Genomic DNA, 40,570 nt, shown 5'->3' with positions numbered 1-40,570 from the left:
ACGTGAAGGCCGCGATCCAGGCGCAAAATGCGCAGGTGTCGGCAGGCCAGATCGGCGGCACGCCATCGCCCAAGGGCCAGGCGCTCAACGCCACCGTCACCGCCCAGTCGCGCTTGCGCACGCCGGAGGAATTCCGCGCCATTCGCCTGCGCAGCAACAGCGACGGGTCGGTCGTCCTGCTGTCTGACGTCGCGCGGGTCGAACTGGGATCGGAAAATTACAGTTTTGGCGCGAAGTTCAACGGCCATCCGGCCGCCGGGTTCGGCATCAAGCTGGCGCCGGGCGCCAACGCGCTGGACACGGTTACGGACGTCAAGGCGCAGATCAAGACGCTGTCGAGGAATTTCCCGTCCTGGGTCAAATATGACTTCCCGGTCGACAACTCGACCTTTGTGAAACTGTCGGTCGAACAGGTCATCCACACGCTGATCGAGGCAGTGTTGCTGGTGTTCGTCGTCATGTTCCTGTTCCTTCAGAACTGGCGCGCGACGTTGATCCCCACCATTGCCGTGCCGGTCGTGCTGCTGGGATCGCTCGCGATCCTGCATGCAGCGGGCTTTACCATCAACACGCTGACCCTGTTCGGCATGGTGCTGGCGATCGGCCTGCTGGTCGACGACGCCATCGTCGTCGTCGAAAATGTCGAGCGGCTGATTCAGGATGAAGGCCTCAGTCCCAAGGAAGCGGCGAAAAAGTCGATGGACGAGATTAGCGGCGCGCTGATCGGCATCGGCCTCGTCCTGTCTGCGGTGTTCCTGCCCATGGCATTCTTTGGCGGGTCCACCGGCGTCATCTTCCGCCAGTTTTCGATCACCATCGTTTCGTCCATGATCCTGTCGGTGCTGGTCGCGCTGATCCTGACGCCCGCGCTGTGCGCCACGATCCTGAAACCGGCCCGGCATGACCATGCGACGCAGAAGGGCTTTTTCGGCTGGTTCAACCGCACGTTCGACAAGGGCGTTGTCCGCTATGGGCAGGGCGTCGAGAAGGTCGAGCGGCGCTGGGGCCGGACCATGCTGGTCTTTGGCCTGGTGACGGTGGGCATGGCGGTCATCTTCCTGCGCCTGCCGACCGGCTTCCTGCCCGAAGAGGATCAGGGCCGCATCATCAACCAGATTTCGCTGCCCACCGGCGCGACGATCGAGGAGACGGAGCGGACGCTGGACCGGGTGCGCGACTATTATCTGACGCAGGAAAAGGACAATGTCGCGGCGGTCTTTACCATTTCCGGCTTTGGCTTTGTCGGTCAGGGCCAGAATGTCGGCATCGCCTTCGTGCCGATGAAGGACTGGAAGCTGCGCAAGGGGCAGGACAATAGCGTCATGGCGATCGCCGAGCGCGCCAATGCCGCCCTGCACAAGATTTCCGCAGGCATGGTCATCGCGTTCGTGCCGCCAGCGGTGCAGGAACTGGGCAATGCGTCGGGTTTCGACTTCCAGTTGCTGGACCTTGGCAGTGTGGGCCATGAAAAGTTGCTGGAGGCGCGCAACCAGTTGCTGGGCATGGCGATGCAAGACAAGCGATTGGCGCAGGTGCGGCCCAATGGCCTGGAGGACAGCGCGCAGTTGAAGCTGACCGTCGATCAGGCGGCGGCGGGTGCGCTGGGCATCGCGCAGGCGGACGTCAACGACACGATCAGCACCAATCTGGGCAGCGCCTATGTCAATGACTTCATTGATCGCGATCGGGTGAAGCGCGTGTTCGTGCAGGCCGACGCGCCGTTCCGCACCACCCCCGATTCGATCGGGGCGCTGCATGTCCGGGGCAGCAGCGGCGTCATGGCGCCCCTGTCGGCCTTCTCCACGACGGAATGGGTCACGGGTCCGGCGCGGCTGGAGCGGTTCAACGGCGTGCCGTCGATGAACATACAGGGCGCGCCCGCGCCCGGCGTGTCGAGCGGCGAGGCGATGAAGGCGATGGAGGAATATGCCGCCAAATTGCCCGCCGGCATCGGCTATAGCTGGAACGGCATTTCCTATGAGGAACGCACGTCCGGCGGGCAGGCACCCTATGTCTATGCCCTGTCGATGCTGATCGTGTTCCTGTGCCTGGCTGCGCTGTATGAAAGCTGGTCGGTGCCGATCGCGGTGATGCTGGTGGTGCCGCTGGGCGTTTTGGGCGCGGTGATCGCGGCCACGCTGGCAGGGCTGAACAACGACATCTACCTTCAGGTCGGCCTGATCACGACGATCGGCGTGTCGGCGAAGAATGCGATCCTGATCGTGGAATTCGCCGAAGAGAAGATGCGCGAGGGCATGTCGCCGGGCGCGGCCGCGCTGGAGGCAGGCAAGCTGCGTCTGCGGCCGATCCTGATGACCAGCTTTGCCTTCATCTTCGGCGTGCTGCCGCTGGCGCTGTCGACCGGGGCAGGGGCCGGTGGCCAGAATGCGATCGGCTGGGCCGTGGTCGGGGGCATGTTGTCCGCAACAGTGCTGGCGATCTTCTTCGTGCCGGTATTCTTCACCGTGGTGAAGCGGCTGTTCCGTGAACATAAGACCCATGATGCGGCGCAAGAGCAGGCAACGCCCGCCACGCCGCAGGAGGCATAAGAGATGCGTAACATCAAGGCGCTGGGCGCCATCACCCTGTCGCTGGCGCTGGCCGCCTGCGACATGGCGCCTAAATATGTGCGGCCCGCGCTGCCGGTTCCGGCGAGCAGCCCGCAGGGGCCGGCCTATGGCGCGGCGGACGGGGCGGCGATCGTTCCGGCCGATACGGCATGGCGCGATTTCTTCACCGACGCGCGGCTGGCGCGGGTCATTGACACAGCGCTCGCCAATAATCGCGATCTGCGTGTTGCGCTGGCCAATGTGGAGCAGGCGCGGGCGCAATATCGGGTGCAGCGCGCCGACCTGTTGCCCGGTGTGACGGCAGGCGGCAATGCGACCTATCAGGATTCGCCCTTTTCGCTCGCCGGGTCGGGTCGGACGGATATTTATCAGGCGCAGGTCGGCATATCGGCATGGGAAATCGACCTGTTCGGGCGGGTCCGCAATCTGAGCAAGGCCGCGCAGGAGCAATATTTCGCCAGCGTCGAAACCCGTAATGCAGCGCAGACCGCGCTGATTGCGGAGGTGGCCAATGCGTGGCTGACGATGGCGGCGGACCAGGAACGGCTGCGCATCGCGCGCGATCTGGAAAGCGCATTCGGCAAGACGCTGGAACTAAACCGCGCGCGCTTTGCCAAGGGGATCGCGTCCGAACTGGAGGTGCGGCAGGCGCAGACCAGCTATGATTCGGCGCGATCGACGATCGCCGAGACGCTGACGCTGGTGGCGCAGGATCAGAATGCGCTCAATCTGCTGGCGGGTACGACGGTCCCGGCCAGCGATCTGCCCGATGCGCTGCCAGCGGCAGGCGCGACGATCGACAATCTGCCCGCCGACATATCGTCCGACGTCCTGTTGCGGCGACCGGACATTGCGGCGGCCGAACATCAGTTGCGCAGCGCCAACGCCAATATCGGCGCGGCGCGGGCGGCGTTCTTCCCCAATATCTCGCTGACGGCGGCGTTCGGTTCGCTGAGCCTGGGCCTGTCCAATCTGTTCGGGTCGGGCAGCCAGTTCTGGTCGGTCGCGCCGTCAGCTTCGCTGCCGATCTTCGACTTCGGCAAGAATAAGGGCAATCTGGCCTATGCCAGGGCGACCTATGACGCGATGCTGGCGACCTATGAAAAGAGCGTCCAGACGGGCTTTCGCGAAGTTGCGGACGCGCTGGCAAGGCGGGGGACGATGACCCAGCAGATGGAAGCCCAGACGTCGCAACGGGATTCGGCGCGGGCCGCCTATACGCTGTCGGACGCGCGTTTCCGGGCCGGGGTCGATCCCTTCCTGACGACGCTGGATTCGCAGCGTGCGCTGTTCACGGCGGAGCAAAGCCTGCTGGCGACGCGGCTGACCCGCGCGACCAATATGGTCGAACTCTATCGTGCCATGGGCGGCGGCCTGAAATAAGGCGGCTTTGATCGCAAGGGGCGGAACCGATAGGGAGACTGTTCCATGACGCTAGCCACGACCCTGTTTCCTTCGCCCGTCGGCACATTGACGCTGGTGGCCAGTGACGCCGGACTGGTGGCGGTGTTGTGGGAGGATGACGATCCCGCACGGGTACGCCTGCCGGTGACGGCGGCACGGCCCGACCATCCGGTCCTGCGGCAGGCCGCGACGCAACTGGCGGATTATTTCGCCGGGGCGCGGCAGCATTTCGACGTGCCGCTGGATATGCGCGGCACGGCCTTTCAGCAACGGGTGTGGGCGGCCTTGCTGGCGATCCCGTTCGGGGAGACGCGCAGCTATGGCGCGATCGCCAGCGCCATCGGCCAGCCGACCGCATCGCGCGCCGTGGGGGCGGCCAATGGCCGCAATCCGCTGTCGATCCTTGCGCCATGCCACAGGGTGGTGGGCAGTAACGGGGCGCTGACGGGTTTTGCCGGCGGGCTGGCGGCCAAGACATGGCTGCTGGACCATGAGCGGCAGGTTTTGGGAACATAAGGCCATAGCCTGTTGCGCCAGGGCGGCGATCCGCCTAATCTGAGGGGCAACAGGAGTTATCGAAATGAACCAGCGTAACCGCTGAAGCGGCACGACCTATAGCAGCGGAGCAATCCGCCCATCTGGCTCTGTTTCGAGAATATCATGCATAAATTGACCAACAAGATTTGCGTCGTCACTGGCGCTGCGCGCGGCATTGGCCGGGCGATCGCGGCGCGTTTTCATGCCGAAGGCGCGCGCGTCATCCTGACCGATATTGATGAGGAGGGCGGGGCTGCGGCGGCGGCTGAAATCGGCTGCCGCTTCATCGCGCTGGATGTGCGGGAGGAGGCGGACTGGGCGCGGCTGGCCGAGGCAGTTCCTGTGATCGACGTGATGGTGAACAATGCCGGGGTAACCGGGTTCGAACAGGGCATGGTCGCCCATGATCCTGAACATGCGACGCTGGCCGACTGGCGGGCGGTCCACCACGTCAACCTGGACGGCACCTTTCTGGGGTGTCGCTATGCGATCGGCGCGATGAAGGCGCAGGGCAGCGGATCGATCATCAACATTTCGTCGCGGTCGGGGCTGGTCGGCATTCCGCTGGCGGCGGCCTATGCCTCGTCCAAGGCGGCGATCCGCAACCATAGCAAGTCGGTGGCGCTCTATTGCGCGCAGCAGGGCTGGGCCATACGCTGCAATTCGATCCACCCCGCCGCGATCCTGACGCCGATGTGGGAAAGCATGATCGGCGATGGCCCGGATCGGGAGGCGCGGATGGCGGCGCTGGTCGCCGATACGCCGCTCAAGCGGTTCGGCACGAGCGATGAAGTCGCGACGGTCGCGGTCATGCTGGCGTCCGACGAGGCGACCTATATCACCGGGACGGAGGTGAATATCGATGGCGGGCTGCTGGCGGGATCGGCCGCTGCGCCCGGCTGAGCGGGGGTTCATGCCGACGTCGCGATGGATCGCCGGGCGCCATCGCTGCGCGCTTGCATCGGCTGAGCGGATCGGGGCACAAGGGCGGCAATGTCCGTTCCCCGCCCCGCTGTGACAGCCCGTCCCGATCCATCGCCGCCTGCGACCGCGTCGACTTTCCGCATCGACGTCTGGCGCGACCTGGGTGATCGGCGGATCGCGTGCAGGATCGATGCCGGGCAGGGCGTGACGGCGTTGCTCGGCCCGTCGGGGGTGGGCAAGACGACCATACTCAACATGGTCGCCGGGCTGTTGCGGCCCGATGGCGGCCATATCCATGTGGGCGACGTGCCGCTGTTCGACGCCGCGCGGGGCATCAATGTCGCGCCGGAACATCGGCGTCTGGGCTATATCTTTCAGGACGCCCGGCTGTTCCCGCACCTGCGGGTGCGCGGCAATCTTCTCTACGGTGTGCGTCGTTCGCCCGATGCTGCCGAGGCGCTGGAGGAGATGGCCCGCTTCCTTGGCATAGCGGGGTTGCTCGATCGCTGGCCATCGACCCTGTCGATGGGGGAGGCGCAGCGCGTGGCGATTGGCCGCGCTCTGCTGACGCACCCGTCCTGCCTGTTGATGGACGAACCGCTGGCGTCGATCGACCGCGCGCGGCGCACCGACATATTGCAGCTTGTCGAACGGTTGCGGGACGAGGTGGGCGTGCCGATCCTGTATGTCACCCACGACCTGGCGGAGGCGGAGCGCCTGTCCGCGCATATCGTCCAGATGGATTTCGAATGATGCCCGCCCGCCGGACCCAGCGCAGGAGCATGACGTGATGCTGGACCTGCCGCCCGATTACTGGCCGATCATCGCCCTGTCGATTAAGGTCAGCGCGGTTGCGGTCGGCGCGATGCTGCCGATTGCGTTCGCGCTGGCCTGGATATTGGCGCGGTGGCGCTTCCCCGGCCGGATGCTGCTGGACGCGCTGGTCTATCTGCCGCTGGTGGTGCCGCCGGTAGTTACCGGGTGGCTATTGCTGCTGCTGTTCGGCGCGAACGGTCCGATCGGGCGCTGGCTGGCGGACTGGTTCGGCATCACCCTGCTGTTCCGCTGGACCGGCGCGGCACTGGCTGCCGGGATCATGGCCATGCCGCTGATGGTGCGGGCGATCCGCCTTTCGATCGAGGCGGTGGATCGACGGCTGGAAGGCGCGGCCCGGACGCTGGGGGCCGGACCGTTGCGGGTGTTCCTGACCATTTCCCTGCCGCTATCGCTGCCTGGCGTGCTGGCGGGGGTGATACTGGGCTTTGCCCGCTCGATCGGCGAATTCGGCGCGACCATCACCTTCGTATCCGATATTCCCGGCGAAACCCGCACGCTGCCCATCGCCATCTACGCGGCGTTGCAAGCGCCCGGCGCGGAGGCCGTGGTCACGCGGTTGGCGATCGCGTCGATCCTGCTGTCGCTGACCGCCCTGCTATTGTCCGAAGTGCTGGCCCGGCGCATGGCGGCGGGAGTTCGAAGCTATCGGGCCTAGGCCGCCGGGATATAGGAAATTGCGTGCCCCCTGATGGGGTGGTGCACCCAAGTGGATTCGAACCACTGGCCTTTGCCTTCGGAGGGCAACGCTCTATCCAGCTGAGCTATGGGTGCATGACGCTGGCCGGTGAGCCGTGTCAGACAGGCCGCTTAGCAAAGGCCGTTCGTCCGCGCCAGCGGCAAAATCGCCGCCGGGCCATCTTATTTCGATGCTTTTTTCATCGGCTGGAATTTGCCCAGGCCACAGCTGGCTCCCGGTTGCAGGCCGGGACCATTGTTCCACAGCACGGTGATGATATCGACCGAACAGAGTTGCGACAGGCTGGTGCGGTAGGAAAAGCGCTTTTCAAAGCCCAGGCTGGGGCAGCTGTTGGGCAGGGTGTTGCGGTAGATTTTATTGCCGTTCATGATGAAATCGATGGTGCGGTCATCGCGAACATTGGTCGAGCGGATCGAGGTTAGCGGGATGCAATCCATGGCCTTCGCGCCGGTCGGGACATAGGGGTCGGGCGTGGTCTTGGCGATGGCGGGGGCGGCGGCCAGGGCCAGCGCGAAACCCAAAGCGAAACGGACGGACATATATTCTCTCCTTAGAGACGTCTTTGAACGAATCGACGTCGCAGGACTGTGAAAACCGTCCTAGCCGACCGGTTCTGAACGCAGGAAGAACAAGCAGGCGTCAGGCAGGCGGCGGGGTCTTGGGCTTGAACCGGCACAGGTCGGCGACGGGGCAGCGCCAGCATTCGGGTTTGCGCGCCTTGCAGATATAGCGGCCGTGCAGGATCAGCCAGTGATGGGCGTCGCGGCGGAAGGGCTGGGGGACGCGCTTTTCCAGTTTCGCCTCGACCGCCAGCACCGTCTTGCCCGGCGCCAGCCCGGTGCGGTTGCCGACGCGGAAGATGTGGGTGTCGACCGCGAAGGTTTCCTGCCCGAAGGCGGTGTTGACGACGACATTGGCGGTCTTGCGCCCGACGCCGGGCAGGGTGGTCAGCGTGTCGCGATCCTGCGGCACTTCCCCGCCAAAGTCGCGGACCAATATGTCCGACAGGGCGATGACATTCTTCGCCTTGGTATTGAACAGGCCGATCGTGCGGATATGGGTTTTGAGGCCATCCTCGCCCAGATCGACCATCTGCTGCGGCGTCGTGACGTCTGCGAAGAGGGCGCGGGTCGCCTTGTTGACGCCGACGTCGGTGGCCTGCGCCGAGAGCGTCACCGCGACCAGCAGCTGATAGGGGTTGCCATATTCCAGCTCCGTCACGGGCGCGGGATTGGCTTCGGCCAGGCGGCTGAAAAAGTCGAAGATCTGGGCCTTGTTCATGACGATGCTCAGGGGCGTCAGAGGCCCAATACGCCCTTCATGTCGTACCGACCGACGCTCTGGCCGATCAGCCATTGCGCGCCCTTGACCGCGCCGCGGGCGAAGATGGTGCGGTTTTCGGCGCGATGGCCGATTTCGATCCGTTCGCCTTCGGTCGCGAAGATGACCTGATGGTCGCCCGCGACCGATCCGCCGCGCAGGGCCGCAAAGCCGATCGCGCCCTGCGCCCGTGCGCCGGTGATGCCGTCCCGACCGCGTTCGCTATGGTCGGCGAGCGTGATGCCGCGTCCGCGTGCAGCGGCCTGGCCCAGCAGCAGGGCGGTGCCGGACGGGGCATCGACCTTGTGCCGGTGGTGCATCTCGACGATTTCGATATCCCAGTCATCGCCAAGGCCCGCTGCGGCCTGTTCCACCAGCGCGGCGAGCAGGTTGACGCCAAGCGACGTGTTGCCGGTCTGGAGGACGGGGATCATCGCGGCGGCTTCGTCGATCAGGGCGTGATGGACGGCTTCAAGGCCAGTGGTGCCGATCAGGATCGGCTTGTTGGCGGCAATGCAGACATCGAGATGAACAGAGAGGGCGCTCGGCACGGAAAAGTCGATCAGCACGTCGCTGCGCTCGGCGAGCGCGAGCGGATCGGTGGTGATGGCGATGCCCGGCGCGATCTCGCCAGTGCCGTCGCGGTCGGTGCCGCCCGCTATGCCAAGGCCGGCGTCCGCCGCGACCTGCGCAATGGCGCGGCCCATGCGGCCTGCTGCCCCGAAAATCCCGATAGTCGTCATGTTCGCCCCGTTCGCATCCAGTCGTAGCGGCCGATGCCAGAGCGACGGCGCTTTGTCATTATCGTTCAATAGGAGTCGCCGCCGCAGGCAATGCGCCCGGTGCCGCGATTGTCGACCGAGCAGGCGGCCTTGCCAGCGACGGTGACGTCGCCGGAGCCAGTGGCGGTGATTTTGGCGGTGACGTCTGCGCTGAGGGCGATGCTGCCCGGCCCGTCATTGGCAAGGGTCGCCTGCCGCGCGCGCAGACCTTCGCCCGCGACCGCGCCGGGGCCGGAGACGCGGATATTAGCGACGCCGGTGCGCCCGGTCAGTGTCGCGCGGCCACCGCCCGCCAGCGACAGGTCGATCCGGTCGAGATCGACCGCCGCCACGCTCACGTCGCCATTGCCGCCCAGCACAATGTCCCCGCGCAGCCCCTTCATCCGGCTGACCGCGACCGATCCGCCGCCGGTCAGGACGATGCGGGACAGGTCGCCGGTGGAGACGCGCAGGGTCGCCGCGCCGCCGCCTTTTTCACCGGGCCGCGCGCGGGTGATGCCGACGATGAGCAGGCGGCCCGACACGGCGACGTTCAGCCGGTCGAGCAGCGCCTGATCCCCCTCCGCGCGGGCCGATGCGCCCGCGCCGGTGGTGACGATGACGGTGATCGGCGCATCGACCCGGATCGCGTCGAAGCTGGTGATGGTATAGCCGCGGGTCGCCGCCGGTGCGGGCGTCGCGATCAGGATGGTCGCCCCGATCAGGGCGCGCAGCGCGCCTCGCCCGGTCCTGTGCCACTGGTCGTACATTGCGCCTTGCCCTTCACCGTCACGTCGCCCGGCCCCATGATCCTGATAGCGACCGCGCCGTCCGACGCAAAGGCGATGTTGCCCGCGCCCAGGATCGACACTTTGGCCGTGCCCAGTTTGAGGTCGTCGGCGTCGATGTCCCCCGCGCCGGTGATGGCGAGTTCGCCTGAGTCGGCGGTGCCCGCGATCTTGACCGATCCGGCACCTGTAATGTCGGTCTTGAGGCTGCGCAGTTTGACGGCGCCAATGGCGAAATCGCCAGCGCCGGTCAGCGACAGGTCCAGCATGTCGCCCTCCGCCCGGTCGAGGGTGAAGTCGCCTGCGCCGGTCAGCGCAGCGGCGCGGATGGCGGGCATGGTGACATGGACGGTGACGTCGCCATCGTCATTCTTGCGACCAAAGGCCCAGTTGCCGTCCGATTTGCGGCCGATCACCAGCCGGTCGCCCTTGACCGCGATGGTGAGCCTTTCGATCGCCTTGGGATCGCCCTCCGCGCGGACCGAATAGGCATCGCCGATCGTCACGGCGACATCGTCCGGGCCGGTTGCTTCGATGGCGTTGAAATCCTTGAGCGTCGACCAGTCCTGCGTCGCGCCGCCCTTCGCGGCGGGCGCGGCATCATCGGCAGGGCGCGAGCAGGCGGCGGTCGACAGGGCGAGCCCGGCAAGCAGCAGAGCCGACAGGGAAGGGGAACGGGTCATCGTCATCTCCATACTGTATTGCCATTGTAATACACGTTCATGGTAGCGGTTCCAAGCCCCCTTGTTCGTCAGGCAGGATAAGGCAAGATAGAGACGAGATTAGAACGGAGTAGCACGACCATGCGCGGCCTTTCCTTCGGCATATCCCTGATCGCGTTGATGGCGGGCAGCGCCGCGCCGGCCGCGGGCGAGGGGGACAAGGGCGCGCGCTGGTGGGCGCATGTCGAGGCGCTGGCCAATGATGCGATGGAGGGGCGCGGGACCGGGACGCCGGGCTATGACCGGGCGGCGGACTATGTGATCGGGCAGTTCAAGGCGATGGGGCTGAAACCCGCTGGCACCCAGGGTTATCGCCAGCCGGTGGCGTTTGTGGAGCAGCGCATCCTGTCCGACAAGTCCAGCGCGGCGCTGGTGGGACCGCAGGGGGAGGTGCCGCTGGCGATGCCGGGCGACCTGATCTTTGGCGGCGGGGGCGGGCCGGTGCCCGAAAGCGTCGACGCGCCAATGGTGTTTGCGGGCTATGGCCTGCATCTGCCCGAAGCAGGGCATGACGATTTTGCCGGGCTGGACCTGAAGGGCAAGATCGTCGTCGTGCTGTCGGGTGGTCCGGCGACCCTTTCGGGCGCGCTCAAATCCCATGCGCGTTCGGAGCGGTCGCAATGGCTGGCGGAGCAGGGCGCGCTGGGGCTGATCACGCTGGTCACGCCCAGGCAGGTGGAGATCCCGTGGGTACGGCGGATCGCCCTGTCGGGCGCGCCCGCGCTTTATTATAGCGATGTCAGCATGCGCGAAACGCAGACGCCTTTCCTGAGCGCGCAGCTCGATCCGGCCAAGTCCGACATGCTGTTTGCCGGGTCGGGACAGGATTTTGCCGCGATCGTGGCGGCGGCGGATGCGTCCGCGCCGGTGGCGTCCTTTCCGCTGGCGCTGCGGCTGAAGGCGCAGGTGAGCGCGACGCGGGCCGACCTGTCATCGCCCAATCTGATCGCGGTGCTGCCCGGTAGCGACCCGAAGCTGCGGCAGGACTATGTCGTGCTGTCGGCGCATCTGGACGGCTATGGCGTGGGTACGCCGATCAAGGGCGATGCGATCTATAATGGCGCGCTGGACAATGCGTCCGGAGTGGCCAGCCTGCTGGAGATCGGGCGCGCGCTCAAAGCCGGCAAGGTGAAGCCCAAACGGTCGATCCTGTTCGCCATCGTCACGGCGGAGGAGAAGGGGTTGCTGGGCTCCCGCTATTTCGCTCGCCGCCCGACCGTGCCGCAGAAGAGCATCATTGCGGACCTGAATTTCGACATGGCGCTGCCGATCTTCCCGCTGACCAGCGTGACGCCGATCGGCTATGACCAAAGTTCGCTGGGCAAGGATGCGGAAGCCGTGAGCGCGGCGATGAACCTGCCGATCACGCCCGACCCCTTTCCCGACCGCAACGTGTTCATCCGGTCGGACCAATATGCCTTCATCCGCGAGGGCATACCGGCGCTGTTCTTCAAATATGGGTTCAAGGCGGGGACGCCCGAAGCGACGGTAGAAAAGGCGTGGCGGGCGAATATCTACCATTCGCCGTTCGACGATCTGAACCAGCCGGTAATGCCCGCCGAAAGCGCGAAGCTGAACGACTATGTGACGGCGGTGACGCTGCGCGTGGCCAATGGCGCGGCGCGGCCGACCTGGAACGCGGACAGTTTCTTCCGGCGCTTTGCCAGGTAGCGGCGGTCAGGGCGCTGGTTGCTCATACAGTTCGAGCGGCAGTCCGTCAGGGTCGGTGAAGAAGGTGAAGCGCTGGCCGGTATATTCGTCGATCCGGATCGGTTCGCACGCGACCCCGGCGGCGTCGAGCCGCGCCACTTCCGCATCGATATTGGCGACGGTGAAGGCAAGGTGCCGCAGGCCGCAGGCTTCGGGGCGGCTGGTGCGGGCAGGCGGATTGGGGAAGGAAAACAGCTCGATCTGGGCATTGCCTGCGTCAAGATCGCACTTCCAAGACTGGCGCTCGGCGCGCCACACTTCGCGGATCACCGGCAACTGCAATATGTCGCGGTAAAAGGCGCGCGAGCGGGCATAGTCGGAACAGATGACGGCGATATGGTGGATGGCGTGCATGATGGCCTTCTATCGCAGGGGCAGGCGCGGGGGAATGGGGGATGGGGGATGGAGCGGTCTTCCTGTCGAGGGGAGCGGGGCGCTGGCTTGTGTTCGATCACTCTGGCTTGATCCCCCGGCTTCGCGCGCCTAGACCCGCGCCATGACCCAATCTTCCTATCCGGCGCTGCGGATGCGGCGCGCGCGGGCTTCGGCGTGGAGCCGGGCGATGTTTGCGGAAAATCGCCTGTCGCCCAGCGATTTCATCTGGCCCCTGTTCGTGACTGAGGGCGACGGGGTGGAGGAGCCGATCGGGGCGCTGCCGGGCGTGTCGCGATGGTCGGTGGATGGCATCGTCACGCGGGCGCGGGAAGCGCGGGATGCGGGCATTCCTTGCCTGGCGCTGTTCCCCAATACGCAGGCCGAGCGGCGCAGCGACGATGGCGCAGAGGCGCTGAACCCCGACAATCTGATGTGCCGGGCGATCCGGGCGATCAAGGATGCGGTGCCGGACATTGGCGTGCTGACCGACGTGGCGCTGGACCCCTATACCGCGCATGGACAGGACGGGCTGCTGGACGATGGGGGCTATGTCCTCAACGATGCGACCGTCGATGTGCTGATTGGCCAGTCGCTCAATCAGGCGGCCGCGGGGGCGGACATCATTGCGCCCAGCGACATGATGGACGGGCGGGTCGGCGCGATCCGCGCGGCGCTGGAGGGCGAGGGCCATGTCAATGTCCAGATCATGTCCTATGCGGCCAAATATGCGAGCGCATTCTACGGGCCGTTCCGCGATGCGGTGGGATCGCGCGGGTTGCTGAAGGGCGACAAGAAAAATTACCAGATGGACCCGGCCAATGGGCAAGAGGCATTGCGCGAGGTGGCGCTGGACCTGGCCGAGGGAGCGGACAGCGTGATGGTGAAGCCGGGGCTGCCCTATCTGGACATCATCGCCCGTGTGAAGGACCAGTTCGCGGTGCCGGTGTTCGCCTATCAGGTGTCGGGCGAATATGCGATGATCGAACATGCCGCTGCCGCTGGCGCGGGGGACCGCGACGCGCTGGTGCTCGAAACGCTGATGGCGTTCAAGCGGGCGGGCTGTTCGGGCGTCCTGACCTATCATGCGCTGCATGCGGCGCGGCTGCTGGGAGCTTGAGATGAGCGATTATCCGGGCGTCAGCATCGTCCCGTTCAAGGGCAAGGCGCCGGTCATCCACCCCAGCGCCTTCATCGCGCCGGGATGCCGGATCATCGGCGATGTCGAGATCGGCGAGGATGCGAGCATCTGGTATAATTGCGTCATCCGCGCCGATGTGAACCGGATACGGATCGGCGCGCGCAGCAATGTGCAGGACGGCACGGTGATCCATTGCGACAGCCCCGGCGACGGGATCGACCGGCCGCTGGAAGGATGGCCGACCATCATCGGGGATGATGTGCTGATCGGCCATATGGCGATGGTGCATGGTTGCACGCTGGAGGACCGGGCGTTTGTCGGGCTGGGCGCGATCGTCATGGACGGCTGCGTGATCGAGAGTGACGGGATGCTGGCGGCGGGTGCCTTGCTGTCGCCGGGCAAGCGCCTTCCGGGGCGGCAATTATGGGCGGGGCGACCGGCCAAATATATGCGCGACCTGTCCGACGAGATGGTGAAGAAGCTGAGCGGCGGCGCGGCGCGCTATGTCGACTATGCGCGGGCGCATAAGGCAGCGGTGGACGCGGTTTAGGGCGCGATGACTCTATCCTAACCCGTTCGTTTCGAGCGAAGTCGAGAAACGTCGCGCACAGGTTTCTCGACTTCGCTCGAAACGAACGGAGTGGGGTTTATTCCGCCCTAAGGCTGGGCCAGTTGTCCCTTGAGCGCGTCGATGCGGTCATTCTGGCTGTCGACGATGGCGAGGGCCGTGGTGCGGGCGGAGTCGAGGGCGTCGAGGCCGCCGCTTTCCTTGCCATCGGCAATGGCGCTGGTGCGATTGACATAGAGGGTGTCGAGGCTGGCGAGGGCGGAAACGCTGTCGTTACGGGCGGTTTCCAGCGCGCTGATGGCGACCTGCGCGGCGACCCAGGCGTCGCTGGAGACGGACGATCCAGATGCGGCGCGGGCGGCTTTTTCCGCTTTGGCATAGGCGGCGTCGAAGCCGGTCCGGCCGGTTTCCGCCTGCGCTGTGAAGCGGGCGATCTGCTCGGTCAGCTGGGCGTCGGCGGCGACCGGGGCGGGGGGCGGCGCGGCCTGCGCTACCGGGGCGCTCTCGATCGGCCGCTTGGCGAGCGAGGGATAGGTCAGCTGTCCGCCGGTGCAGCCGGACAGGAGCAGGGCGAGATAGGGCAGCAGCCGACGGGTCATCATGAACCTGCATCTAGGGTGGCGGGTGACGGCGCGCAATGGCCCCGTCACCCGCGCACGATCATCCGCGCGGGAGGGCGGCGGCGGCGCGCGCCAGTTGCTCGATCTTCGCGCCGTCGACCGGCCCCTTGGGCACGACCCAGCTGCCGCCGACGCATTTGATGAAGGGCTGGGCCAGCCATGTCGGCGCGCTTTCCAGCGTGATGCCGCCGGTCGGGCAGAAACGGGCGGTGTGCAGCGGCGCGGCAAGCGCCTTGAGCGCGGGCAGGCCGCCCGATGTTTCGGCGGGGAAGAATTTGAAATGGGTAAGGCCCATGTCCATGCCGCGCATGATGTCGCCCGCCGTGGCGGTGCCGGGCAGGAAGGGGATGTTCGCGGCGATCGCGGCCTTGCCCAGCGGTTCGGTCAGGCCGGGGCTGACGACGAAGCGCGCGCCTGCCGCCATCGCGGCGTCGAGCTGATCGGGATTGAGGACGGTGCCGGCGCCGACGACAGCGCCCTCCACCTGGCTCATTTCGCGGATCACGTCGAGCGCGGCGGGGGTGCGCAGCGTGACTTCGAGCGCGGGCAGGCCACCGGCGACGAGCGCGCGGGCGATGGTGAGGGCGTCCTCCACCCGATCGACCACCAGCACCGGGATCACCGGGGCCAGCTCCATCACCTGTTCGACGGTCAATTCGCTCATAATCATTGCTCCCTGAAGGCGGCGGCGGCCCCGAAAAGGCCGATTTCATCATGGACGGCCATGCGGATCGGAACGGATGCCATCAGGCTTTCGAACCGGCCCTTGGCCTTGAAACGGGTGTGGAAGCCGCTGTGCGGCAGGAAATCGCGCATCCGTTGGGTCAGGCCACCGGCCAGCACGACGGCATGGGGACCATGGGCCAGCGCAAGATCACCCGCGACCGAGCCGTAGCAGAGGCAGAAGCGTTCGAGCGCATTGCGGGCGAAGGCATCGCTGTCATCCAGTGCCGCCTGCCACAATTCGGGGTCTTCCATCAACATCACGCGATGATGGCCGATCGTCGCCATCGCCTTGTAGATATTGTTGAGGCCGGGGCCGGACACGATCCGCTCGGTCGAAACACGCAGGAACTTGTCGCGCAGATAGGCGAGGATTTTTTCTTCCAGACTGTCGAGCGGGGCGAAATCGAGATGGCCGCCTTCGGTCGCGATGACGTGGGGGTGGCCATTGTCATAGGCGATCATCGCAACGCCAAGGCCGGTGCCGGGGCCAAGGATGGTGACGCCGCCATCGCGGGGGAAGGGGCGATCCTCGCCGAACAGCAAGGGCAGATTGTCTTGCGGAAGGCGAGAGACGGCATGGGCGACCGCTTCGAAATCATTGACCAGCTTGACCGTGCGAACGCCCAGATCCTCGGCCAGCGTATCGGCGCGGATCACCCAGCTGGAGTTGGTCAGCTTGATGACGTCGCGGCCAATGGCGGTGGCAAAGGCGATGGAGACGGCGTCGGGCAGGTCGCCCGCGCCGCTATCCGCCTCATCCTGCGTGAAGGCGGCCCAGCAGGATTGCAGGCTGGAATAGTCGGCGACCTTATATTTGCGCACCGTGCCGAGCGTCGGCACGCCGCTTTCATCGAGCGAGGCGCGCGCGAAGCGGGCGTTGGTGCCGCCAATGTCGGCAGCGATGATGTTGGTCATCAGGACATCCTATCATTATGTCCGTCATGCCAGCGCAGGCTGGCATCCCTCTTCCTTTGCGTGGCGCAAGCAGAAGAGAGATCCCGGCGTTGGCCGGGATGACGGTGGAGATTATAGTTCGGCTTCCATGGCGGCGAGAATGGGGGACGCCCCCTGTTCGGCCAGGTCGCTATGATGGCGGAACAGGGCGAACAGTTCGCGGCCCGTATCATAGGGCGGGGGCGGCGCGGCGGGGATGTCGCGCGCGTCCCAGGTCGCGGCGTCGACCAGCGCGTCGATGGTGCCGCTCTGCGCGCAGACCCGGACAAGATCGCCATCGCGCAGCTTGCCGATGGCACCGCCGCCCAAGGCTTCGGGCGAAAGATGGATGGCGGCGGGGACTTTGCCGGATGCGCCGGACATGCGCCCGTCGGTCACCAGCGCGACCTTGAACCCGCGATCCTGCAGCACGCCAAGCGCAGGCGTCAGCTTGTGCAGTTCGGGCATGCCGTTGGCCTTTGGCCCCTGGAAGCGGACGACGACCACGACGTCGCGTTCCAGTTCGCCCGCCTTGAAGGCGCGCAGGACGTCGTCCTGATCGTGGAATATCGCGGCTGGCGCCTCAATGGTCCAGAGCGCGGGATCGACGGCGCTGACCTTCATGACGCAGCGGCCCAGATTGCCCGCCAGCAGCTTCATCCCGCCATCGGCGCTGAACGGATTGGCAACGGGGCGGAGCATGTTTTCATCGCGCGAGGCGGGGACGTCGCGCCACTGGAGCGCTTCATTTTCCAGCACGGGTTCCTTGCCATAATCGGTGAGGTCGCCGCGTGCGACGGTCATGATGTCGCGATGGAGCAGGCCATTGTCGAGCAGTTCGCGGATGATATAGCTCATGCCGCCAGCGGCGTGGAAATGGTTCACGTCGCCCGAGCCATTGGGATAGACGCGGGCGAGCAGCGGGACGGCATCGGAGAGTTCGGCGAAATCGGTCCAGTCGATGCTGATCCCGGCGGCGCGGGCGATGGCGGGCAGGTGGATGGCATGGTTGGTCGATCCGCCGGTCGCCATCAGGCCGATGATGGCGTTGACGATCGCCTTTTCGTCGACGCAGTGACCCAGGGGACGATAATCGTCATTTGGTTGCCCGTCTTTGGCCCAGCCAATCGACGCCAGCCGGTGAGTCGCGGCGCGGGTAAGTTCCTGGCGCAGCTTCGTGCCGGGATTGACGAAGGCGGCGGCGGGCATGTGAAGGCCCATCACTTCCATCATCATCTGGTTGCTGTTCGCCGTGCCGTAGAAGGTGCAGGTGCCAGCGCCGTGATAGCTGGCGCTTTCGGATTCGAGCAGTTCGTCCTTGCCCACTTTCCCTTCGGCATAAAGCTGGCGGATGCGGACCTTTTCCTTGTTGGCAAGGCCGGAGGGCATCGGCCCGGCGGGGATCAGGATGGTGGGCAGATGGCCAAAGCGCAGCGCGCCGATCAGCAGGCCGGGCACGATCTTGTCGCAGATGCCGAGCAGGGCGACGCCTTCGAACATGGCGTGGGACAGGGAGATGGCGGTCGACAGCGCGATCGTGTCGCGGCTGAAGAGCGAAAGGTCCATGCCCGCCTGCCCCTGGGTCACGCCGTCGCACATGGCGGGGACGCCGCCCGCCACCTGGGCCGTGGCGCCGACTTCGCGGGCGGCCAGCTTGATCGCTTCGGGATAGCGGCCATAGGGCTGATGCGCCGAGAGCATGTCGTTATAGGCCGTGACGATGCCGATATTCATCGCCGCGCCGGTGCGAATGACCGGCTTGTCCTCGCCACTGGCGGCAAAGGCATGGGCGAGGTTGCCGCAGCTTAGCTGATCGCGGTTGGTGCCAGCGTCGCGGCCACGCTCGATCAGGTCGAGATAATGGCGGCGGCTCCTGGCGCTGCGCTTTGCGATGCGTTCCGTCACCTTGGCGATGATGGGGTTCAGTTCAGTCATGCCAGCTGGCTCCGTCACGTTCGATAAGGGCAATGGCCGAGGATGGACCCCAGTTCCCGGAAGAATAGGGGGCGGGTTTCATATTGGCTTCCTTCCACCCGTCGATGATCGAATCGATCCAGGTCCATTGCGCCTCCACCTCGTCACGGCGGACGAACAGGGTGGGATCGCCGGCCAGAAGATCGAGGATCAGCCGTTCATAGGCGATGCGGCGGCGCTGCCCGGCAAAGGCGGCGGTCAGCGAGACGTCGAGCGTCACTTCGTCGAGATGCACCTGCCGTTCGAGGCCGGGCCGTTTCGACATGATGGTCAGGCGGATATATTCTTCGGGTTGAAGGCGGATGACCATCGTGTTGGATTCAAGCCCCGATCCATGGCCGTCCCGCCCGAAGATGGAGTGCCGGACCGGCTTGAACTGGATCATGATTTCGGACTGGCGTTCCGGCATCCGCTTGCCGGTGCGCAGGTAGAAGGGGACGCCCTGCCAGCGCCAATTGTCGATATAGGCCTTTACCGCGACGAAGGTTTCCGTGGTCGATGGCTTGCCCAGTTCGTCGGCATAGCCGGTGACGATCTGGCCGCCCACGGCGCCCGGCGTATATTGGCCGCGCACGCTATGCGTCTTGACGGTTTCGGCGGTCATCGGGCGCAGCGAGCGCAGCGCCTTCACCTTTTCATCGCGCACCGCGGTCGGGTCCATGCGGGCGGGCGGCTCCATGGCGATGATCGACAGAATCTGGAGCATATGGTTCTGCACCATGTCGCGCAGCGCGCCGACGCCGTCATAATAAGAGACGCGGCCTTCCAGACCCACGGTTTCGCCGACAGTGATCTGGACATGGTCGATGCCGGTCGCGTTCCACAAGGGTTCGAACATCAGATTGCCAAAGCGCAGCGCCAGCAGGTTCTGGACGGTTTCCTTGCCCAGATAATGGTCGACGCGGAAAATCTGATCCTCTTCGAACAGTGCGCCGATGCCGTCATTGACCTGTTTGGAGGAGGCCAGATCCTTGCCGATCGGCTTTTCCATCGCGATCCGGGTCAGCGGGGTGATGAGGCCGGCGTCCGCCAGACCCTGCGCCGTGGGGGCGAACAGCGATGGCGGGGTAGAAAGATAGACCGACAGGCCGCGTTCCAGCCGCCCGTCGATCCGATCGGCAAGGGCGGCGAACTGGGTCGCATTGCCTGCCTCCACCGGCTGATAGCAGATCATCGCGCGGAAGGTGGCGGCGACTTGGCTGTCATAGCGGTCGGCCGCCAGAAACTGGCGCAGCGCCGCGTCGACATCGTCGCGAAAGGCGTCGTCGTCCAGTTCCGACCTGCCGGAGGCGACGATCAGGAAATCGTCAGGCAGCAGCCCGTCGGACAGGAGATTATAGAGCGAAGGGAAGATCATCCGTCGCGCGAGATCCCCCGTAGCGCCGAATAATAGGAACGTAGCAGATGATTCGGCCAAAGGATGGTCCTTTTCCGTTGAACATATCTATATCTGCACGATGACGCCCTTATAGCGCGCGCGGATGATAGCGCAAGGAGGCTATCGTCCCGGCGGCGATGCTGCAACGGCTTGCTATCGCATGGTGAAAGTCTGGCTGGCGTGGCGCTTTGGGCGATGATTATGGCCCGGACTGATTTTCGGCTGGACGAGGGAGCCGGATTTTGTCATTTGGCGGCTCCCAGGCCGTGCGGGCGTGGTGAAACTGGTAGACGCGCCGGACTCAAAATCCGGTTCCGCAAGGAGTGTCGGTTCGATTCCGACCGCCCGCACCATTTTTTGGCCGGACTTTGTTTCCGACATTGCAATTCAGATCGAAGTGCATCCTTCCATGGAAGGGCAGGGCGGTTGCATATGACTTTCCGCTATCCATCCAACGTCATGCTGAATTTATTTCAGCATCCATCGTGCCCCACAGGCCGCCGCTCGTAAGGAGAAATGGATCCTGAAACGAGTTCAGGATGACGATGAAGGAGGAGGCAGTTCATATGCGAAAAGCCTGCCCTTGCAGAGGAGGATTTCCAGCGTTCAACGCCTGCCTTGCGCCTGAAACCATGGCACCATCCGGGCGATGGCGTCCTCTACCCGGTCGGTGGAGACGGCGAAGCTGAAGCGGATGAAGTGGCGCCCTTCGACCGGATCGAAATCTATGCCGGGCGCGGTGGCGACGCCGGTGTCCTGTAGCAGGCGGTGGCAGAAGGCCAGGCTGTCGTCGGTCAGATGGCTGATGTCGGCATAGAGATAGAATGCGCCATCGGGCGGGGCGATGCTGGCGAGGCCGAGCGCCGGCAGGGCGTCGAGCAGCAACTGGCGGTTGCGGCGGTAGGTGGCGACATGGCCGTCCAGTTCGGCGCTTTCCTCAAACGCCTGTAGCCCGGCCTGCTGAGCCAGGACCGGGGGCGTGAGGAACAGGTTGCCCATGCGCGCGCGGGCGGCGTCGATCAACGATGGCGGCACGACGATCCAGCCCAGACGCCAGCCGGCCATGCTGAAATATTTGGAGAAACTATTGACGATGATCGCGTCGGGCGCGAATTCCAGCATCGAGCGGGCCGGGTCGCCAAAGGACAGGCCGTGATAGATTTCATCCGAGACGATGGCGATGCCGCGCGCGGCGCAGGTCGCGGCGATGCGGGCCAGTTCGTCGGCGGGGATGATGGTGCCGGTGGGGTTGGCCGGGCTGGCCACGATGAGGCCGTCGGGCGCTGGATCAAGCGCGGCGAGCGCGTCGGCGCTGATCTGATAGCGTTCCGCCGGACCGCAGGCGACCTCCACGGGGGAGAGGTAGAGCGCCTTGAGCGTGTTGCGATAGGCGACATAGCCGGGGCGGGCGGTGGCGACGCGCGCGCCGGGTGCGAACAGGCTGGTCAGCGCAAGGACCAGGCCGGGGGACGCGCCGCAGGTGAGCAGGATGCGTTCGGCATCGATGGCGAGACCATAGCTGTCGCGATAATGGCGGGCGATCCGGTCCTTGAGCGGCTGGCTTTCCCAATAGCCCATCGGGTCGGTATCCAGCACATGATGGGCCATGGCGATGGATGCGGCCGGCGCGCCGGTGGAGGGCTGGCCAAATTCCATGTGAAGGATGGAGCGGCCCGCCGCTTCGAGCCTGTGGGCTTCGCGGCTGATGGCGATGGCGTGGAACGGGTCAATGCTGGCGATCATGCCGCCTGCCTAGAGGGGGCGGAGCCTGGCTGCAACCTTGGCGGGCGGCAGCGCGTTAGGGCGGGATGGATGAGGCTGTGCTGACGGGGCTGCAATATTATGGCGCGGCGGCGGCGACGCTGGCGGCGTTGCTGGTGTCGCTCAACATCGGGCGGCGGGTGACGGGATGGGCGTTCGTACTATTCGTCACCAGTTCGATCGCGCTGATCCTGTGGGGGTTTCTGGCGCAGGACAGCGAGGGGATAGGCTGGCAGAATGTCGCCATGCTGGGCATCAATATGGTCGGCGTCTGGCGCTACCTACTGTCGTCGCACAAGCCGCGGGATTAGCGGGCAGGTTGCGGGAGGCGGGGAGGGTGGGTCGCCTAAGGGGGGGATTGGCGACGTTCTGTTGTCGAGGGGCTAAGGCTCGTAAGCGGACGTTGCCTTCTCAACGAAACGGCTCCAGAACGAACGCATGGCGCAGACCCAACATACGTTCAGCAATAAGAAGGACGGCCCAATCTACATATCGGTCGAACCTTGGCCTCAATGCTTCGAACTAGAACCGGGCGATAAGCTCACGTTGAAATGGGATGCTGATGATAGCGGCGATGCGATGCAGATCGATTTCATAAACGAGCGCGAGCTTGTCGTGTGGCCCAACGGCAAAATCGATGATATAGAGTATCTTTTCAACGGCGATCCGGGCGAAGATCGAAGCTGGACCTTCAAGCACAGATAAGCAAGGACGCTTCGCCTAATGACTGCTTGTTGGACGCGCGCGATCTGCCGCTGTTGTCGCCAAACGGTCGTTCCCGATCATCCTCCCCTGTAAGGGGAGGTGGATGGCCGTAGGCCAGACGGAGGGGTATCAGCCTCTCGATAGGGCGACACCCCTCCACCACTTCGTGGTCCCCCTCCCCTTGCAGGGGAGGAATGTGCGGGCGCTGCTGGTCGCTTGCAGACTGGCGCTCTTTTTCGGGCGTCTTTCGTCGTGGGCCTTGATCCAGCCTTTTGCGGCGGGCTTACGGGCGCGTGAAAATTGACTGTAACATATGTTTGGTGTAATGTTCGTGCGATAGAAGAGGAACCGCCATGCAAAGCTATACCCCGCCGATCGACGATTATCGATTTCTGCTGAACGACGTACTGGGTTTCGACCAGGCGATGGCGGAACTGGGGAAAGAGGTGGACGCCGATCTGGCGGTGGCGGTGCTGGAGGAGGCGGGGAAGGTCTGTGCCGAGCGCTTGCAGCCGCTGAACCGCGAAGGGGACGAGCAGGGGAGCCGTCTGGTCGATGGCGCGGTGCAGACGCCCGATGGCTTTGCGCAGGCCTATCGTGACTTTGCCGAGGGTGGCTGGACGTCGCTGTCGGCGGACCCGGCGCATGGCGGGCAGGGGCTGCCCTTTGTCCTGCAACTCTGGTTCGACGAGATGATGTCGGCGACCAACCTGTCTTTCGGCCTGTTCCCCGGCCTGTCGCGCGGGGCGTGCGAGGCGATTGCGGCCCATGCCAGCGACGAACTGAAGGCCACCTATCTGGAGCCGCTGGTGAGCGGCGAATGGACGGGCGCGATGGCGCTGACCGAGAGCGGGGCGGGGACCGATCTGGCGCTGCTCAAGACGCGGGCGACGCCAAAGGGGGACGGCAGCTATGCGGTGGCCGGGACCAAGATTTTCATTTCGTCGGGCGACCATGATTTTGGTGGCAATATCGTCCATCTGGTGCTGGCGCGGCTGCCCGATGCGCCGCCTGGCGTGAAGGGGATCAGCCTGTTTCTGGTGCCCAAGTTCCTGCCGGACGCCGATGGCGGTTTTACCGTGCGCAACGCCATGTCGGTGGGGTCGCTGGAAAAGAAGATGGGCATCCACGCCCAGCCGACCTGCGTAATGCATTATGACGATGCGACCGGCTGGCTGGTGGGAGAGGCGCATCGCGGGCTGGCGGCGATGTTCACGATGATGAATGCCGAGCGGTTGATGGTGGGCATTCAGGGACTGGGGATTGCAGGCGGCGCCTATCAGCAGGCGGTTGCCTATGCGCGGGACCGGTTGCAGGGGCGCAGCGCGGACGGGGCGCGCGGCCCGGTGGCGATCATCGAGCATGCCGATGTGCGGCGGATGCTGCTGAATGTCCGCGCATTCGTGGAGGCGGGCCGGGCGCTGGCGGGATGGACCGCGCTGCAACTCGACCGGGCGAAGGCGCATGAGGATGCGGGCGAGCGGGGACAGGCGGACGCGCTGGTGGCGTTGCTGACGCCGGTGATCAAGGCGGCCTTTACCGACTATGGCTTTGAATGCGCGGTGCAGGCGCAGCAGGTGTTCGGTGGCCATGGCTACATCCGCGAATGGGGGATGGAGCAATTTGTCCGCGACGCCCGGATCGCGCAGATTTACGAAGGCACTAACGGGGTGCAGGCGATGGACCTGGTCGGGCGCAAGCTGCCCATGGCAGGCGGCGCTGTGGTCGAGGGCTTTTTCGACGGGATCGCGGCCGATGTGGCGGCGGCGGGCGACCGGGTGATCGCGGTGCGGACGGGCGAGGCGCTGGCCTTGCTGCGCGAGGCGACGGCATCGCTGCGCGGGGCGGGCGTGGACGCGACCGGGGCCGCGGCGGTCGATTATCTGCGGCTGTTCGCGCTGGTCGCGATGGGATGGATGTGGACGCGGATGGCGGTCGCCGCCGGGTCTGGCGAGACGGCGTTGCATCAAGGCAAGCTGGCGGTAGCGGACTATTATGCCCGACGGGTGTTGCCGCAGGCGAGCGGGCTGGCGGCGAGCATCGCGGCTGGCGAAGGGGCGATCATGGCGCTGGCGGCGGAGGCGTTTTAGGGGGGGAGCACCAACCTGTGCGCAACGTTTCTCGACTTCGCTCGAAACGAACGGAGCAGGGTAAAGTCATCGGGTTGGCTGTTGCCCCATCGAAAAGCTGACACCCCTCCGTCAGGGCTGCGCCCTGCCATCTCCCCTTGCAGGGGAGGATTTCATTTGCGCCGGTAGCGGAAGTACCAGACTTCGTGGCCCTTTTTCCGCGCCTTGGCTTCGTAGCGGGTCTGGGGCCAGCCGCCGGGGCGGGTGAGGAAGTCGGCGGGGTCGTTGGCCAGCCAGTCGAAATCGGGATGGCCGTTCATCACCATCAGCGCCCAGCGCAGATAGATGGGATGATCGGTGCCAAAGCGGAATTCGCCGCCCGGCTTGAGCTTGCGGGCGATCATCGCGACCGGGCCGGGGTTCATCATCCGGCGCTTGGCATGGCGCGCCTTGGGCCAGGGGTCGGGGTGGAGCAGATAGACGAAGCTCAAGGCGCCGTCTGGAATGCGGCTGAGCACTTCAAGCGCATCGCCCATGTGCAGGCGGACATTGCCGAGCGCACCGTCGCGGACATGGCCAAGCGCGGTGACGACGCCGTTCAGGAAAGGCTCGCAGCCGATAAAGCCATGGTCGGGCAGCATGTCGGCGCGATAGGCAAGATGTTCGCCCCCGCCAAAGCCGATCTCGAAATGGAGCGGGCGATCGTAACCGAAGAGGGAGGCGGCGGTGATGTCGCCTTCTTCGGGCACGGAGATGGCGGGGAGGAGGGTGTCGACCAGTTCCTGCTGCCCCTGCCGCAGCTTGTGGCCCGATTGGCGGCCATAGAGGCGGTTGAGGGTCGTGGGATCGCCGGATTTATGCGCTGTCATGGGGCGGCTGACTAGCGGGTAGGAGGGGTGGGGGCAAGGCTGCCTATTTGTCCCTGATCGCATCAGGGGAGAAGGTGATGCTATTGTCCTGTCCATAGACGGTCGTAACCGAAACGGGATGTTCCGACTGGACAGCCAGTATCGCCTGAGCGGGCGGGGGCATTGCATCATAGCTGGCATATTGCAGCCATTTGTCATGCTTCTTGACCGTGAGCGACCAGGGGGCAGGGCCATTGCTGCCTAGCAGCAGGCCAGAGAGTGTGTCGCGCTCTACGACAAGCAATTCACCGGAATCTCCGAGCGGAATGAGATAGCCGTCTTCGCGCTTTTCACCCTGATAAATGGGTAGGCGTCCGGATATGCGATCGCTATGGATGCATAGCGCCAGCGGAGCGGGCGCTTCACCTTTGTCCCGCGCCTTGCTGCGATCGTCGGTATCGACCTTACCGGCCATGGCACCGAGCAGCACGGCCGCGCCGTCCAGTTTGCGCTTTTTGGCGTCCGGGCCGAAGGGGCGGGCCTTTTCGCAGGCGTGGAAAGGTGTCGCGGCGGCCAGCGGCGGGAGCGTTTTGGGCCAGCCGATCTGCCGGATCATCCCGTCCATCGCAGCGTCGAGTTGAGCGGCGTCGTGGACTGGTAAGGTCATGCGCAATTTGACGATCCATTCGCCGAGAGCGATCAGGGCGACGCCGCTACTGTGGCCCAGTTGGGTAACTGAAAAGCTCTGACGTAGCCCCGATGCAAGGGTGGCACCGGGAATGGCGAAGGCAACTGGGTCGGCCTGCGGCGTTACGGTGCCGAACTTGCTGTTGGTAGCGATCATGGTCGCTGCGACATCGAACCAGAGTGCGGTCGAGGGTTCAGCGGCATGGTAGACATAGAAATTGGCATGGGTTTTGGCGACGGGGTCGTCATAGGCGATCGAGACGTCGAGCAGCCGGCCGTTGCTGAGGTCTTTTACTTCGGTACGGGCGAAACGGTCGATCGCGGCGGGGAATAGGATATTGCTGGGTTCGTGGAGCCACGGCTGGTCGGTAGGAGCCGTGATCTCTGTAGGCGCGGCAGGCTGGGCTGATAGCGGCGCAGCAAGCGACGACGCCGCCAGCGCGATGGTCAGAGCAAAAAATCTAATCATCAGTTGCCCCTTCCCGAACCCATATGGAGCAGCAAGGTAACGGAAAGGATTAGAATAACAAGCGTTTGACCGGCGGGACGGGGTGCCAGGGACAAGTGGGACGACGGCTCTGTAAAAGGAGGGGGGCGCAGAAGGGTATGGTGGATTGTGGCAAGGCGACGGGAGGCAATCGGGGCTAGCGACAGGGCTTGCCTTCATATTCGCGCCGGTTGGGGACATAGGCCTTGCCGTTCCAGCGAACGACCGGAAAGCAGAAGCCCGGTCCGCCGATCGCAATGTCCGGCCAGCCGCCGACGCCTTTGCTTTTCAGGAATTCCGGAATGCCCGTGCTGTTGACCACCAGTTTCCAGCTGCCGTCAGCCTGCTGGCTGACGAGCCAGAAGGCCATGCCGGTATTGCCATAGCAATAGCTGCCGCCTTCGGTGACGACCGCTTCGGGGCGGCCATCGCCGTTGAGGTCAGTGCGTTTTTCGATCGTGCCGGGGGAATAGCTGATCGTGCCCGGATCATCGCAACCGCTGCGCCATTGATTGCCGCGCCGGGTGAAGCCGGCGGCGCGGAATATGGCGGCATCGCCCGATGGCGCGGCAGTCGCAGCGGTGGTGGGGGCAGGGGCAGGGGCGGGCTTCGGGGCTGTCGACGGCGCGATGGCGGTGGCTCTGTCCTTCCCGCCCGTTACGACATAGAGGCTGCCATTATAGCGCAGCGGATCGGTACGCCCGCCATGGATCCATTCCAGATCCAGCCAACCGCCGGTGCGTGTGGGGAGTGCGCGGACGGTGCCATTGCCCGCCACCAGCTTGCGCCAGCGGCCATCGGCGCCCTTGGCCGCGATGCCGAAGGTGGCCTTTTCGGGCGCGGCGCATGCCGAGTGATGGAGGAAGAGGGCTTCGGCCTTCCTGTCGCCATTCATGTCGATGAAGCGGATGCTGGGCCGGGCCGGTGCGCCGCAGGCGTCGGTCGGCTGGTCATTGACGATCGGAAAGCCGCCCGCTGCATAAAGCTGTGCGGCTTCGGCCTTGCTGATGGCGGGGGCAGGCTTTGTCTGGGCCGTGGCCGATGTCGCGAGCGTCAGTGCCAGCAAGGCACCGGATCGACGATAAGCCATATGCGCACCCCCATGGTCAGCCTGTCCGAGTCGTTTCGGTACAGGCTTATACCATGAAGGGCGCGCGAGGCGGTGTCAGTATATGGGCGTCAGGCCAGAGCGGCCTTGAGCGCGTCCACCAGATCGGTCTTTTCCCAAGGGAAATAGTCGCCTTCGGGCGTGCGGCCGAAATGGCCGTAGGCGGCGGTTTTCTGGTAGATGGGCTTGTTGAGGCCGAGATGGGTGCGGATGCCCTTGGGCGTCAGGCGCACCAGCGTTGGCAGGACCGCTTCGATCGCCGAGGCTTCGACGGTGCCGGTGCCGTGCAGGTCGACGTAGAGCGAAAGCGGTTCGGCGACGCCGATGGCGTAGGAAAGCTGGATCGTGCAGCGGCGGGCGAGCCCGGCGGCGACGATATTCTTGGCGAGGTAGCGGGTGATATAGGCGGCCGAGCGGTCGACCTTGGTCGGGTCTTTGCCGCTGAACGCACCGCCGCCATGGGGCGACGCGCCGCCATAGGTGTCGACGATGATCTTGCGGCCAGTCAGGCCAGCGTCGCCGTCCGGCCCGCCGATTTCAAACAGGCCGGTCGGGTTGACGTAAATCGCTTCTTCGCCGGGCATCCAGCCTTCGGGCAGGATGTCGGCCATGACGCCCTTCACATAGTCGCGCAGCCTGGCGCGGCTTTCGTCATTGTCCATGCCCGCCGCGTGCTGGGTCGATACGACCAGAGCGGTCGCGCGGACCGGCTTTTCATTGATATATTCGAGCGTGACCTGGCTCTTGGCGTCGGGTTCGAGAAAGTCGACGACCTGCGCGTGGCGGTCGGCGGCCATGCGTTCCAAGATCTTGTGGCTGTAATAGAGGGTGGCGGGCATGAGGTCGGGGGTTTCGTCCGACGCATAGCCGAACATGATGCCCTGATCGCCAGCGCCTTCATCCTTGTTGCCGCTTTCATCGACGCCCTGCGCGATGTGGGCGGACTGGCCGTGGAGATTATTTTCGAAGCGGAAGGTCTGCCAGTGGAAGCCGTCCTGCTCATAGCCGATGCGCTTTACCGTGGCGCGGACGGTGGCTTCGATCTCTTCCTGCGCGCCCGGTGCCCATGCGCCATTTTCATAGACGCCCTTGCAGCGGATTTCACCGGCCAGGACGACGAGCTGGGTCGTGGTAAGGGTTTCGCAGGCGATGCGGGCTTCGGGGTCTTTCGACAGGAAGAGGTCGACGATGGCGTCGGAAATCTGGTCTGCAACCTTGTCGGGATGGCCTTCGGACACGGATTCCGAGGTGAAGAGGAATTGGTTACGCATGGGACTCCCGTAAACGGCTGAACCGGAAAACGATATAAAGAATAGTTTATGTGGCTATTAGCTTTTGCTGCGCCGCATGGCAATGGCCAGTCCGGCAAGCAGCAGCATGAGGGCGAAGGGCGCCCAGTTGCCGACCCGTGCGAAGAGGGTGGGGGCAAGCGGCGGGGGCAGGCCGGAATCGAGGAAACCGGCGCGGTTGAGGCCCAGCGCATGGACGACATGGCCGCGCGCGTCGATGATCGCGGAGACGCCGGTGGGGGTGGAGCGGATGATCGGGATGCCTTCTTCCAGCGCGCGGAGGCGGGCTTGCGCCAGATGCTGGACCGGCCCCCAGCTGCCGAACCAGGCGTCGTTGGAGGGGTTGAAGAGAAAATCGGGGCGGTTGGCGCGGTCGATCACCTGACCTGAAAAGATGATCTCATAGCAGATCTGCACCCCCATTTTGAGGTCGGGGCGACCAAGCGTCGCGGGCAGCGGGAGGCTTTGCGGACCGGGACCGGGCCAGAAATCGGCATCGCCCGGTACGAGGCGCGAGAGGCCGATCGGTTCGAGGATGTTCCGCATCGGCAGATATTCGCCATAGGGGACGAGATGCGCCTTGCTGTAGCGGCCAAGCAAGCGGGCGTCGGGGGTGACGATCCAGACACTGTTGTTCGCGCCCGCCAGTTTCTGCGTGATGACGCCATTTTCCTCGACCGGCTTGAAATAGACCTTGTCCGCGCCGGTCATGAGCAGGTCGCCGGGGCCAAGCAGACTGGCGAGGCGGGCGCGCCAGCCCGGTTCCATGTCGAGATAGGCGGGGATGGCGGCTTCAGGCCAGAAGATGAGGCGCGGGGCGGGCCGGGGCTGGCCGGAGAGGGCGGCGAGCTTGCGGAAATTGGCGACTTCGTTTTCGACCGAATATTTCTGGTCCTGGCCGATATTGGGCTGGACGACGCGGACGCGCGGCGCGCCGGGGGGCGTGACCGGGGCGGAGGCGAGATGGCCCCAGAGCGCGAGGAGAAGAAGCGGGGCTGCGATCGCGGCGGCCGGGCGGTAGTGGCGCTGGAACGCAAGAAGCAGCGCGCCCGCCGCGAGGATGGTGAGGGCGCTCAGCCCATAGGTGCCGATCAGGGTGGCGGCGATGGCGATGCCGGTAGGGAGCAGGGTGACGCCGAGCGGGTTCCAGGCGAAGCCGGTGAAAGCCCAGGCGCGCAGATATTCCGTGCCCAGCCAGAAGGCGGCGAAGAGGAGGAGGGGGGGCAGTGCCATCCATCCTCTCCTTGCAGGGGAGGCGGCATCGCGTCGCGATGACGGAGGGGGGTCGCCCTCACGATAGGGTGACACCCCTCCACCACTTCGTGGTCCCCCTCCCCTTGCAGGAGAGGAATGGGTGATCCACCATGTCCCCAGCGTTGCGAGGCCCGGATAGACCGCCAGATAGAGCGACAGCAGCAGCACCGCGCCATAGCCGAACCAGTGCGGCATCGTGTCCTGAAAGGTGAAGGCGTGGGCGATCCAGTTGAGGCCGAGGGTGAAATGGCCAAGCCCGAAGAGCCAGCCGCGGGTGAAGGCGGCGCGGCGGTCCGGGGCGTGCTGGATCAGGAGGATCAGCGCGATCAGACAGGCGAGCGTTACCGGCCAGAGATTGAGAGGAGCAAAGCCGGTGGCGGAGGCGAACCCCGCCAGCAGCGCCGCGACTTTGGGATGGCGAGCGAAGGCTTGCTTCAGCACGTCAGCGGATCGATTCCATCGTTGCGGCGCTGCAACTGTCGTTCTTGCCGGGGCCGCCGGTCAGCATGGACGCGGCGATGAAGCCGCCGACGATGAGGACGAGGAACAGGCCCGACAGGAGGGCGAGATATTTTTCGATGAACGCCTTGATCGGGCGGCCGAATTTCCAGAACAGGAAGCCGACCAGCATGAATTGAAAAGCGCGGCTGAGCAGGCTGGCCCAGATGAAGGTGAAGAGCGGCAGGCCGATGAAGCCCGCGGTGATCGTGATCAGTTTGAACGGGATCGGCGTCGCGCCCTTGATCAGGATGATTTCCGCCCCGAATTCACGCAGATAGCAGGCCGCTACCGGGAATTTGGCCGCAAGGCCGAGCGCGGCGAGCAATTGCTGGCCGACCGTTTCATACAGGAAATAGCCGATCGCATAGCCCATCAGTCCGCCCAGCACAGAAGCCAGGGTGCAGATGAAGCCGAATCGCAGCGCGCGTTCCGGGCGGGCGAGGCACATGAGGCCGAGCAGCGGATGCGGCGGGATGGGAAAGAAGCTGGATTCCATGAAGCTGAAGGCGAACAGCCAGCGTTCGGCGTGGCGGTGGGCGGCTTTCGCCAGCATCCATTGGTAAAGCCTGGTCAGCATCGGGGCCGACCCCTAGCCGAGATGATGGCCGGTCGCCAGCGCCTTTTGCGGGCGGCGATCCATGGCGTATCGATGGCGCGGCGCTGGCGGGTCATGGCCTCAGCCTGGCGCGACGGCGTTGACGGGACGGCGACGTCTGGGCATGAGCCATCATCAGTCCTGTTCGGTCGGCGCGTTTGACAGTTTCAACCATATCCTGGGCCAGAGTGCGGCAACGCGCGGGCGGCATGGCGTTTGCGCTGGTGCTGAACGCTATCCTGCTGCTTGCGCTGTTCACGCTGGCCCCCAAGCCCGAACCCAAAAGGATGGACGACCGGATGCCGGTGACGTTCGACGTCGAGACCGGGCAGAAGGCGGAGACGGAGCAGAAGCGCGCGCCCAAGGCGGAGCGGCGCGAGAAGGAGGATGCGGCGGCGCCCAAACAGGCCGAGGCGGTGGTGCGGCCACCCGTGCCGGTCGCCAAGCCCGCCGAAGATCCGCCGTCGCCCTTCCCCTTTCTGACGCTGGATCGGGAGCAGATGGCGTCGGCCGATATTGGCCGCATGCCCAAGGCGGCGAAAGGGGCGAGTGCGGCGGGGCAGGGCAATAGCGCCGCGATCGCGGGACCGGGCGAGGGGCCGGGGGGCGTGCAATTGTTCAACGCCGAATGGTATCGGCGGCCCACCGATGCGGAGCTTTCCCCGTTCCTGCCCGCCAATGCGCCGCCCAATGGGTGGGGCATGGTCGCGTGCAAGACGGTCGATCATTATCATGTCGATAATTGCCAGACGCTAGGGGAATCGCCGCTGGGTTCCGGCTTTGCCCGCGCGGTGCGGCTGGCGGCGTGGCAGTTTCTGGTGCTGCCGCCGCGCGAGAATGGCAAGGTGCTGGTCGGCAGCTGGGTGCGGATACGGATAGATTATACCCGGTCGGTGGCGCGTGCCGGGGGTGGCGCTGGCGCGGGCGGCGAGTGAGCGCCTGCATTAAATAGTTGCATTTTGATACTGTTTTGGCATCTTCCGATCCGGAACAGGACAAGGAGAGATTGCATGATCATCCATGGTGCGCGGCCGTCGCCTTTTGTGCGCAAGGTCATCGTCTTTGCAGCCGAGAAGGGGATTGCGGCAGAGGTGGAGGCGGCCGGTTTCGGGCGCGGGGCGGAAGGCTATCAGAAGGGGTCGCCGTTCGGCAAGATTCCGGCACTGGAAGATGGCGATTTCCTGCTATGCGATTCGAGCGCGATCATAACCTATATGGATGCCCTGCGCCCCGGCGAGGAGATGATCCCGGCAGAACCCAAGGCGCGGGCGCGCACGATATGGTTCGAGGAATTTGGCGACACGATCGTCCAGCCGGCGGGGCAGAAGATATTTTTCAACCGGGTCGTGGCGAAGGCGATGAAGGTGCCGCAGGATCTGGGGGCGGCGGACAAGGCCGAGGCGGAGGAAATGCCGCGCATCTACGACTATCTGGAAGGGGTTTTGCCCGATAGTGGCTGGCTGGTCGAGGATCGTTTCACCCTGGCCGATCTGGCGGCAGCCTGTCCGATCATCAACCTGGGCTATTGTTCGGACCAGCTGGCGACGGGGCGTTGGCCAAAGGTCGCGGCGTGGATCGAGGCGGTGAAGGCGTGGCCCAGCGTGGCGGAGGCGCTGGTGCTGGAGGCGCCGATAGTGGAAGGGATGATCGCCAAAAACTAACCCATTTGGAACATTTTCCTTGACAGCGTCACGCTGTTCTGGCAGAGATGGCCATAGTGGAAAAATGTGAGTCGCCAACGGGGCGACGCAAAAGGGGCTGATCCGGACGGGTCGGCCCCTTTTGCGTTGGCCGGGGGCGCAGGCGGGGAAGGGATGAGCATGGCGGAGGGGACGGAGGCGCAGATGCTGGAACCGGCGCGCCGGAAGATGGCGGGCGCAGAGCGCGCGCAAATGCGCCGTCCGCGCAAGGACGGCTGGACCAGGGAGCAGGAGCGGCTGTTCCTGCAGACATTGGCGATGACCTGCAACACCAGCGAGGCGGCGCGGGTGGCGGGCGTGTGCCGGACCAGCGCCTATGACCGCAGGCAGCGCAACCGGCGCTTTGCCGCCGACTGGGAGCGGGCGATGGATATTGGCTATGCCGAGATCGAGGCGATGCTGATGCGCGAAGCCCTGTTCGGCAGCGAGAGCGAGGAAATTCTGCTGGATGGCGAGGGGAGCGTGAAGAGCCGCAAGATCAAGCGCGGGCATGACCTGAAACTGGCGCTGCAACTGCTGACCCGGCATCGCGACCGGGTGCTGGCCTATCGCACGAGCGCGGCGGCGCAGAAGGAGCGGCCCGATAGCCCCGCGGTGGTACGACGGGTGCGGCGGATGGTGGAAGAGGTCGAACGGATGAGGGCAGCGACGGGGACGTGATGCGTGAGGGCGAACCGGCTTCGTCTCTTTACACTTGTCCGATTGGCGATAGACCTGTGGGTCATGAGAAAATTGATCCTGCTCGCTGCTGCTTCGGCGCTTTCGACTTCGCTTCTGGCTTCGCCCGCGCTGGCGGAGGGGAAGGCGCCTGATCCCGCGCGGTTGAAGGCGACGGTTGAGAAGCTGGTGAGTTTCGGGACGCGGCATACGCTGTCGTCGGCGACCGATCCCAAGCGCGGGATTGGGGCGGCGCGGGCCTGGGCGGCGGCGGAGTTTGCGCGGATTTCCAAGGGGTGCGGCGGCTGCCTGAAGGTTGAGAGCGTGTCGGAGCGCTTCACTGCGCCGCGCGTGCCCGATGGCGCGGATATTGTCGATGTGCTGGCGATCCAGACCGGGACGGGCGATCCCAATCAGGTGGTGATCGTCGCGGGGCATATCGACAGCCGGGTCAGCGATGTGATGGACTTCACCAGCGATGCGCCGGGCGCGAACGACAATGGATCGGGCAGCGCGCTGGTGATCGAAGCGGCGCGGGTGCTGGCGGGCGAGACGTTTGACGGGACGATCGTGTACGCGCTGCTGTCCGGCGAGGAGCAAGGGCTGCTGGGCGGCAAATTGCTGGCGAACACGGCCAAGGCGCGCGGCTGGCAGGTGCGGGCGATGCTGAACAACGATATTGTCGGCAACACGACCGGGCTGAACGGCCAGATCGTGGCGGACCGGGTGCGGGTATTTTCCGAAGGGATACGATCGTCCGAGGATGGCAGGGCGGGGCTGACCCGGCGCGGCATCGGCGGCGAGGATGACGGGCCTTCGCGGGCGCTGGCCAAGGCGATCGACGGGATTGCGGAGGCCAATCCGCAGATCGGGCTGGACGTGTTTGCGGTGCGGCGGCCCGACCGTTTCGGGCGCGGTGGCGATCATACCCCGTTGCTGGAGGCGGGCTATCCGGCGGTGCGTTTTTCGGTGGGGATCGAGAATTACGACCGGCAGCATCAGGACCTGCGGGTCGAGGGCGGGCGCGACTATGGCGACACAGTTGTCGGCATGGACTTTCCCTATCTGGCGAAGGTGACGGCGCTGAATGTCGCGGCGTTGCGTGTTCTGGCAAGCGCGCCTGCGGCGCCGGCGAGCGTGTCGCTGGATGGCGCGCTGTCGATGGATACGCGGGTATTCTGGGACGCGGTGCCGGGGGCGGCGGCCTATCGCGTCTATTGGCGGCGGGCGGATGCGCAGGACTGGACGGATAGCCGACTGGTGACCGGGGCGACCGAATTGCTGCTGAAAGATGTGGTGGTGGACGATCATTTCATCGGCGTGGCGGCCGTGGCCAGGGATGGAAGCGAGAGCATCGTGACGTTCGGCGGGATGGCGCCGCGCAAATAGGGGCGCGCCTGTCGCCGCCCCGGCAAGGGGAGGGCGATGGAGACTTCGCATGACGAATGGCTGGACCAGCAAGAGCAGACGCAGGCGAGGATGTTGCGGCAGCTGAAGGAGGCTGGCCGCGAACGCATAAGCCGTGAATGGGACTGGCTGGCGCGGCCGGGGCAGAAGGCGCCGGGGGGTGATTGGCGTATCTGGCTGATGATGGCCGGGCGCGGTTTTGGCAAGACGCGGGCCGGGGCCGAATGGGTGCGGGGCATTGCGGAGGCCCACCCCGGCGCGCGGATCGCGCTGGTCGGCGCGACGCTGGGCGAGGCGCGGCGGGTGATGGTGGAAGGGGCGTCCGGATTGCTGGCGGTCGCGCCCTGGTGGTGTCGCCCGGTCTTTGCCCCGGCGCTGCGCAAGCTGACATGGCCCAATGGCGCGGTGGCGACCCTGTTCGGCGCGGCGGAACCGGAAAGCCTGCGCGGGCCGCAGTTCAGCCATGGCTGGGCCGACGAGATTGCCAAATGGCCCTTTGCGCTGGGCGCGTGGGATAATCTGATGATGGCGATGCGGCTGGGGAAACGTCCGCGCGTCATGGCGACGACGACGCCGCGCCCGGTGGCGCTGGTGCGGCGGCTGGTGGCGGACGGGGATGTCATCGTCACGCGGGGGCGGACGGCGGATAATCGTGCGAACCTGGCCGAGGGCTTTGTCGAGGCGATGGAGCGCAGCTATGGCGGCACGCGGCTGGGGCGGCAGGAACTGGACGGCGAGCTGATCGAGGAGGTTGAGGGTGCGCTCTGGTCGCGCGACCTGATCGAACGATGCCGGGTGGCGCATGTGCCGGGCGGGCCTGATGGGACGGCGCTGCATCGGGTGGTGGTGGCGGTCGATCCGCCTGCGTCCGCCCATGGCGATGCGTGCGGGATCGTGGTGGCGGGCGTGGGCGGTGACGGGCGCGCCTATGTGATTGCCGATGCGAGCGTCGAGGGCTGCTCGCCCGAACAATGGGCGCGCGCGGTGGCTGCGGCGGCGCTGGTGCATGGCGCTGACAAGGTGGTGGCCGAAGCGAATAATGGCGGGGCGATGGTGGAAAGCGTGCTGCGCGCGGCGGACGCCATGCTGCCGGTGAAGCTGGTCCATGCCTCGCGCGGCAAAGTGGCGCGGGCCGAACCCGTGGCGGCCCTGTACGAAGCCGGGCGGGTGGCGCATCGCGGGGCGTTTGCGCGGCTGGAGGATGAGATGTGCGGCTTGCTGGCCGGGGGCGGCTATGTGGGGCCGGGACGATCGCCTGATCGCGCCGACGCGCTGGTATGGGCGCTGACCGAACTGATGCTGGGGCGGCGGGGCGAGGCGCGGGTGCGGGGGTTGTGAGGGTTCATCCTTTGGTAATGGGCTTTTGCCATTGCTGAGGCGAAGGAGACAAGATGGTGCGGATATATGCCTTGGTTGCGGTGTGGGCTGGTGTGCTGGCCCCGTCGGCAATGGCGGCTGATGCGCCATCCTCGATCAGTGAGGCTGTATTTCATGCGGTGACGTTGTGCGAACGGGCGGTGCAGACCGACGGCGCTGTGCGTTTCGACAGGCCAAAAGGCGCGGAATTATATGAGGATTTGCTGGGGCGCGCTGGCAAGCCGAATATTGCCCGGATGCAGTCCACAGCACCGGCGCTGGTCCAGCGGTTCGTTTCGACGCTGCCTTGGCGCGCTATGGAAGCGCCCGCGATGATGATGCGCTATCCTGCGGCGTCGGGCGAGGCCTGGGCTGTGATCGGGCAAAGAACCCGATCCTGCAATGTGATGGTGACGGGCAGCGTCGATCCTGTCGCCGCTACCTTGGTCGAGCAGATGGCAGAGCGTGGGTGGCGGGTCGTCGTTGCGCGACCTGCGGTTAAACCCGCCACATTGGAGCAGCATGTGCTGGTGAAGATGAACCCGACGCCATCCGCGCCCAATTGGGGCGTGCGTGCGCTGGTCAGATCAGTCGGCTTTACGCCGGAAGCCCGCGATGGCGTCGAGATGGAGATGAGTTTCGTGGCGGGAGATATTGTCGTTAAAGCGCCGGTGGTGGCGACGCCCTGACCCAAAGATGGCGGAACCGTTTGGATAAACGCTTCGTTTTGCCGCCATGGAGATTTGGGTTCTGGAGCGCATAACATGAAAATGGCGAAAATTCTGGGCGCGCTGGTCGGGGCGACGCTGGTGGCTACCCCGGTGATGGCGGTGACGCTGAGCGCGAAGGAGCGGGCGCGGGTGGCGAGGGCGGCACCGCGCGATCGCGACGATGTGCGCTATTGCCTGATCCAGGGGAAGAAGGGGCGCGACAAGGGCACCGTGATCGGCGCGGCTGGGGGTGCCGGCGTCGGGCTGGTCGCCGGTGGTGGCCTGGGCGAGACGCTGCTGGGCGCGGGCGCCGGGGCGCTGGCGGGCCGGGTGATCGGCAAGAGCGAGGGGACGAACTCGACCTGCGACCGGGTGTTGCGGCGCAATCCTTGATCTAGCGAGGGTAGGGCAGATCGACCTCGACCCTTTCGTGTCTGGTTAGGTCGAGAAACGGCTGCGTGCGGTTTCTCGACTTCGCTCGAAACGAACGGAGGTTGGGGGAGCAAACGAAAGCCATTCCGGTTTGAGTTGAGGGTGGGGTATTCTCCCTCTCGTAGCTTCGGCAGGCGGCTTTGCTGCCAGCCTTCGCTTCAGGTTTAGCGCGATTTCCGAGTCATCGGATATTCTATCTGATTGGCAATCGCTTTGGCCCTCTCCCCGCCGGGGTGAGGTTTTTTTGTTGTGCGGGAGGCAAGCATGAAATTCTTTGGGATGAAGGCCGTGCAGGCGGATGCGCGGCCGGTGCTGGCGCGCGCCTGGGGAACGGGGGCGGTGGCGCTGGGCGAGTGGCCCGCCAGCTATGAGGCGCAGGTGCGTGGCGGCGTGATCGGCAATCCGGTGGCGCAGCGGGCGATGCGGCTGGTGTCGGAAGGGGCGGGGGCGACTGCGCTGAAAGCCTCTGGCGTGGAGGATGGGGCGCGGGTGCTGGCGCTGGTGGCGCGGGCTTCGGCGGGGCAGGGGCTGGTGGAGACGCTGGCCTGCCACCTGTTGCTGCATGGCAATGCCTATGTGCAGGTGATCGGCGGGGCGGACGGGATGCCGGCCGAACTGTTCGCGCTGCGCCCTGAGCGGGTGTCGGTGGAGGCCGATGGGCGGGGGTGGCCCGCGGCCTATCTCTATCGCGTCGGGGAGAGCGTGACGCGCCTGTCGCCCGAAGATGGCGCGGGGCGGACCACGGTGCTGCACTTGAAAAGCCTGCATCCGCTGGACGATCATTATGGATTGGGCTGTGTCGGCGCGGCGGCGGGGGCGGTGGCGATCCACAACAGCGCGACGGTGTGGAACAAGGCGCTGCTGGACAATGCGGCGCGGCCCAGCGGGGCGATGGTTTATGATCCGGGGGACGGATCGGTCATGGCGCCCGACCAGTATGAGCGGGTGAAGCGCGAGATGGAGATCGCCTTTGCGGGCGCGGCCAATGCCGGGCGGCCCATGCTGCTGGAGGGTGGGCTGAGCTGGAAGGCGCTGAGCCTGACCCCGGCGGAGATGGACTTTGTGGGGCTGAAGGCGGCGGCGGCGCGGGAGATTGCGCTGGCTTTCGGCGTGCCGCCGATGCTGATGGGGCTGCCCGGCGACAATAGCTACGCCAATTATCGCGAGGCGAACAAGGCGCTGTGGCGGCAGACGATATTGCCGCTGGTGCGCAAGATCGGCGCGGGGCTGGGGCAGGGGCTGAGCGGCTGGTGGCCGGGTCTGCGGATCGAGCCGGACCTGGATGGCATCGCGGCGCTGAGCGACGAGCGGGCGGCGTTGTGGGAGCGTGTCGCGGGGGCGGACTTCCTGTCGGCGGAGGAGAAAAAGGGGCTGTTGGGGTTGTGAGGCGGGCTGGGGTTCCCCCGCTCCCAACTGCGCCAAGGGGCGAGGGGCTTGGAGGGCGTGATGAAACAGGATGGCGAGATGCTGGCGCGGTTGGTGGCGCAGGCGGAAGGCGGGCCGGGGTCGATGGACATGGTGATGGTCCGTGCGCTGGTGGAGGAGGCGAGCGAGCTGGGCGCAGGGCGGGCGCTGGAGCGGCTGGGGCTGGCCGACCGGCGGGCGGAGGGCGATGTGCGCGAGCTGCGCGAACTGCTGCGCGCCTGGCGCGACGCGAAGAAGGCGGCGCGCGGGGCGGTGATCGGCTGGCTGGTGCGGATCGCGCTGGCGCTGGTGCTGCTGGGGATTGCGGTCAAGACCGGGCTGGTCGGGTTGGTCAGAACGTGAGCGGCGATGGGGCGCCTGTTCCGTTCGGGCTGGGCGAAGTCGAAACCCTTGGCCGCGCGGCGCGAGGTCAGAAGCCTTCGACAAGCGCAGGCAAGCCCCCTTCGACTGCCCGCCTGCGGCAGGCGCTCAGGACAGGCTTCGACAGGCTCGGGGCGAACGGAGATTATATGGCTCAAGACGTGCGCTTTGCCGGTTATGCGGCGATTTTCGACCGGGTGGACCGGGGCGGGGATGTGGTGCGGGCGGGGGCGTTCGGTGGCGTGCGCGCGGCGGGGGTGCCGTTGCTGTGGCAGCATGGGCCGGGGCAGGTGATCGGCGCGATCGAGCGGCTGGAGGAGGATGCGCGCGGGTTGCGGGTGATCGGCCGGGTGTCGGCGCGGACGGCGGCCGGGCGGGAGGCGGCGGCAGGACTGAAGGCCGGGGCGCTGGATGGCCTGTCGTTCGGATACCGGGTGCGGGAGGCGCGCGGGGCGGGACCACGCGAATTGCTGGCGCTGGACCTCGTGGAGGTGAGCCTGGTGACGCATCCGATGCAGGATCGGGCGCGGGTGCATAAGGTGGAGGGATTTACGCCAACGCGCGCCCCCTCATCCAACTGCGCCTAGCCAGCAAGCTGGCAAGGCTTCGTATCCTTCTCCCCCGTGGGGGAGAAGGTGTTTGTGGGGTCTATATCCCTAGCCATTCCAGATCGCCGGGCAGATCATCGGCGCTATAATCGAGTTGGAGGACGCGGCGGTGGCGGGGATTGGCGGCGGCGTCTGAGGCGTGAAGGATGGGCGTGGCGTAGAGCCAGATGTCGCCGCGCGACGCGAGGCAGGCGACGGTGCCGCAGCGATCGACCATTGCCGGGACATCACTTTCCGCGATGCGGCCATGGCGGTGGGAGCCGGGGGCGATAAGCAGCGGCGCATTGTCGGGATCGACGGGATCGAGATGGACGCGCAACGTGACCATGCGGTCGAGCAAGGATTGTGGTGGCGCGACATGGTGCAGACCAGACTTTTTGGTCCAGGGACCAAAGCCAGCTGTTTCTATCTTTTCGCGCACGGCGATAGTGCGGTCCTGATGCCAGCCGAGCGCCCAATTGGTGGTTTGGCTTTTATCGAACAGGATGGCGCGGACAGGTTTTGCGGCTTGGCCCAAATGGGCGGCGGCATGGCTGCCGATGGATCCTGCCGACGCGAGGAGTGGCGCCAGTTCGGCAAGAGCTGTCAGGCGTTGGCCAGGACGGTCTGTTGGTAGCGTCGCGAGGGCG

General features: G+C 65.6%; 41 protein-coding genes and 2 tRNA genes. 23 read left to right on the top strand and 20 right to left on the bottom strand.

Going from position 1 to position 40,570, the window contains the following annotated elements; all coding sequences use genetic code 11:
• The 6 genes from SX1_RS22485 to modB form a co-directional block, all read left to right on the top strand.
• A partial coding sequence (locus SX1_RS22485) for an efflux RND transporter permease subunit (protein ID WP_019052676.1) occupies positions 1 to 2,549 on the top strand: 2,549 nt, incomplete at its 5' end.
• Positions 2,550 to 2,552: 3 nt separating this feature from the next.
• Positions 2,553 to 3,953, top strand: coding sequence for an efflux transporter outer membrane subunit (locus SX1_RS08700; RefSeq protein ID WP_019052675.1), 1,401 nt, complete (start codon positions 2,553 to 2,555; stop codon positions 3,951 to 3,953).
• A 45-nt stretch (positions 3,954 to 3,998) separates the two neighbouring features.
• Entirely contained in the window at positions 3,999 to 4,490 is a 492-nt protein-coding gene (locus tag SX1_RS08695) for a methylated-DNA--[protein]-cysteine S-methyltransferase (RefSeq protein WP_019052674.1), read from the top strand.
• 144 nt (positions 4,491 to 4,634) lie between these two features.
• Positions 4,635 to 5,414 carry an SDR family NAD(P)-dependent oxidoreductase gene (locus tag SX1_RS08690; protein ID WP_019052673.1) on the top strand — a complete coding sequence of 260 codons (780 nt, stop codon included), beginning with the start codon at positions 4,635 to 4,637 and terminating at the stop codon, positions 5,412 to 5,414.
• 90 nt (positions 5,415 to 5,504) lie between these two features.
• Positions 5,505 to 6,188, top strand: coding sequence for an ATP-binding cassette domain-containing protein (locus SX1_RS08685; protein WP_019052672.1), 684 nt, complete (start codon positions 5,505 to 5,507; stop codon positions 6,186 to 6,188).
• Between the two features lie 37 nt (positions 6,189 to 6,225).
• Entirely contained in the window at positions 6,226 to 6,927 is a 702-nt protein-coding gene (gene modB / locus SX1_RS08680) for a molybdate ABC transporter permease subunit (RefSeq protein ID WP_019052671.1), read from the top strand.
• 39 nt (positions 6,928 to 6,966) lie between these two features.
• On the opposite strand, the gene SX1_RS08675 is transcribed toward modB, so the two are convergent.
• The 6 genes from SX1_RS08675 to SX1_RS08650 form a co-directional block, all read right to left on the bottom strand.
• Positions 6,967 to 7,043 (bottom strand) — tRNA-Arg (locus tag SX1_RS08675).
• Between the two features lie 87 nt (positions 7,044 to 7,130).
• Positions 7,131 to 7,508: a hypothetical protein gene (locus SX1_RS08670; protein ID WP_017184191.1), complete on the bottom strand. Its 378-nt coding sequence runs from the start codon at positions 7,506 to 7,508 to the stop codon at positions 7,131 to 7,133.
• Positions 7,509 to 7,608: 100 nt separating this feature from the next.
• Positions 7,609 to 8,250 (bottom strand): endonuclease III, encoded by a 642-nt coding sequence (gene nth, locus SX1_RS08665; protein ID WP_019052670.1) that lies wholly within the window; start codon positions 8,248 to 8,250, stop codon positions 7,609 to 7,611.
• A 17-nt stretch (positions 8,251 to 8,267) separates the two neighbouring features.
• Positions 8,268 to 9,032 carry a 4-hydroxy-tetrahydrodipicolinate reductase gene (gene dapB / locus SX1_RS08660; RefSeq protein WP_026149600.1) on the bottom strand — a complete coding sequence of 255 codons (765 nt, stop codon included), beginning with the start codon at positions 9,030 to 9,032 and terminating at the stop codon, positions 8,268 to 8,270.
• Between the two features lie 65 nt (positions 9,033 to 9,097).
• Positions 9,098 to 9,820 carry a GIN domain-containing protein gene (locus tag SX1_RS08655; RefSeq protein WP_019052668.1) on the bottom strand — a complete coding sequence of 241 codons (723 nt, stop codon included), beginning with the start codon at positions 9,818 to 9,820 and terminating at the stop codon, positions 9,098 to 9,100.
• Positions 9,772 to 10,533: a head GIN domain-containing protein gene (locus tag SX1_RS08650; protein ID WP_019052667.1), complete on the bottom strand. Its 762-nt coding sequence runs from the start codon at positions 10,531 to 10,533 to the stop codon at positions 9,772 to 9,774. The genes SX1_RS08655 and SX1_RS08650 overlap by 49 nt, the downstream gene beginning before the upstream one ends.
• Before the next feature lie 108 nt (positions 10,534 to 10,641).
• On the opposite strand from SX1_RS08650, the gene SX1_RS08645 reads away from it, so the two are divergent.
• Positions 10,642 to 12,231: a M28 family metallopeptidase gene (locus SX1_RS08645; RefSeq protein ID WP_019052666.1), complete on the top strand. Its 1,590-nt coding sequence runs from the start codon at positions 10,642 to 10,644 to the stop codon at positions 12,229 to 12,231.
• A 6-nt stretch (positions 12,232 to 12,237) separates the two neighbouring features.
• Here the strand turns inward: SX1_RS08645 and gloA2 are convergent, their stop codons facing one another.
• Entirely contained in the window at positions 12,238 to 12,624 is a 387-nt protein-coding gene (gene gloA2 / locus SX1_RS08640) for an SMU1112c/YaeR family gloxylase I-like metalloprotein (RefSeq protein WP_019052665.1), read from the bottom strand.
• Between the two features lie 142 nt (positions 12,625 to 12,766).
• Here gloA2 and hemB point away from each other — a divergent pair, with 142 nt between their 5' ends.
• Positions 12,767 to 13,762 carry a porphobilinogen synthase gene (gene hemB, locus SX1_RS08635; RefSeq protein ID WP_019052664.1) on the top strand — a complete coding sequence of 332 codons (996 nt, stop codon included), beginning with the start codon at positions 12,767 to 12,769 and terminating at the stop codon, positions 13,760 to 13,762.
• 1 nt (position 13,763) lies between these two features.
• Entirely contained in the window at positions 13,764 to 14,333 is a 570-nt protein-coding gene (locus tag SX1_RS08630) for a gamma carbonic anhydrase family protein (RefSeq protein ID WP_026149599.1), read from the top strand.
• Positions 14,334 to 14,440: 107 nt separating this feature from the next.
• Here the strand turns inward: SX1_RS08630 and SX1_RS08625 are convergent, their stop codons facing one another.
• From SX1_RS08625 to zwf, 5 genes are all read right to left on the bottom strand, one after another.
• Positions 14,441 to 14,953: a hypothetical protein gene (locus tag SX1_RS08625; RefSeq protein ID WP_019052662.1), complete on the bottom strand. Its 513-nt coding sequence runs from the start codon at positions 14,951 to 14,953 to the stop codon at positions 14,441 to 14,443.
• Positions 14,954 to 15,011: 58 nt separating this feature from the next.
• A complete protein-coding gene (gene eda, locus SX1_RS08620) occupies positions 15,012 to 15,635 on the bottom strand; it encodes a bifunctional 4-hydroxy-2-oxoglutarate aldolase/2-dehydro-3-deoxy-phosphogluconate aldolase (protein WP_026149598.1) in 624 nt (207 codons plus the stop codon).
• A gap of 2 nt (positions 15,636 to 15,637) precedes the next feature.
• The gene (gene glk / locus SX1_RS08615) at positions 15,638 to 16,612 is read right to left on the bottom strand and encodes a glucokinase (protein ID WP_019052660.1); all 975 of its coding nucleotides are present in this window, start codon (positions 16,610 to 16,612) and stop codon (positions 15,638 to 15,640) included.
• Between the two features lie 111 nt (positions 16,613 to 16,723).
• A complete protein-coding gene (gene edd, locus SX1_RS08610) occupies positions 16,724 to 18,565 on the bottom strand; it encodes a phosphogluconate dehydratase (protein ID WP_019052659.1) in 1,842 nt (613 codons plus the stop codon).
• A complete protein-coding gene (gene zwf, locus SX1_RS08605) occupies positions 18,558 to 20,021 on the bottom strand; it encodes a glucose-6-phosphate dehydrogenase (protein WP_026002580.1) in 1,464 nt (487 codons plus the stop codon). The genes edd and zwf overlap by 8 nt, the downstream gene beginning before the upstream one ends.
• Positions 20,022 to 20,250: 229 nt before the next feature.
• Here zwf and SX1_RS08600 point away from each other — a divergent pair.
• Positions 20,251 to 20,335: transfer RNA gene (locus SX1_RS08600), tRNA-Leu, on the top strand.
• 253 nt (positions 20,336 to 20,588) lie between these two features.
• Here the strand turns inward: SX1_RS08600 and SX1_RS08595 are convergent.
• Positions 20,589 to 21,725: a pyridoxal phosphate-dependent aminotransferase gene (locus SX1_RS08595; RefSeq protein ID WP_019052658.1), complete on the bottom strand. Its 1,137-nt coding sequence runs from the start codon at positions 21,723 to 21,725 to the stop codon at positions 20,589 to 20,591.
• Between the two features lie 65 nt (positions 21,726 to 21,790).
• On the opposite strand from SX1_RS08595, the gene SX1_RS08590 reads away from it, so the two are divergent.
• The 3 genes from SX1_RS08590 to SX1_RS08575 all read left to right on the top strand — a co-directional run bounded on the left by SX1_RS08590 (position 21,791) and on the right by SX1_RS08575 (position 24,538).
• Positions 21,791 to 22,054 (top strand): hypothetical protein, encoded by a 264-nt coding sequence (locus SX1_RS08590; protein ID WP_017183673.1) that lies wholly within the window; start codon positions 21,791 to 21,793, stop codon positions 22,052 to 22,054.
• Positions 22,055 to 22,181: 127 nt separating this feature from the next.
• The gene (locus SX1_RS08585; protein ID WP_017183674.1) at positions 22,182 to 22,448 is read left to right on the top strand and encodes a hypothetical protein; all 267 of its coding nucleotides are present in this window, start codon (positions 22,182 to 22,184) and stop codon (positions 22,446 to 22,448) included.
• Positions 22,449 to 22,801: 353 nt separating this feature from the next.
• Positions 22,802 to 24,538, top strand: a complete 1,737-nt coding sequence (locus SX1_RS08575) for an acyl-CoA dehydrogenase family protein (RefSeq protein ID WP_019052656.1) — start codon at positions 22,802 to 22,804, stop codon at positions 24,536 to 24,538.
• 152 nt (positions 24,539 to 24,690) lie between these two features.
• Here the strand turns inward: SX1_RS08575 and trmB are convergent, their stop codons facing one another.
• From trmB to SX1_RS08545, 6 genes are all read right to left on the bottom strand, one after another.
• Entirely contained in the window at positions 24,691 to 25,386 is a 696-nt protein-coding gene (gene trmB, locus SX1_RS08570) for a tRNA (guanine(46)-N(7))-methyltransferase TrmB (RefSeq protein WP_019052655.1), read from the bottom strand.
• A gap of 43 nt (positions 25,387 to 25,429) precedes the next feature.
• Positions 25,430 to 26,521, bottom strand: a complete 1,092-nt coding sequence (locus SX1_RS08565; protein WP_019052654.1) for a hypothetical protein — start codon at positions 26,519 to 26,521, stop codon at positions 25,430 to 25,432.
• Between the two features lie 175 nt (positions 26,522 to 26,696).
• Positions 26,697 to 27,629 carry a hypothetical protein gene (locus tag SX1_RS08560; RefSeq protein ID WP_019052653.1) on the bottom strand — a complete coding sequence of 311 codons (933 nt, stop codon included), beginning with the start codon at positions 27,627 to 27,629 and terminating at the stop codon, positions 26,697 to 26,699.
• 89 nt (positions 27,630 to 27,718) lie between these two features.
• On the bottom strand, positions 27,719 to 28,918 hold the full coding sequence (metK, locus tag SX1_RS08555) for a methionine adenosyltransferase (RefSeq protein WP_019052652.1): 1,200 nt from the start codon (positions 28,916 to 28,918) through the stop codon (positions 27,719 to 27,721).
• Between the two features lie 57 nt (positions 28,919 to 28,975).
• Positions 28,976 to 30,631, bottom strand: coding sequence for an apolipoprotein N-acyltransferase (gene lnt, locus SX1_RS08550; protein WP_019052651.1), 1,656 nt, complete (start codon positions 30,629 to 30,631; stop codon positions 28,976 to 28,978).
• Position 30,632: 1 nt separating this feature from the next.
• Positions 30,633 to 31,268, bottom strand: coding sequence for a YqaA family protein (locus SX1_RS08545; RefSeq protein ID WP_019052650.1), 636 nt, complete (start codon positions 31,266 to 31,268; stop codon positions 30,633 to 30,635).
• Between the two features lie 227 nt (positions 31,269 to 31,495).
• Between SX1_RS08545 and SX1_RS08535 the strand changes: the two genes are divergently transcribed.
• From SX1_RS08535 to SX1_RS22480, 10 genes are all read left to right on the top strand, one after another.
• Positions 31,496 to 32,221 carry a hypothetical protein gene (locus tag SX1_RS08535; protein ID WP_019052648.1) on the top strand — a complete coding sequence of 242 codons (726 nt, stop codon included), beginning with the start codon at positions 31,496 to 31,498 and terminating at the stop codon, positions 32,219 to 32,221.
• 75 nt (positions 32,222 to 32,296) lie between these two features.
• Entirely contained in the window at positions 32,297 to 32,947 is a 651-nt protein-coding gene (locus SX1_RS08530) for a glutathione S-transferase family protein (protein ID WP_019052647.1), read from the top strand.
• Positions 32,948 to 33,106: 159 nt separating this feature from the next.
• Entirely contained in the window at positions 33,107 to 33,646 is a 540-nt protein-coding gene (locus tag SX1_RS08525; protein WP_157410131.1) for a hypothetical protein, read from the top strand.
• A 63-nt stretch (positions 33,647 to 33,709) separates the two neighbouring features.
• Positions 33,710 to 35,032, top strand: coding sequence for a M28 family peptidase (locus SX1_RS08520; RefSeq protein WP_019052645.1), 1,323 nt, complete (start codon positions 33,710 to 33,712; stop codon positions 35,030 to 35,032).
• A gap of 90 nt (positions 35,033 to 35,122) precedes the next feature.
• Complete coding sequence (locus SX1_RS08515; protein ID WP_086012666.1) at positions 35,123 to 36,388, top strand: DNA-packaging protein; 1,266 nt, start codon at positions 35,123 to 35,125, stop codon at positions 36,386 to 36,388.
• A gap of 53 nt (positions 36,389 to 36,441) precedes the next feature.
• Complete coding sequence (locus SX1_RS08510) at positions 36,442 to 37,095, top strand: hypothetical protein (RefSeq protein WP_019052643.1); 654 nt, start codon at positions 36,442 to 36,444, stop codon at positions 37,093 to 37,095.
• Positions 37,096 to 37,170: 75 nt separating this feature from the next.
• Positions 37,171 to 37,509 carry a hypothetical protein gene (locus tag SX1_RS08505; RefSeq protein WP_019052642.1) on the top strand — a complete coding sequence of 113 codons (339 nt, stop codon included), beginning with the start codon at positions 37,171 to 37,173 and terminating at the stop codon, positions 37,507 to 37,509.
• Positions 37,510 to 37,812: 303 nt separating this feature from the next.
• A complete protein-coding gene (locus tag SX1_RS08500; protein ID WP_019052641.1) occupies positions 37,813 to 38,934 on the top strand; it encodes a phage portal protein in 1,122 nt (373 codons plus the stop codon).
• 60 nt (positions 38,935 to 38,994) lie between these two features.
• Positions 38,995 to 39,315, top strand: coding sequence for a DUF6127 family protein (locus SX1_RS08495; RefSeq protein WP_019052640.1), 321 nt, complete (start codon positions 38,995 to 38,997; stop codon positions 39,313 to 39,315).
• 167 nt (positions 39,316 to 39,482) lie between these two features.
• On the top strand, positions 39,483 to 39,920 hold the full coding sequence (locus SX1_RS22480) for an HK97 family phage prohead protease (protein WP_043145457.1): 438 nt from the start codon (positions 39,483 to 39,485) through the stop codon (positions 39,918 to 39,920).
• 61 nt (positions 39,921 to 39,981) lie between these two features.
• Here the strand turns inward: SX1_RS22480 and SX1_RS08485 are convergent.
• Positions 39,982 to 40,570 (bottom strand): phytanoyl-CoA dioxygenase family protein (locus tag SX1_RS08485; protein ID WP_019052638.1); only part of this gene is annotated, 589 nt, incomplete at its 5' end.

Origin of the sequence: Sphingobium xenophagum NBRC 107872 (assembly GCF_000367345.1) — a bacterium.
GTDB lineage: Bacteria > Pseudomonadota > Alphaproteobacteria > Sphingomonadales > Sphingomonadaceae > Sphingobium > Sphingobium xenophagum.
This window is presented reverse-complemented; position numbering and strand designations above follow the sequence as displayed.

Bases quoted from the DNA above. Each gene is read 5' to 3' on its own strand.
- SX1_RS08700 (WP_019052675.1), top strand. From the start codon at position 2,553: ATGCGTAACATCAAGGCGCTGGGCGCCATCACCCTGTCGCTGGCGCTG.
- SX1_RS08695 (WP_019052674.1), top strand. From the start codon at position 3,999: ATGACGCTAGCCACGACCCTGTTTCCTTCGCCCGTCGGCACATTGACG.
- SX1_RS08690 (WP_019052673.1), top strand. From the start codon at position 4,635: ATGCATAAATTGACCAACAAGATTTGCGTCGTCACTGGCGCTGCGCGC.
- SX1_RS08685 (WP_019052672.1), top strand. From the start codon at position 5,505: ATGTCCGTTCCCCGCCCCGCTGTGACAGCCCGTCCCGATCCATCGCCG.
- modB (WP_019052671.1), top strand. From the start codon at position 6,226: ATGCTGGACCTGCCGCCCGATTACTGGCCGATCATCGCCCTGTCGATT.
- SX1_RS08670 (WP_017184191.1), bottom strand. From the start codon at position 7,508: ATGTCCGTCCGTTTCGCTTTGGGTTTCGCGCTGGCCCTGGCCGCCGCC.
- nth (WP_019052670.1), bottom strand. From the start codon at position 8,250: ATGAACAAGGCCCAGATCTTCGACTTTTTCAGCCGCCTGGCCGAAGCC.
- dapB (WP_026149600.1), bottom strand. From the start codon at position 9,032: ATGACGACTATCGGGATTTTCGGGGCAGCAGGCCGCATGGGCCGCGCC.
- SX1_RS08655 (WP_019052668.1), bottom strand. From the start codon at position 9,820: ATGTACGACCAGTGGCACAGGACCGGGCGAGGCGCGCTGCGCGCCCTG.
- SX1_RS08650 (WP_019052667.1), bottom strand. From the start codon at position 10,533: ATGGAGATGACGATGACCCGTTCCCCTTCCCTGTCGGCTCTGCTGCTT.
- SX1_RS08645 (WP_019052666.1), top strand. From the start codon at position 10,642: ATGCGCGGCCTTTCCTTCGGCATATCCCTGATCGCGTTGATGGCGGGC.
- gloA2 (WP_019052665.1), bottom strand. From the start codon at position 12,624: ATGCACGCCATCCACCATATCGCCGTCATCTGTTCCGACTATGCCCGC.
- hemB (WP_019052664.1), top strand. From the start codon at position 12,767: ATGACCCAATCTTCCTATCCGGCGCTGCGGATGCGGCGCGCGCGGGCT.
- SX1_RS08630 (WP_026149599.1), top strand. From the start codon at position 13,764: ATGAGCGATTATCCGGGCGTCAGCATCGTCCCGTTCAAGGGCAAGGCG.
- SX1_RS08625 (WP_019052662.1), bottom strand. From the start codon at position 14,953: ATGATGACCCGTCGGCTGCTGCCCTATCTCGCCCTGCTCCTGTCCGGC.
- eda (WP_026149598.1), bottom strand. From the start codon at position 15,635: ATGAGCGAATTGACCGTCGAACAGGTGATGGAGCTGGCCCCGGTGATC.
- glk (WP_019052660.1), bottom strand. From the start codon at position 16,612: ATGACCAACATCATCGCTGCCGACATTGGCGGCACCAACGCCCGCTTC.
- edd (WP_019052659.1), bottom strand. From the start codon at position 18,565: ATGACTGAACTGAACCCCATCATCGCCAAGGTGACGGAACGCATCGCA.
- SX1_RS08595 (WP_019052658.1), bottom strand. From the start codon at position 21,725: ATGATCGCCAGCATTGACCCGTTCCACGCCATCGCCATCAGCCGCGAA.
- SX1_RS08590 (WP_017183673.1), top strand. From the start codon at position 21,791: ATGGATGAGGCTGTGCTGACGGGGCTGCAATATTATGGCGCGGCGGCG.
- SX1_RS08585 (WP_017183674.1), top strand. From the start codon at position 22,182: ATGGCGCAGACCCAACATACGTTCAGCAATAAGAAGGACGGCCCAATC.
- SX1_RS08575 (WP_019052656.1), top strand. From the start codon at position 22,802: ATGCAAAGCTATACCCCGCCGATCGACGATTATCGATTTCTGCTGAAC.
- trmB (WP_019052655.1), bottom strand. From the start codon at position 25,386: ATGACAGCGCATAAATCCGGCGATCCCACGACCCTCAACCGCCTCTAT.
- SX1_RS08565 (WP_019052654.1), bottom strand. From the start codon at position 26,521: ATGATTAGATTTTTTGCTCTGACCATCGCGCTGGCGGCGTCGTCGCTT.
- SX1_RS08560 (WP_019052653.1), bottom strand. From the start codon at position 27,629: ATGGCTTATCGTCGATCCGGTGCCTTGCTGGCACTGACGCTCGCGACA.
- metK (WP_019052652.1), bottom strand. From the start codon at position 28,918: ATGCGTAACCAATTCCTCTTCACCTCGGAATCCGTGTCCGAAGGCCAT.
- SX1_RS08545 (WP_019052650.1), bottom strand. From the start codon at position 31,268: ATGCTGACCAGGCTTTACCAATGGATGCTGGCGAAAGCCGCCCACCGC.
- SX1_RS08535 (WP_019052648.1), top strand. From the start codon at position 31,496: ATGGCGTTTGCGCTGGTGCTGAACGCTATCCTGCTGCTTGCGCTGTTC.
- SX1_RS08530 (WP_019052647.1), top strand. From the start codon at position 32,297: ATGATCATCCATGGTGCGCGGCCGTCGCCTTTTGTGCGCAAGGTCATC.
- SX1_RS08525 (WP_157410131.1), top strand. From the start codon at position 33,107: ATGGCGGAGGGGACGGAGGCGCAGATGCTGGAACCGGCGCGCCGGAAG.
- SX1_RS08520 (WP_019052645.1), top strand. From the start codon at position 33,710: ATGAGAAAATTGATCCTGCTCGCTGCTGCTTCGGCGCTTTCGACTTCG.
- SX1_RS08515 (WP_086012666.1), top strand. From the start codon at position 35,123: ATGTTGCGGCAGCTGAAGGAGGCTGGCCGCGAACGCATAAGCCGTGAA.
- SX1_RS08510 (WP_019052643.1), top strand. From the start codon at position 36,442: ATGGTGCGGATATATGCCTTGGTTGCGGTGTGGGCTGGTGTGCTGGCC.
- SX1_RS08505 (WP_019052642.1), top strand. From the start codon at position 37,171: ATGAAAATGGCGAAAATTCTGGGCGCGCTGGTCGGGGCGACGCTGGTG.
- SX1_RS08500 (WP_019052641.1), top strand. From the start codon at position 37,813: ATGAAATTCTTTGGGATGAAGGCCGTGCAGGCGGATGCGCGGCCGGTG.
- SX1_RS08495 (WP_019052640.1), top strand. From the start codon at position 38,995: ATGAAACAGGATGGCGAGATGCTGGCGCGGTTGGTGGCGCAGGCGGAA.
- SX1_RS22480 (WP_043145457.1), top strand. From the start codon at position 39,483: ATGGCTCAAGACGTGCGCTTTGCCGGTTATGCGGCGATTTTCGACCGG.